General features: G+C 39.7%; 55 protein-coding genes (2 of these 55 running past the window's edge). 21 read left to right on the top strand and 34 right to left on the bottom strand.

The window, feature by feature from the left end:
• The 13 genes from DBR40_RS19715 to DBR40_RS19655 form a co-directional block, all read right to left on the bottom strand.
• A protein-coding gene (locus DBR40_RS19715) for a hypothetical protein (RefSeq protein ID WP_124561466.1) crosses the window boundary here: on the bottom strand, nt 1–26 show its start. It extends 355 nt beyond the left edge of the window; 26 of the gene's 381 nt are visible here — the first part of the coding sequence; its start codon is at nt 24–26; the stop codon falls past the left edge of the window.
• Nucleotides 27–399: 373 nt separating this feature from the next.
• Entirely contained in the window at nt 400–1,785 is a 1,386-nt protein-coding gene (locus DBR40_RS19710; protein WP_124561465.1) for a phage/plasmid replication protein, read from the bottom strand.
• Between the two features lie 141 nt (nt 1,786–1,926).
• Nucleotides 1,927–2,448 carry a transglycosylase SLT domain-containing protein gene (locus tag DBR40_RS19705; RefSeq protein ID WP_124561464.1) on the bottom strand — a complete coding sequence of 174 codons (522 nt, stop codon included), beginning with the start codon at nt 2,446–2,448 and terminating at the stop codon, nt 1,927–1,929.
• Between the two features lie 2 nt (nt 2,449–2,450).
• On the bottom strand, nt 2,451–3,797 hold the full coding sequence (locus DBR40_RS19700; protein ID WP_158674088.1) for a hypothetical protein: 1,347 nt from the start codon (nt 3,795–3,797) through the stop codon (nt 2,451–2,453).
• A gap of 78 nt (nt 3,798–3,875) precedes the next feature.
• Complete coding sequence (locus DBR40_RS19695) at nt 3,876–4,331, bottom strand: hypothetical protein (protein ID WP_124561462.1); 456 nt, start codon at nt 4,329–4,331, stop codon at nt 3,876–3,878.
• Nucleotides 4,331–4,861, bottom strand: a complete 531-nt coding sequence (locus DBR40_RS19690) for a hypothetical protein (RefSeq protein WP_124561461.1) — start codon at nt 4,859–4,861, stop codon at nt 4,331–4,333. The genes DBR40_RS19695 and DBR40_RS19690 overlap by 1 nt, the downstream gene beginning before the upstream one ends.
• 52 nt (nt 4,862–4,913) lie before the next feature.
• Nucleotides 4,914–5,408 carry a hypothetical protein gene (locus DBR40_RS19685; RefSeq protein ID WP_124561460.1) on the bottom strand — a complete coding sequence of 165 codons (495 nt, stop codon included), beginning with the start codon at nt 5,406–5,408 and terminating at the stop codon, nt 4,914–4,916.
• Nucleotides 5,409–5,466: 58 nt separating this feature from the next.
• Nucleotides 5,467–5,913: a hypothetical protein gene (locus DBR40_RS19680; protein ID WP_124561459.1), complete on the bottom strand. Its 447-nt coding sequence runs from the start codon at nt 5,911–5,913 to the stop codon at nt 5,467–5,469.
• Between the two features lie 10 nt (nt 5,914–5,923).
• The gene (locus tag DBR40_RS19675; protein WP_124561458.1) at nt 5,924–6,877 is read right to left on the bottom strand and encodes a hypothetical protein; all 954 of its coding nucleotides are present in this window, start codon (nt 6,875–6,877) and stop codon (nt 5,924–5,926) included.
• Nucleotides 6,878–7,234: 357 nt separating this feature from the next.
• On the bottom strand, nt 7,235–7,720 hold the full coding sequence (locus tag DBR40_RS19670) for a hypothetical protein (protein WP_124561457.1): 486 nt from the start codon (nt 7,718–7,720) through the stop codon (nt 7,235–7,237).
• A 73-nt stretch (nt 7,721–7,793) separates the two neighbouring features.
• A complete protein-coding gene (locus DBR40_RS19665; protein WP_124561456.1) occupies nt 7,794–7,994 on the bottom strand; it encodes a hypothetical protein in 201 nt (66 codons plus the stop codon).
• 234 nt (nt 7,995–8,228) lie between these two features.
• Nucleotides 8,229–8,429: a hypothetical protein gene (locus DBR40_RS19660; protein WP_124561455.1), complete on the bottom strand. Its 201-nt coding sequence runs from the start codon at nt 8,427–8,429 to the stop codon at nt 8,229–8,231.
• Nucleotides 8,430–8,434: 5 nt separating this feature from the next.
• On the bottom strand, nt 8,435–8,713 hold the full coding sequence (locus tag DBR40_RS19655) for a hypothetical protein (RefSeq protein ID WP_124561454.1): 279 nt from the start codon (nt 8,711–8,713) through the stop codon (nt 8,435–8,437).
• A gap of 174 nt (nt 8,714–8,887) precedes the next feature.
• On the opposite strand from DBR40_RS19655, the gene DBR40_RS19650 reads away from it, so the two are divergent.
• The 15 genes from DBR40_RS19650 to DBR40_RS19590 all read left to right on the top strand — a co-directional run bounded on the left by DBR40_RS19650 (nt 8,888) and on the right by DBR40_RS19590 (nt 16,127).
• Nucleotides 8,888–9,199 (top strand): hypothetical protein, encoded by a 312-nt coding sequence (locus tag DBR40_RS19650; RefSeq protein ID WP_124561453.1) that lies wholly within the window; start codon nt 8,888–8,890, stop codon nt 9,197–9,199.
• Complete coding sequence (locus tag DBR40_RS19645; RefSeq protein ID WP_124561452.1) at nt 9,192–9,527, top strand: hypothetical protein; 336 nt, start codon at nt 9,192–9,194, stop codon at nt 9,525–9,527. The genes DBR40_RS19650 and DBR40_RS19645 overlap by 8 nt, the downstream gene beginning before the upstream one ends.
• Before the next feature lie 883 nt (nt 9,528–10,410).
• The gene (locus DBR40_RS19640; protein ID WP_124561451.1) at nt 10,411–11,535 is read left to right on the top strand and encodes a hypothetical protein; all 1,125 of its coding nucleotides are present in this window, start codon (nt 10,411–10,413) and stop codon (nt 11,533–11,535) included.
• Nucleotides 11,522–12,283 carry a hypothetical protein gene (locus tag DBR40_RS19635; RefSeq protein ID WP_124561450.1) on the top strand — a complete coding sequence of 254 codons (762 nt, stop codon included), beginning with the start codon at nt 11,522–11,524 and terminating at the stop codon, nt 12,281–12,283. Before DBR40_RS19640 ends, DBR40_RS19635 begins: the two co-directional genes overlap by 14 nt.
• A gap of 15 nt (nt 12,284–12,298) precedes the next feature.
• Nucleotides 12,299–12,652, top strand: coding sequence for a hypothetical protein (locus tag DBR40_RS19630; protein WP_124561449.1), 354 nt, complete (start codon nt 12,299–12,301; stop codon nt 12,650–12,652).
• Nucleotides 12,653–13,006: a hypothetical protein gene (locus DBR40_RS19625; RefSeq protein ID WP_124561448.1), complete on the top strand. Its 354-nt coding sequence runs from the start codon at nt 12,653–12,655 to the stop codon at nt 13,004–13,006.
• 1 nt (nt 13,007) lies between these two features.
• The gene (locus DBR40_RS26740) at nt 13,008–13,151 is read left to right on the top strand and encodes a hypothetical protein (protein ID WP_158674087.1); all 144 of its coding nucleotides are present in this window, start codon (nt 13,008–13,010) and stop codon (nt 13,149–13,151) included.
• Nucleotides 13,151–13,531, top strand: a complete 381-nt coding sequence (locus DBR40_RS19620) for a hypothetical protein (protein ID WP_124561447.1) — start codon at nt 13,151–13,153, stop codon at nt 13,529–13,531. Before DBR40_RS26740 ends, DBR40_RS19620 begins: the two co-directional genes overlap by 1 nt.
• A gap of 87 nt (nt 13,532–13,618) precedes the next feature.
• Nucleotides 13,619–13,783 carry a hypothetical protein gene (locus DBR40_RS26735; RefSeq protein WP_158674086.1) on the top strand — a complete coding sequence of 55 codons (165 nt, stop codon included), beginning with the start codon at nt 13,619–13,621 and terminating at the stop codon, nt 13,781–13,783.
• Nucleotides 13,776–13,967 (top strand): hypothetical protein, encoded by a 192-nt coding sequence (locus DBR40_RS19615; protein WP_124561446.1) that lies wholly within the window; start codon nt 13,776–13,778, stop codon nt 13,965–13,967. Before DBR40_RS26735 ends, DBR40_RS19615 begins: the two co-directional genes overlap by 8 nt.
• Nucleotides 13,967–14,563 carry a glucosaminidase domain-containing protein gene (locus DBR40_RS19610; protein ID WP_124561445.1) on the top strand — a complete coding sequence of 199 codons (597 nt, stop codon included), beginning with the start codon at nt 13,967–13,969 and terminating at the stop codon, nt 14,561–14,563. Before DBR40_RS19615 ends, DBR40_RS19610 begins: the two co-directional genes overlap by 1 nt.
• Complete coding sequence (locus DBR40_RS19605; protein ID WP_124561444.1) at nt 14,563–15,117, top strand: hypothetical protein; 555 nt, start codon at nt 14,563–14,565, stop codon at nt 15,115–15,117. Before DBR40_RS19610 ends, DBR40_RS19605 begins: the two co-directional genes overlap by 1 nt.
• Entirely contained in the window at nt 15,117–15,599 is a 483-nt protein-coding gene (locus DBR40_RS19600) for a hypothetical protein (RefSeq protein WP_124561443.1), read from the top strand. Before DBR40_RS19605 ends, DBR40_RS19600 begins: the two co-directional genes overlap by 1 nt.
• 10 nt (nt 15,600–15,609) lie before the next feature.
• A complete protein-coding gene (locus DBR40_RS19595) occupies nt 15,610–15,942 on the top strand; it encodes a hypothetical protein (RefSeq protein WP_124561442.1) in 333 nt (110 codons plus the stop codon).
• A gap of 5 nt (nt 15,943–15,947) precedes the next feature.
• Complete coding sequence (locus DBR40_RS19590) at nt 15,948–16,127, top strand: hypothetical protein (RefSeq protein WP_124561441.1); 180 nt, start codon at nt 15,948–15,950, stop codon at nt 16,125–16,127.
• A 777-nt stretch (nt 16,128–16,904) separates the two neighbouring features.
• On the opposite strand, the gene DBR40_RS19585 is transcribed toward DBR40_RS19590, so the two are convergent.
• From DBR40_RS19585 to gyrA, 3 genes are all read right to left on the bottom strand, one after another.
• Complete coding sequence (locus tag DBR40_RS19585; RefSeq protein WP_124561440.1) at nt 16,905–18,050, bottom strand: tetratricopeptide repeat protein; 1,146 nt, start codon at nt 18,048–18,050, stop codon at nt 16,905–16,907.
• 99 nt (nt 18,051–18,149) lie between these two features.
• Nucleotides 18,150–19,238, bottom strand: coding sequence for a tetratricopeptide repeat protein (locus DBR40_RS19580; protein ID WP_124561439.1), 1,089 nt, complete (start codon nt 19,236–19,238; stop codon nt 18,150–18,152).
• A gap of 27 nt (nt 19,239–19,265) precedes the next feature.
• On the bottom strand, nt 19,266–21,851 hold the full coding sequence (gene gyrA, locus DBR40_RS19575; RefSeq protein ID WP_124561438.1) for a DNA gyrase subunit A: 2,586 nt from the start codon (nt 21,849–21,851) through the stop codon (nt 19,266–19,268).
• Nucleotides 21,852–22,134: 283 nt separating this feature from the next.
• Between gyrA and DBR40_RS19570 the strand changes: the two genes are divergently transcribed.
• Entirely contained in the window at nt 22,135–23,346 is a 1,212-nt protein-coding gene (locus tag DBR40_RS19570) for a TCR/Tet family MFS transporter (protein ID WP_124561437.1), read from the top strand.
• A 164-nt stretch (nt 23,347–23,510) separates the two neighbouring features.
• Here the strand turns inward: DBR40_RS19570 and DBR40_RS19565 are convergent, their stop codons facing one another.
• Together DBR40_RS19565 and DBR40_RS19560 are read right to left on the bottom strand one after the other, a co-directional pair.
• Nucleotides 23,511–24,863, bottom strand: coding sequence for a PhoH family protein (locus DBR40_RS19565; RefSeq protein ID WP_124561436.1), 1,353 nt, complete (start codon nt 24,861–24,863; stop codon nt 23,511–23,513).
• A gap of 70 nt (nt 24,864–24,933) precedes the next feature.
• Nucleotides 24,934–25,383 (bottom strand): nuclear transport factor 2 family protein, encoded by a 450-nt coding sequence (locus DBR40_RS19560; RefSeq protein WP_124561435.1) that lies wholly within the window; start codon nt 25,381–25,383, stop codon nt 24,934–24,936.
• 201 nt (nt 25,384–25,584) lie between these two features.
• Here DBR40_RS19560 and DBR40_RS19555 point away from each other — a divergent pair, with 201 nt between their 5' ends.
• From DBR40_RS19555 to araA, 3 genes are all read left to right on the top strand, one after another.
• Nucleotides 25,585–27,285: a ribulokinase gene (locus DBR40_RS19555; protein ID WP_124561434.1), complete on the top strand. Its 1,701-nt coding sequence runs from the start codon at nt 25,585–25,587 to the stop codon at nt 27,283–27,285.
• Nucleotides 27,282–27,983 (top strand): L-ribulose-5-phosphate 4-epimerase, encoded by a 702-nt coding sequence (locus DBR40_RS19550; RefSeq protein ID WP_124561433.1) that lies wholly within the window; start codon nt 27,282–27,284, stop codon nt 27,981–27,983. Before DBR40_RS19555 ends, DBR40_RS19550 begins: the two co-directional genes overlap by 4 nt.
• Nucleotides 27,984–28,110: 127 nt before the next feature.
• A complete protein-coding gene (gene araA, locus DBR40_RS19545) occupies nt 28,111–29,604 on the top strand; it encodes an L-arabinose isomerase (RefSeq protein WP_124561432.1) in 1,494 nt (497 codons plus the stop codon).
• Between the two features lie 214 nt (nt 29,605–29,818).
• On the opposite strand, the gene DBR40_RS19540 is transcribed toward araA, so the two are convergent.
• From DBR40_RS19540 to DBR40_RS19465, 16 genes are all read right to left on the bottom strand, one after another.
• On the bottom strand, nt 29,819–30,838 hold the full coding sequence (locus DBR40_RS19540; protein ID WP_124561431.1) for a zinc-binding alcohol dehydrogenase family protein: 1,020 nt from the start codon (nt 30,836–30,838) through the stop codon (nt 29,819–29,821).
• Nucleotides 30,839–30,948: 110 nt separating this feature from the next.
• Nucleotides 30,949–31,737: an SDR family oxidoreductase gene (locus DBR40_RS19535; RefSeq protein ID WP_124561430.1), complete on the bottom strand. Its 789-nt coding sequence runs from the start codon at nt 31,735–31,737 to the stop codon at nt 30,949–30,951.
• A gap of 79 nt (nt 31,738–31,816) precedes the next feature.
• Complete coding sequence (locus tag DBR40_RS19530; RefSeq protein WP_124561429.1) at nt 31,817–34,120, bottom strand: DUF5703 domain-containing protein; 2,304 nt, start codon at nt 34,118–34,120, stop codon at nt 31,817–31,819.
• Nucleotides 34,121–34,257: 137 nt separating this feature from the next.
• Entirely contained in the window at nt 34,258–35,676 is a 1,419-nt protein-coding gene (locus DBR40_RS19525; RefSeq protein WP_124561428.1) for a sialate O-acetylesterase, read from the bottom strand.
• A 147-nt stretch (nt 35,677–35,823) separates the two neighbouring features.
• Nucleotides 35,824–37,908: a glycoside hydrolase family 127 protein gene (locus DBR40_RS19520; RefSeq protein ID WP_124561427.1), complete on the bottom strand. Its 2,085-nt coding sequence runs from the start codon at nt 37,906–37,908 to the stop codon at nt 35,824–35,826.
• The gene (locus tag DBR40_RS19515; RefSeq protein ID WP_124561426.1) at nt 37,905–41,345 is read right to left on the bottom strand and encodes a glycosyl hydrolase; all 3,441 of its coding nucleotides are present in this window, start codon (nt 41,343–41,345) and stop codon (nt 37,905–37,907) included. The genes DBR40_RS19520 and DBR40_RS19515 overlap by 4 nt, the downstream gene beginning before the upstream one ends.
• A gap of 15 nt (nt 41,346–41,360) precedes the next feature.
• Nucleotides 41,361–42,656: an L-fucose:H+ symporter permease gene (gene fucP, locus DBR40_RS19510; protein ID WP_124561425.1), complete on the bottom strand. Its 1,296-nt coding sequence runs from the start codon at nt 42,654–42,656 to the stop codon at nt 41,361–41,363.
• 123 nt (nt 42,657–42,779) lie between these two features.
• Nucleotides 42,780–43,223 carry a MaoC family dehydratase gene (locus tag DBR40_RS19505; protein WP_124561424.1) on the bottom strand — a complete coding sequence of 148 codons (444 nt, stop codon included), beginning with the start codon at nt 43,221–43,223 and terminating at the stop codon, nt 42,780–42,782.
• Between the two features lie 68 nt (nt 43,224–43,291).
• On the bottom strand, nt 43,292–44,371 hold the full coding sequence (locus DBR40_RS19500) for a Gfo/Idh/MocA family protein (protein WP_124561423.1): 1,080 nt from the start codon (nt 44,369–44,371) through the stop codon (nt 43,292–43,294).
• Nucleotides 44,372–45,607: an extracellular solute-binding protein gene (locus DBR40_RS19495; protein ID WP_124561422.1), complete on the bottom strand. Its 1,236-nt coding sequence runs from the start codon at nt 45,605–45,607 to the stop codon at nt 44,372–44,374. It abuts the gene before it with no gap.
• Nucleotides 45,600–46,763, bottom strand: a complete 1,164-nt coding sequence (locus tag DBR40_RS19490) for a CaiB/BaiF CoA transferase family protein (RefSeq protein ID WP_124561421.1) — start codon at nt 46,761–46,763, stop codon at nt 45,600–45,602. Before DBR40_RS19490 ends, DBR40_RS19495 begins: the two co-directional genes overlap by 8 nt.
• Before the next feature lie 306 nt (nt 46,764–47,069).
• Nucleotides 47,070–48,221 (bottom strand): CaiB/BaiF CoA transferase family protein, encoded by a 1,152-nt coding sequence (locus tag DBR40_RS19485; protein ID WP_124561420.1) that lies wholly within the window; start codon nt 48,219–48,221, stop codon nt 47,070–47,072.
• Nucleotides 48,218–49,378 carry an ABC transporter substrate-binding protein gene (locus DBR40_RS19480; protein WP_124561419.1) on the bottom strand — a complete coding sequence of 387 codons (1,161 nt, stop codon included), beginning with the start codon at nt 49,376–49,378 and terminating at the stop codon, nt 48,218–48,220. The genes DBR40_RS19485 and DBR40_RS19480 overlap by 4 nt, the downstream gene beginning before the upstream one ends.
• A 172-nt stretch (nt 49,379–49,550) precedes the next feature.
• The gene (locus DBR40_RS19475) at nt 49,551–52,040 is read right to left on the bottom strand and encodes a sugar-binding domain-containing protein (protein WP_124561418.1); all 2,490 of its coding nucleotides are present in this window, start codon (nt 52,038–52,040) and stop codon (nt 49,551–49,553) included.
• Nucleotides 52,041–52,047: 7 nt separating this feature from the next.
• Nucleotides 52,048–53,151: a glycosylase gene (locus tag DBR40_RS19470; protein ID WP_124561417.1), complete on the bottom strand. Its 1,104-nt coding sequence runs from the start codon at nt 53,149–53,151 to the stop codon at nt 52,048–52,050.
• A gap of 1 nt (nt 53,152) precedes the next feature.
• Nucleotides 53,153–55,906, bottom strand: a complete 2,754-nt coding sequence (locus DBR40_RS19465) for a family 78 glycoside hydrolase catalytic domain (protein ID WP_124561416.1) — start codon at nt 55,904–55,906, stop codon at nt 53,153–53,155.
• A gap of 274 nt (nt 55,907–56,180) precedes the next feature.
• On the opposite strand from DBR40_RS19465, the gene DBR40_RS19460 reads away from it, so the two are divergent.
• Together DBR40_RS19460 and DBR40_RS19455 are read left to right on the top strand one after the other, a co-directional pair.
• Nucleotides 56,181–56,954: an IclR family transcriptional regulator gene (locus DBR40_RS19460; RefSeq protein WP_124561415.1), complete on the top strand. Its 774-nt coding sequence runs from the start codon at nt 56,181–56,183 to the stop codon at nt 56,952–56,954.
• Nucleotides 56,955–57,112: 158 nt separating this feature from the next.
• Nucleotides 57,113–57,671, top strand: the 5' portion of a protein-coding gene (locus DBR40_RS19455; protein WP_124561414.1) for a GH36-type glycosyl hydrolase domain-containing protein. It continues 734 nt past the right edge of the window; only the first 559 of its 1,293 coding nucleotides appear in the window; its start codon is at nt 57,113–57,115; the stop codon falls past the right edge of the window.

The following is a 57,671-nucleotide window of genomic DNA, read 5'->3' as shown; positions in this document are numbered from 1 at the left end:
GCGATAGATAAAATTAATTTTTTCATTGTGCGTTATTTTTTGGTGAAAATAATAAAATATCTGATAAATAGGGGTAGGGGCTAATTTTTTGATACCCAAATATTTAAACCCTCCCCCATCGGAGGTGCAAAAAAGCCCTCACACGTTTGGCTTGTCGGCTTCGCCCGACCTTAAAAAAAGCTCTTACTGATCTGGTAAATCGTCGTAACGAAACATCGTAACACAAATATCGATTCCTTGATATTTAGGATGATGCCAATCTTTAATAAAAAACCATAAAAAGTTTGATACCAAAATTAACGGCCATTGATAATAAGACCTTAAAGAAAAAACACACTTATTACCGTAATCAACGTATAATTTATACATTTCAATTTTCTTAAAAAAATTCATAATATTCTAATTAAAAGTATGATGATATTTACCGAAATAGAAAAAATACATATCATAATCCAATGTCGGAGGCATTATAGCAATATCTGGGCTATGTTTAGGAATACCCAATTCCTGCAGTTTTTTAACATACCGATAATATGTAGCTTTGGGAAGAATGCCCTTTAAATCGCTTACGTCTGTGTACTGGCTCAAAGTGGCCAAAGTAAGCAAAAGCCCCGTTTGATCTTTTTTATCCTTTCGGCCGTAAAGTTCATTCCTAACTTCGATATCCTTTTGATTTTGCTTTATTTTCTCATGTATTTCTACAATAGACATTTTAACGCCAAGCTGATATTTTTCAACTTTTTTCCAAAAAAATGAATGTAAATGACAAAACAATTCCTTGTTAAAACACAATGAATAGCAATCAAGAAGATCAGCAGGTTTAGAATCCAACCGTTCCCAAGGAGAATCCAGGTGAAAAGCAAAACTCTTATTTTCAATAGTCTTGTGTATAAAAATATCTACTTTCGAACTAGTAGAAGTGTAAACAGGCGTTTTAGCTGTACGCACTAAATCATTACGCTTCTTATTCCTCAGCTTTCCAATCTCTCCAAAATGGTGATTGAAAATTGTATTTTCATCATCCTTTACTTTTTGCTTAAAGATATAATTGAGCAATCCTTTACGGGCTGTAATTTCATACCTCAAAATCTTATCGGCCGTATCCATTAAATGTTGAACGTCCAAACCCTTTGGGTTATTTTTAATCAATTTAGGATAGTCGTTTTTCTTAAACTCAGTACCCTTATGATAAACCTTAAAACTGTAATTATCTGTTTTATACATTACGGTAGTATCTCCATACATACCGAACTTATTGTCATCGCTACGAGCATAATCGATATTAATATTACGTTGCTGATCTAAATACCTTAACGCATCCGCCTTACTCAAAAATATTTGATTATAACACAAGTCAATGCGATTTACCTCAACATCATTCCAATCAGGTGGACAAGTAAAATACTCATTAAAAAACCTTGAAAGAATACCCTGTAACTTATCAAAAGTATGAGACGGTGAAAGATCATATTGATCTACAAATTGCAAAACGTTAGTAGAATGGTAATACTTAGGAATACTAAAATTAAATTCGATGAAATCACGTCCTTTATTAGGGAGTACGCTAATATCATAGTGAGAACTGGGAATATGAATACTAGAACGCATACTAACGTCGAGTATGCGACCAGAATCAGCGTAGAATAAAGAAGTTTTTGAAATATTCTGCAAATCTTCGTGTATAAACTTTTTAACATAAGTGTTTTTATTTAATGCTTCTATTTGGTTAACTATATGTTTGTGTTTTTCGTATCCTTGAATACGAAGTACTATCGTATCTATCATAGGACTTTATTATTTAGTATCAATTATGAGACTTTTGAGGGTTAAAAAAATTTGGCGCAAAAAAAGGGAATATTTAACTATTCCCTTTATTGTAATAATATAATAACCCTCCAACTGCTAAAATAGCAGTTAAAGGAATGCCTACTTTTTTAACGTTTCAGTAGGACCTCCTGCCACTCGCTTATTAAACCATGTCCTAAACTCACCTTTAGTAAGTTTGCCATCTTTGTTTAAATCGATGTACGAATTTTTACTAAAAGCAGCTTGACTAGCCAATGCAGAATCAGGTTTACCAACCCAAACAGGATAAAAGATTAAAAGATATACATCCAAAGCATCTTTAGGTTTTCCAAAAGACTTTATTTGCATCTTAAAATAAGCTTCAACATAAGGTAACTGTTGAACGTTAGTCATACCCCTAATCTTTTCAACTGTAGTACCTAAAGAAATAGCTGTTTTAGGCATAAACTGAATCAAACCAGATGCATTAGTTAACTTATTGCGAGCAGATGGATTATATTCACTTTCGGAATAAATACAATCTGCAAGCCACTCAACTGGAAAACCCAGCCTTTCACAAACAGCATTTAACCCTTGAAAAAATGCTGTTGAATTGCGACTGTGTAACGTCACAAGCGCAAGATATTTCGTTTTTATTTGCATGATTAAGGAACATAATTTTCAATAAATAATTCGGTTACGCCATCAGGCAAAACCATATTAATTTCCTGATACTGCACTCCAGTATGAGAGGTTGCAAGAATACCCAAATTAACATCCCTTAACTGGATATCGTTGCCATTATTAAAGTTAGAAACCTTGATACTACGAGGGAAATAAACCGGACAAATATCACCAGCTCCATAAAGTGTAGCAGGTATGGCGTTATATATAATGTCACTCTTAACAACACAATTAAGGTTGATACCCTCGTCAATAATTTCCTCTTCCCATTTATATATAATATCCTTTTCAGGCTCGGCAAAAAATGGTTGATTTAGTAAAATATCAGAATGGTAAACTAAATTATAATGAACACCATTTTCAGACCTTGAAAGCTTAACCTTTGCATTAGGTTTAAAAGTTCTTACTTCTAAATATTGACTAGCTAGGGAACCGTTTTTACCTTTCCTTACTGTTAAACCAGTTGGTAAAAAGGGAGGCCACATAGGGGCATTTGCCGGAATTGGCTCGCCTATCAAATTATTAATAGTAATAGACTGATCGAAATCAACCGTAACAGGAATTACGGTAGGAGCAGACACAACACCTTCTGGAGTAGTTACAACTAATTGTAAAACATAATTTCCATTACCATGTGGTACAAAAACAGTATTCGGAGAATTTGGATTAACAAATGTCCCCGAACCCGTTGTAGCGCTCCATTGATAAGTATAACCTGCATTAGTTAAATCCTGTGCAGTCAAGTGAATGTTACCATCAATATTAGGAGAACCATTTGCAGGATAATTGAAATTTGGATCTTCAGTAACCTTGTAACCAATGAACGACACCTGAACGCCATGTTGCGGTTGATCGTCCTCTTCAAGCTTGCGTACATGTAAACTAGTTGCTACGCCTAAATGCTTCGTAGTTGCAGTTTTCCATGATAAAATATCATCGCCATGAACAATAATCATAGTCCTACTGACAACTTTATCAAAGTGCTTTAAAAATGCCTCTGAACGCTTACGGGAATTATCAGAATCTCCAACATCTTGCGAGTTGTGATTGACAATCCACTTACCGAAGTACAAAGCGCCTAACGAAAGGTCATTTTCTGCATTTTCATTTATCCCAATCTCCCATGAATCCATAACAGGAAAAAGAATTGAATTAGGATAATGTTCTTTAGCGAGTTTATACAAATCGCTTTTTTTCGCCCAATCGAGCGTTTGGCCGTCAACAGTACCATCACCTTGACGCCTTTGATGACTAAGAGACATTTTTAAATAATTGTTTTTGGTAAGAAAATGGAATAGATCTGTTTTTATCAAACCACAGATCATCATGAAAAGCGCTAGCTTGAAGCGCTAAAAGACCGAACATCATACCGATGCGGTTCTTTGGTTTCTTTGTACGTTTAGCCATTATCTCCAATCAATCTTAAAACCAATAAAAGCTAGATACGTATCATAGAGCGTAGAAGTCTGAACAACCTTTACACGATCAAACAACTCAATACGCTCAGTTTGTTCATTAATGTAGTTTTGTATCTCAACAATCCTATTAAGGTGTCGAGTAAAGACTTTGGTATTCAATAAACTATCTATCTCAATAGTTATATTATCAGCAGCAAAAGAACTTCCGTTAGGATTAATATCCAATTGAAGCTTACCAAAAAACATACTTCCGTTAATCTTCAACTCGTTTTCGAGACCCTCGCTGTGGTTAACAGATCCAATAGTATCAGAATACGGAGTAACAGATTCGATCCTACGATCAGGGAAGTTATGCTGCAAATAAAGCAAAACCCAATCTTTAGTAAGGATTTCGCCAGCCTTTTCAGCATTAATCAAAGTCAAATCAACATCTTGATATTGCATTATTTAATCCAATTTAAAAGTGTACGAATAGAATACCTAACTTCGTTAGTTCCGATATTCTTGTTAAATGCCGAATCTGTTAAACGCCATTTAAGCATAGCAACAAGATTTCCGGTAAAATTGTAAAAGGGAATAATTGTAACAGTTCGTTGGCCATAAGCCAGGTAAACTGCTTTCATCTGATTTGGCCCTGTTATCTTTTTAAATGCTGCGTACAGATCATTATCATTAATAATAAAACCGTTAACAGAATTAAATATCTGATCAGCTATTTGCCGGTTACCTACAGTTAACTGGGATTGCACAGCTACATCTTTTGTAAGAACCTTATTAATTTCTTCCTGATTGATGTCGATATCTTCATCGCCACCCAAACCAAGCATACGCTTGATTTTTCGGAAAACATTTGCAAATAAACTACCGACTTTAATGGCGACAAAAATCAAAACTCCAACTATAATATAAAGCAGTGTATTCGATATCCTAAAGCCAAATAAATTGGTTTTAGCATTTGGGTTTGTAATACTCATAAAATTTTAAGTTTAAAAAAAAGCCCTACTATACGCAGGGCTTTCTAATTAGTTAACGCCTTGTACCGTTAAACTGAGGAGGGTTATTGCCATAAGGACTATAACCCCAATACTGAGGGGGAACAGGAGGGTAGTTACCATATTGGGGATGACCTGAAAAGTTCTGTACCGGATTTTCCTCGATATCTTCAATTTTAGGTTCATCCTTTTGGGTAAGCTTTTTCGCAATATACCTCGATGCGAAAATAAAGGCAACCATTAAACCCAACTTAACATAAGGTTTTTCAAAGAAAGTTACCACACGTTCCATAAACGTTGGCTTTTCGAGTTCAAAATGTAAATCCTGAAACTCTTTAAGTTTGTTTGCATACTCAGGAGTATGAACATCCAAACCGTCTAATTCCTTTTTAATACCCTCAGCTTTCGCTGTAATCTCGTTGTTTTTGTCTTTTTTAATTTCCATTTGATTTAAAATATTAATGTAACCTCTATTTAATTCGTCTTTTAGTGAAGCCATGCTTTCAGAAGCAGTAGGGGCGTACCTCATAAAAAGATTTGTTGCAAACTCAATAACTCTCATTTTTTGTTTGGTAAAGTTTGTTTAGTTAATTTTTCTTTGTGGCAAGCATAACAATTGCAATAGCTGCAATACCACCGCCAATAAGCCATTTAGTACTGTCGTCTAAACCGACCTTAGTTTGGTCAGTTGCACGACCACCCAGATAAGATAGTTTATCACCAAGCTTAGCTATGAAACCATCAACAATATTTGTTTCAGGATTAACTTTCTTAGCTGAGATAGTAACATCTTCAAGATTTTTCTTCATGGTAATAGTACCATCAGAATCTTGCGTGGCTTGTTCACCTGCAAAAGTGATATCACCCAACATCTTACCAGTTTGTTTAGCATCTGGATTTATGCTTGCTAAGTTCCCACTTGCAAGCGCAGCTACCCTTTTAGCACCTAACAAGCCCCCAGTAGCTTTATTAGCTACGGAGGCAAGCAGATTACCAAAGAAAGTCCCGCCTTTCTTTTTTGAAAATAATCCCATAACGAAAAAATTAAATTTTATCCTGAACTTTTGCTAAATCGGCAGCTGCATGTTTACGCTTAGTAATTGCTGCTTTTTCAAGAATGGTACGGTTTGTTTCGTAAGTATACCAACAAACAAAATTCCTGCTAGGCTCGACATTCGCAGCAACCATAGTAAACTTAACTTTAGCCTTATCAATTTCATCCATGTCGTGAACGACGAACGTATTTGGATAATACAAAGCATGTTGGGTAGCGGTGTAACTATTGTTTACCAAATCGGCTGAATTGTAAGGGAAATTATCCCAGTGGCGAAGAATTAACTCCTGTTCGTTAGCATTCCAATCTAAACGATCGGATGAAAGCGTACACGAGTTAAAAATTGGTTTTTTCCAATCTTTCTCGAAACTCATTAAAGCCAAACGCATACAGTTGTCACCAATCTGTACAGTATCTTCAGTTTTACCTTCCTGTATACCATAACTACGGAATTGAGGAATCCAGTGTTCAACACCAATACTCTGATTGGTTTCAACCTGCAAAGAAGAGTTTGTAGCATTTACACCAGTGTTGAACGTACCACGGGTTAAAGTTACAGTGATACGAAGTTCATCGTCACCGCTAACCTGAATATGACCACCGAAGTAAATAAATACATTTCGGCAGCATGAGTGATAAGCGTCAGCAGCCGGAGAAACTAAAGTAACACCTTTGCGCCAAAGAGCACCATTTTTCAAAATGGTATTGAAACCAGCTACAATACCCAAGTTTGAACCAATAATGTTATAAGGTACACGACCATCACGAATTAAATCAACCTGAATATTAATCATACTAGGGTCGAAACCAACGCCAGTGCCGTAATCGGTATCAGGTATTGCAGTATTAAGAACGGAAGAAGTTAAATAGGCCATAACATTAAGGCCATTAAGAGTCTCATTTTTCACCTTGTGAACCTGAGTCTCATTTTGTCTAATAATCATTTAGATGAAAAGGGTTATTTCTTTACTAATAAGGCAATTATCTTGTCTTTAAAAAAGAAAACAGCACCGCCAAGCAGGGCTAAAATCACAAGCATTTTATGCTTTTTAAAGAACGATGCGCGTGGGCGGTATGAACGCGCCCTTTGGTACACAATCCGTGTACGGTTTCGTAATCTTTGGTATCCACCTCGAATACGACTTCTAAAGCCTCTACGAGCCATAATAATTAAATGTTTAAGTAATTGTAAATAAATAAATTAATTGCTTTGTGTTGTAGTTTAAATGCACATACAACGAGGTGCGAGGAGGGGAAAGGGGTAGTCTCAAATATGAGACACATTGCGGTATGTTATAGGCTTACCGCAGAACCTGATTTACACACGAAATTAAGTACTCAGCAAATTGTAAAGTTGTAACCGATCTAGCAACTTGCCCCATGTTTTCAACCTTTTTAGTTGCCAGGTCGAAAGTAAGTGGAAATGCCAGAGGCTTGCAACCATAGAAATACAAGTAAGTACGTTTTCTAGCAGGATAACCAAACCAAGCCTGATCAATTGATAGAGTAGGTTTGATGCCTGCTTCCTTGAAAAAAGAACTTCCAGCAGGGTGTTCCAGAACACCACCATTTTGGTGAATCTTTTCCAAGCAAAAAAAAGCCAATTCCTTTTCCTTTTTATTTTCCTTAGAAAATTCTCGAAGTCTAGACCATTGTTGGCACGGAGGGTGTGCAATAATCGGAATGCTTAAGTCAAAGGTATATGCATCACGATTTTTATCGTAAACATCCAGGTCAGGAATAGTTTTGTAAACAGATTTTTCTAAGGCACATAAAACAGCTATCATAACAATAGCCAAATAACAGTACCCCAAAAAATACATCCTAAAAAGAAGTACAAAAAGAAATATCTATCCATAACTAAACAATTGTTATTTTTTTTGGTGGTTTAAACACTGGATTTGAACTTCTATAAGCAGCTAATTCAGATTTTACCGAATCCAAAATAGAATATGTACGGTAAAACTTCCAATAAATATCAGAAAGCGCTTTATTAAAGCAATTCTGATGCAATTGATAGTAATAAGCAGCCTTTTCAGAATCTGAATACACTTTAGCCATAGCAAAGACATTTAATAACTTCCTTATGCTTTCGTTGCAAGTGTAAATTAATCTTCAATTGATCTTGCGATTTACAATTAGCAAGATTTGCTTCAAGCTTTAAAATCTTTAAAGAATGAGCAGAAATTAAATTTTGCTTCATATTAACAGAATTAAGATTTTTTAAAATAATTGTACAATTCAATAGAAGAGCCGATAAAGCCGATGACTGCAAGGGCTAGACGGAGCTGTTTGCTATCCATCAATATAAAAGGCCGTTGGAATACCCGATTTAGCAAAGCCAATTTTTTTCTTCAAATCCTTAACACGATGCTCTAGTGCATTAATCTGTAAATAGGAAAGTTTAGAAAATTCATCAGCAATTTTTTTTCTGGTAACAAATAACAAATTTTCATGATGGGCAACGTATTCCTTTTGAGAAACTTCTTTTGCCATAAAGATTAAGATTGTGGCGCCGGAGGCGCAGGAGTAACAGGAGTCTCGTTTTTAGTGGAAATCCACTTAAATAACTTTGTAACACCGTATATCAGACTCTGAACGATAACGGCAGATGCGAGAGCAATAAACTCGCCTTTAGATTTCGGCAGCTCTGGAACTTGATCTGATACAACTTGTGCAGTTGTTAAGAAACCAAGTCCAACGCTAGCGATGTGTTGAGGTAAATTCATAAACATAATTTGATTAATAATATTGAACAGTAAAATCGTTTCAACTTTCACGAAACGACAACAAAATGATCTGTGCTTTACACACACAGAAAAATGGCCAGAATTCAAAGAACAATTACTTATTCTTCGTTTCTAGCCATATTTTCATGTCCTATAATTAATATTATGTTAAGTTGATTTAATAGACTATCATCTATTTTAAGTCTTCTAACCTAATTATTAAAAATGTCAAAACCAAAAAAAGAAGCGTTTTACAACATCTTAACGCGCGCCCTCAGGAATCTAAATTTCGAATTTACAACGGTAAATTCCTCTTACGTTAGTGTAACTAACGGAATGCTAAACGGTTGTACTTTTAAGCCAAACGGTAACCGTGTTAGTGTAGTCAAAACAAGAAACGATTGGGATAAGGTTCATATCTCGCTCGATATTGAAGTTAATTACTCGTTTGAAACTTTTCTATACAAGCTATTTAAATTTCATATCATCAATGAAACCATCTACTCAAAAATTTTAAAATCATTACAGAATGGCTAAGATTATACAGACAGCATTTAATGCGGTTTGTGAATCAAAACGCAACGCATTTTACGGAGTTTCTTTACTGGATGGTCGTACCGCTTTACAGGATGCGGCCATTAGAACAATTTTCAGAACCTACCCTATTAAAACGGTGGTCGAATTGGAGTTTACCGCTCCGTACCTCAATTATACGGTTCATACAAATTGTAACCGTCTCATTTTGTTTAAAGTTAATGAACTGGGTTTATTTACTTTGAAAACGATTCCTTTCTATGGCGGAAACAATACGCCGTATCAAAAACCAATTTCTGACCCCAAAAAAACGCAATTACTATGTCTTTAATTAAGAAAAAATACAGATCAACTAAAAAGCCAGTTAATAAGTTCGCGCTAATGTTTGCTCAATTTGGTTTTATGGATCGTACTGTTTTTAACTGGGGTAATGAGAATGTTTTTGAGTTACACCGTAAAGCTTCAAGTAAATGAAAAAGTACGTTTTAAGCATTCCAAAGAGGTTATTTGATGCTTTTATTTTGTATCCTCTTTTAGCATTGGTGATTTTTATTGTTGTCTGTGTGGCATTCTCTGCCCTATTTGTGACCTCATTTTTACCTTAATGACAGGGAATATTAAGAAACCGAAATTTAATGTTGTTATCAAAATAAATGATACTCATTTTATAAAATGGAGGGGCGTAACTAACTTTAAATCAATGATTAACTACCTCGACCGCACCTATCGCGGTTGGAGGTGGTTTAATTACTATTCCCGTGTTCATCCTTACCCTCAAATAGGTTCGTATAGTCACAAATCAGGCTACAAGCTAAAGTCCTAAACCTGTTATACATCTCTTTTAAACCATCCATCATTTAGGCGGAAAGCCTTTTAAGCCAAACAATTTTTAAAATATGTCTCTCTTTACTAAAAAGCCGCAAGGTACTTTTTTGGGTAACCTCCTGCGCTCTATTGCTTCGTGTGGTGTGCCTCAACATCGTAGAATTTCAATCGTTTCGGAAGCTGATAAACGTCGGTCTGTGGAGTTCGATAACCTTAAAAATCGATCTTCTGATATCGATAAAATAGTACAGTCGCAAAATTTCATTTAATACTATAGTAAGTAATGGATTTATCAAGTAGGCTACAATTCAAACTCTTTAATTATTAGCCCCTTGCTTGGCTAAATGGTGGGGTTTCCCCTCTCGCTAACATCGTCCCTTAATTCAAACATGATTTTAAAACAAAACTGCTTTGTTATTGCAAAGTCTGAACTAAACGCGCTTATTAATGGCACTTATGTACCAAAACAAAGGCACGATAATAAATTAAGTCTGTTGCCTTATCAAAATGGCAATAAAACAGAGTTTCACGATTTTCAGAGCCCTGATTACACAACGGAATTGTTAGAGCGTGGTACAACCTATATCGGTTCTAGTCTCCAAAGGACAGCCCGAAAATTATATAATTTGTCTAAAGAAGAGATTTACGATAAACAGATATTTCCAGAGCCGAAAAAAGAAGCCAAAGATATTGAGCACACGTTAAGCAAAAAGAGTAAAACAAAGCTTGCAAACAAAATAACTGCATGGGTTCGCGGAAATAAAGCGAATGGCCACAAAGGTCTTTATAACTTCATAACGCTTACCCTCACGTCTCAACAAATAGGTTCGGATAAGGATTTTACAAAAATGCTTAATGTGTTTTTTACTTACCTGCGTAAGTATTGCAACCTAAAAAATTATCTGTATGTATTAGAGCGTCAAACAAAGAATACTCAAAATATTCATGCTCACATTATTATAGATCAGTACATTAATTATGAGCGTTGTAACTCTATTTGGTGCAAAATACTTGGTTCAAATGGCTATACGTTTCCTTCACATAATTATGTTACTGGTGTAACTGAAACTATAAATGTCGGTCAGGCTTTAGCCCGTTATATGGATAAGAGTACAAAGGCTTATCAAGGTGAAACAAAATATATCAATCCCAAAACAAACAAATTTGTAAAGCCCACAAAGGAAATTAATAAGCCTAACCCTTGTGATGTTGAAACGATATACAACTTGCAGGCGGTTTCTAAATATGTTACGAAGTACATAACCAAAAATGACAGTAAAATATTTACAACGGTTTGGAATTGCTCTCAAACAATTTCCCGATTGTGGACTGGTGCAATTGTGTGCGCAAAAGAACATTATGCAACCTTAAAAACGCAAACTGACAAGGTAATAAGCCTCCATCTTGACAACGGCTATGAGTTGATAGTAAACTTGCTTAAATATTATACAAAAACGCAAGAAAAAATCTTCGAAATAAACAAGAAAATCATTTTACAAAATGGAAATTATTAAAAGCCTTACAGGTTCAACAAGCGTATCGGATGTACAAGTACAAAAGCCGATTTCCCATATTTTAGTTACGAAAACAGGGACAGGAAACGCAATCGTAAACGAAGTTATTTCGGCGGTTTTGAAAACTGCTTCAAATGAGCAGGTGGTTATTCCTATCTCTAAAATCCGTGATATTGCAATCATTTCTCAATTTGAAAATGGTTACATGTTGCAGCAATTACTTGCCGATGCGTCTGTTGAGTGTGCTTTTATTTTGGAATTGTCTACTGGTACAGCTTTGCAATTGTTAAACAATGATTATTTATCTATTGATTTGGACAAATTAGAGGCTGGTGCTACTTACTCGGTGCATGGTTTAGAGGTCTTGGAGGAGGCTCGTACTTATATTAAGTATACTACTACCCAAATCGTTGGTACAGAAAGTCAGCAAAAGCAGTATTCACTTGGTGATAACTCGGTTTCGTTAGCTATCCGTAACAACGGTTCATTAAAGAAAATCCGTTTGTTTGGCTATAACGGTAAAGAAGTTGCTTATACGCCTGTAGAGTTATCAGCAATTGCACGTGAGATTAACGGAATGACTATTGGCCCCGATAAATTGATTGAGGGTGATGCTGTAAATCAGGCTTATTCTGGTGGTGCTGCCGAGTTCTTTTGGCTTCCTACTACTGCCTATAAAGGGTTTGAGATTACAACCGAGGGAGGTGTAGATTTAACGTTTTTCACTGTCAATAACATGGCTTACTAAGAACGGAGGTAAGAAATGGGATTATTTAGTAAAAAGCCAGGGGGCACGTTTTTCGGTAACCTCTTAAGGGGTGTTGCTAACAAGGCTACTGGCGGTTTACTTGGTACTGGTGCAAACCGTATCGAGGTAGGCCAAACAAAAACTAATGCACAGTTATATGCTGAAAGCGAAGAGCTAACAAAAAAGATTGCGGAACAGCAACAGGAATTGGCACGAAAGGCGGGCGAAGCTCTTGGAACTGCTGCGATACAGGGGGCTAATCCGTCAATTGGAACTGGTGGTAATAATATACTCGTATGGCTTCTGGGTATTGGTTTAGTTGTAGTTGTCTTTTTTAAAGACAAAATATTTAAGAAAAAATCATTTTAAATGAGGTTGGCGTTTGAGGAAGAACGGTATTTGACGTCTGAAATGGATGGTGGAGCAAGTGGAGGCGGTTACGAATACACCGAGGGCTCTGCTCCTGCTGAAACTCCTGCGCCAGTCAATAACACAAATTATATGATGTTAGCAGTTGTAGAGCCAGCAATAACGGCTCAACCCTATACGGTAGAAGCCTTTAATGTTCCTAATGATGAGTTAGGAATAGAAGCAATGCCTGCGGGGTTAATTGAAACCCCGATTACGAGTAAAAAATGGTGGATTATCGGGGCTATTATTGTCTTGGGTCTTATTGGCTACTCTATTTATAAACAAACAAAAAATAACAATAAAAAATACTAAGATGGCATATTCATCAAAAAACAAAAAAAATACCCCGTACATCATTTTAGGAGTTCTTGTAGTTGGTGGCGGTTTGGCTTGGACTTTCTTTACAGAAAAAGGTAAAGCGTGGTTTGCAACGATTAAAGCGAAGTTTTCTAAATAATGGCTTTTGCTCGCAAAAACAACCGTTCTAACAACTCTAGGAGTGATAATAACGGTGGCAGTCAAAAGAAACACAGTGGTTGTAAATACAAGGCTACTTCTAAAAATGGAAGTCCTGTTACAACGGGTTGGAATTACTCCCGTAGGCATGGTTTAGTAACGTTTTTATGTGTTACGACTAAGAATACCGAGGTACATACCTCGAAAAGTGGTAAAGAATGGCTTAATGTTATGGTTAAGGTTACAAAGCCTATGTGTGCTGATACCTTGGTATCGGGGTTGATGGAACGTCACACGGGTAAGGTTATTGTAAAGGAAATGGGTATAGTTTTAAACCCGAAAGCGCCAAACGGTGGTTACTGCGGTAAGTACGGTAGTTAATTTATTTTCTCTTCTTCATAGTTAATTTTTGGTTTAAGTTGAATGCTCCTACACTTTGGTGTAGGGGTGTTTTTTAAAGAAAAAACGATGTTTCAAAAACTTTTAATGGGTTCGGCAAGGGTTGCCAAAATCGCTTTATTGCTTTCTCTGATAGTTGATACGCTTAAGTATTTTCAAGATGAATGCCAATCTCGCGGAATTGCTGTAGATAAACCAAATGTTACCAATGATCAGTCGTCTACCGATGTTTAAGTTCATTGCCACTAATCTGACGGCTACAAATTTTGCTCTTCTCGCTTTTGGTAAGAGTGTGCCTATTGTTCAGATAGTAAATACTAAAATGGTGGTTGACATTGCTAATGCATTGATAACTGCTGTGGTTACAATTGCGGTAGCCTATATAACTGCTAAATTTCAAAAAAAGGATAAGGTGTAATGAGAAATATTAAAAAGTTTATTGAATTAAACGGTGCTGATATTGTTGCTGCATGTGTGGGTACTGGTCTTTTCCCCTCTGTTTTGATGGGTCAGATTATACAGGAAAGTAGCGGAGATAACGGTGAATTTGGCTTATCTGGTTTAGCATATAAGTATAATAACTATGCTGGTATAAAAGCATGGGGTGCTTATACTGGTAAGCGCGTAAAGCTTAAGACGGGTGAACAAACGAAAGCAGGGAAAAATTATACTGTGTATGCTGATTTCTGTTTTTTTGAAAATTTTAAGGATTTCTTAAAATGGCGTACTGTCTTTTTGAATAAAAATAAAAACTATGTTAATAGTGGTGTATTTAAGGCTAAAACACCTTTTGAGCAAATTACAGCATTAAAAAAGGCAGGTTACGCGACTGATGTAAACTATGTTTCAAGGGTTTACGCTCATATTACCTCAAATGGTTTAATGTCTCTTGACGAACAATTAAAAAAAAAAGTAGTTCCAGTATTGGAAAATCCGTTGAAGTCTAAAAATACATGGTTTAAAAATCTGTTAGAAACGTTTTCATTAACAATTGATACTACAACTACAAAATAATGGTAGACACTATTAAGCAAAAAGCTAATGCTTTAGGCAATCGAATTGCCTCAATAAACCCTATTGTCTTTCTTTATTTCTCGATATTCCTTATATCGATCATTTACTTTTGGTCAAAAATTGTCGGCCTTTTTAAATCCGAACCAACCGCAAAAGAAGAGGCTGCAAAGGTTACTACAACAAATAAAACCTATTTGAGTAATAAGTCTATCACTCCTGACGGCTATTTTATAAATGGTTTGGGCGGTAAAACTAAATACAGGATAACCGAAGCTCGGCAGCATGCCGAAGATTTGAGTGCGTTGCTTAAAACCTACAGGGGTGCAAAATGGTACAGTGTTACACTTTCGTTTTTTGGAATGGGTAGTGTAACAAGGGTTAAACGTATTCTTAATCCAAATTATCCTGCATCTTTTAGGCGGTATGTACAGGAGGTTTACAGGACGGTTTATACGGATAATAAAAGTTTACAAACTGATGTTAGAGCTGCTTTAACTGGTTTTGCGGGTAGTTCTGCTTGGAGTAATGATTTGACAAAATATTTTATAAATTAATGAGTAAGATAATAAGAAAAATGTTGTTCACTATCGATCTGCAGGACGGTGTGGATGTTTACGATGTTAGTCTTTTGGCTTTAGGTGATTTACCTTCTTTAGTTAATGATTTCTTGGGTTTTGGTTTCATTTATCGTAATGGTTTGGAGTATGATGACAAATATTTGTTTTATGATAAGGATATAAATAAATTCTTTCCTGAAAACTTTTTGTTTAATGGTTTGCCTTTTCCTACTATAGAGTTATTGTCTACTTCGGCTGAAAATCATAGGTTTTTGACTGGAAAACGCGGTAGTTTTAGTGATGGTAAAGGAGGTCTTTCTAAAATGTTTTATGATTTGTCAGCTAGTTTGAGTACTAAATTTAAAGTTCCGTCTGTTGATGCTGCGGGTTATGATGTTGTGAGTATTTGGGGTTTCTTTCAGGTTTCCGACGATTTTATTGAGGATAATAAGTCTCTCGTTTATTTGCATAAGCTATAATTATAATTATATGAAATATCCAGTATTAAAAATACAGCAATTTGATTTAAGTAAAGTGGGGCTTCCTGACCAGTTAGAGGTTCTTTTTAACAATCCGTATCTTGTGGTTTCGCTTATATGTCCGGAGGTTGACAAAAGTTTGCAGAGTTATATTGACTTTAAAAATTTAAAGCCTTATGAATTGGCATGTAAGGAGTTTAACGGGGCTGATTATTTGTATTCTAAATTATATGTTAATGATGCGGGTAAACGTGTTTTTAGAGGTTTTTCTGGTCTTTATCCTGCTTTAGTCTCTCCTACATTAACCGTTATTGTGTCGTATCTTGAATTTGACAAATCGTAAAAATTATGAAAATTAAAAGAATATTTGCCGATGGCACGTCGGATTTTATAACGGCTAAAACTATCGATTCTGCTAAAAACAGGCAGGTTAAAAAAGGCAAAGAGCTAAAGGCTCTGCATATTATTGATATTGTTTCGGGTGTTGTTTTAGCTTTGATTAATGTTATAAAGGCTATAAAAAATTAGTTTTGTTTTTTTAAAAAAAGGTATAAATTAGATTAAAAATTTACGCACTATGAAATTATTTAAAACGCCTTGGTTTTATGTTGGCATTATGTTTCTTGTAATAACATTCACTAGTACATTTGCCAGATTGTTTGAACATTTAGATTATTACTTTGCTCAAGCCTTTAATTATAAGGATGATGTTAGAAGTAACCTAATATCTTTAATACCTTGGCTAGTTCTTCCGTTGGCTGTTACTTACTTTGTCTCTAAGTACATTATTAAATGTATTGTTGATAAGCGCTTGTATTAGGATATTTTAAGCGAACCGCAAACGCTGCTAAGTGTGGGCTTTATGCTCACATTTTTTTTTTTGCAAAAATTTGCGATAATGATTTTTTTGTTTACATTCGTCTCATTATCTAACAAAAAATACTCATAGTTAAACAAAACAGACAATCAAAAAAGCGATGATAACGGATTTTAACCGCTTGCCCCTACCTGATCAATTAAGACTTGTAAGGAAAGCAAAATGTAAAATGTCGTTATTGGAGATAGTTAAAATGTTAACAACGGTTAACCCGATAGTATCTCTAAGAAACGATAGGAGAATAAAATTAGTTACTAATCAAGACCTTTTAGATTAAGTCCTATCCTGTTAACTTAACATAACTAAAATTCCAGTATATGGATTAATATTATGTTAAGTTGTATTTTAGCAATACTAACCTACTCGCTGTAATCAGCTCAAAAAATCACAAAATAAATTAATGAATCAGTGCGATATCTTTATTGGAATTATAGTTCCTGAAGTTTGCGGTTAAGCTCCTGAACTTTGTCTGTAGCTTTTTTACGGGTGTAAATATCAAGCAGCAGCTGAACAGTTTTTTTATCGTTCGGATTGATTTCGTTGGCGCGCTGTAAAGCAAATTGTGCGCGATTAATTAAACCATTGTATTTACTGGCTTTATCGGCATCATTCTTTTTAAGCGTTTCGTTAGCGGTATTGATGTACGCGATGCTCAGTTGGTACAATGCGTCAAAATAATTCTGATCAGTTGCCAAAGCTTTATCGTAAGCTAAAATTGCGGTAGAATTGTTTCCGCCAACTTGCTGCAAATAACCGTAAAGAAAATACAGTAATTTACTACCCTTTTCAACTTGTAAGTTTTTTTCAATCAATGAAGTGGCTTTACTGTAATTTTCAGTATCGAGTAAAAGATTAATGTAGTCGTTGGTTAGGAAACGGTTAAACGGATTTAATACCAGTCCTTCTTCCAGCGTCCTGATTGCAGTTTCATAATCAGATTTTACTACATACATTTGCGCCATTTTTTGGTAAACCGACGGATTTTTAATGCCGTTTTCTTTGGCGCGTTTAAAATAATTTAACGATTCATCGTACGATTGAATGTTTAAAGCACAAATGGCCGTATTTAATGCCAATGTGGTATCTGCTGGAAACTTATTGCTTACTTCCTTTAAATCGGTAAAAGCTTCCTTAAATTCATTATTGAAAAAAGCTTCGTTGCCTTTATCCTGCTTTTTGATCAGGATATTGTGGTCAGATGCTTTAATCAGGCCAGAATTATCGTTGTATCTATCAAGCGATTTGGCTTTGGCCACCGCCTCTACTGCTGTATCGTAATATTTATTCGAATTGCCCTGATCGGTATCAATTATAGCCGCGAAAGAAGTTAAGTAGGATTTTATTGACCAGGTTTCTGTCCAGTTTTTTGTTTTACTGTCTTTCTCGGCCGATTCAATTGATTTTAAGCCATCGGTAATGATTGCCAGTTGTTTCTTTTGGTCTTCTTTATTGGCAATTGAAGCCTGCAATTTACCAACCGAATTTCTTGCGATCAGGATTTGGCTTTTTTGAGCTGCCGCGTTAAAAGAGACTAAAGTTAAAGCGATCAATGATATTTTAAAGCAATTCTGCATAGGATAAAGAAATGAGTAAAACTATAATAAACCATAAAAATAGACATAAAAAAAAGAGCCCCGAAATTTCAGGGCTCTTTTTTTAAAACGTTAACTAAATTATTGTTTAGGCAAAGCGTCTAAACGTTTTTTAATTTCGTCGTAGTTTTTAGTGTCGTTTCTGAAAGCGTAAATGGTTTTCAACGTTTCTAATGCACCTGCATTTTTGCTGTCAACCTCTAGTGCTTTTTTGTAAAAAGGAAGCGATTTATCTAACAAAGCGTTCATTTTAGCGGTTACTTCGTTAAATTCTTTCACTTTTTTAGGATCGATTTTATTTCTGTCGGCTTGTAATTTTAAAGCCTGACCGAAATAAATGTTTCCTAATAAAACCTGATAATTTGCATTGTTTGGTTCTTTAGTTGCTAAAGCTACCAGCATTTGCTCAGATTTTGCAGCATCACCCCTATCAATATAAATTTGAGTCTCAGTTTTGATCCACTCAGTGTTTTCAGGGAATTTAGCCGTTGCTTCTTTAATTACAGCTAAAGCAGCAGTGGTATCTTTCTGTTTGGCTAAAATGGTGCTGATAATTTCATTATACAGATCTTTAGATTGTGGCGCATTAAAAGCGATTACTTTTTTAAACTGGGTAATCATGCCCGGATAATCTTCAATCGTTCTTGCAGCAATACCTGCGTTTAAATACATTGAAGTATCCTGAGGGTTAATTTCGGTTGCCTGAACAAATTTTTGATAAGCAGTTTTGAAATCTTTTTTATTATAAGCAATTACACCACCGTTTCTAACTGCGTTAATTACGTTGGTTTCAGCTAAATTGATATTATCTTTCTCTGCACCTTTAGTATCCAGCTTTTTGGCTTCAACAATTGCTTCTCTTGCAATTTTTAAGTTTGCATCAGCATTTGCTGTGCTTACAGAATCTAAAATTGCAGCTGATGATGCAAAAAGTGCACGGTATGACCATGCTTCTGGCATTACTTTAGATTTTTCATCAGCAATAGCTTTATCGGTGTGAGCTAATCCTTTTGCTAAAGATTCTAATTTTTTTGCCAGTGGAGTTGAAGCATTAGACGAGGTTAGCTGGAATAAGCCCCAATCGTTTCTTGCTGCTGAAACTTCGCTTTTCTGAGCAAAAGCAGCGCTTACTGCACCTGCCAGAAATATACTTAGAAATACTCTTTTCATAATTTTTATTCTAATCTTAATTTTTAGTTAATTTTCTTCCGTTTCGTTATCTGAATCATCATCTTCGTCAGCATCATCAGCTTCTGCTGTAGTATCGGCTTCTAATTCTTCGCCATCAACTACAACACTTTCTAAATCAACTGTTTCTTCTTCATCTTCCTCGTGGTCGATTTTGGTTACCGATGCAATTTCGTCGTCGCCTTTTAGTGAGATTAAGCGTACGCCTTGCGTTGCACGACCCATAACCCTTAAAGCTGATACCGGAATCCGGATAACAATACCAGAACGATTAATGATCATCAAATCTTCGCTATCAGTAACGTCTTTAATCGAAACTAATTGTCCGGTTTTTTCAGTAACGTTAATGGTTTTTACTCCTTTACCACCACGGTTGGTTACACGGTAATCTTCAATATCGGTACGTTTTCCGTAACCTTTTTCTGATACTACTAACACGGTAACCTCAGGATTGTTTACAGCAATCATGCCAACTACTTCATCCTGATCGTGTGCCAGCCTTACACCGCGTACACCAGTAGCAGTTCTACCCATCGGACGAACAGTTTTTTCGTTGAAACGGATAGCCCTTCCTGAACGTAAAGCCATTACAATTTCGCTGTCGCCATTGGTTAAACAAGCTTCTAATAATACATCGCCTTCGTTAATGTTAATGGCGTTGATACCGTTAACACGCGGACGTGAATAAGCTTCAAGAGAAGTTTTCTTAATAGTACCTTTTTTGGTACACATAATAATAAAGTTGTTCTCTAAATATTCCTGGTCTTTCAGGTTTTTAACCTTAATGTAGGCCTTGATTTTCTCTTCTTTCGGAATATTGATGATATTCTGGATTGCCCTTCCCTTGCTGGTACGCGAACCTTCCGGAATTTCGTAAACCCTTAACCAGAAACATCTTCCTGCTTCGGTAAAGAATAGCATATAGTTGTGGTTTGTGGCCACCAACATGTGTTCGATAAAGTCTTCGTTACGTGAAGTACTGCCTTTTGATCCTTTTCCACCTCTACCCTGCGCTTTAAATTCGGTTGCTGGCGTACGTTTAACGTAACCTTCGTGCGAAATGGTAATTACTACCTCTTCATCGTCGATGAAATCTTCCATGCTCATATCTTCGGCAGAGTGAACAATGGTGGTTTTACGGGCATCGCCGAATTTCTGTTTTACTTCTTCCAACTCATCCTTAATGATTTGCATCCTTAAGCCTTCGTCAGCTAAAACAGATTTCAAGTATTCGATGGTTTTCATCAGCTCAGCATATTCTTCTTTAATCTTATCACGTTCTAGTCCCGTTAAACGACGTAAAGTCATATCGAGGATAGCACGTGCCTGAAGATCGCTTAAACCAAATTTCTCCATCAATCCTACGCGGGCTTCCTCCGGAGTTTCTGAAGCACGAATTAATTTAATTACTTCGTCTAAATGATCTAAAGCAATTAAATAACCTTCTAAAATATGTGCACGTTTTTCGGCTTCAGCTAATTCAAATTTGGTACGGCGAACAACAACATCATGACGGTGGTCTACGAAATGCACAATTAAATCTTTAAGATTTAGCATTTGCGGACGGCCTTTTACCAATGCAATGTTATTTACACTGAATGATGTTTGTAGCGCAGTATACTTATATAAGTTATTTAATACGATTGAAGCATTGGCATCGCGTTTAATTTCGTACACGATACGGATACCATCTTTGTTCGATTCGTCTTTGATGTTTGAAATGCCTTCCAGTTTTTTCTCGCCAACCAATTCAGCAGTACGCTCAATCATTTGTGCTTTATTTACCTGATAAGGGATTTCGGTAACAATAATTACCTCACGGTCTTTTATGTTTTCGATTTCGGCTTTGGCGCGCATTACAATACGGCCACGGCCAGTTTCAAAAGCTTCTTTTACGCCGGTATAACCATAAATGATACCACCGGTAGGAAAATCAGGAGCTTTTACAAACTTCATTAATTCTTCTACAGTGATTTCGCGGTTGTCGATATAGTTAATTACACCATCAATAGCCTCGGTTAAGTTATGCGGGGCCATGTTGGTGGCCATACCTACTGCAATACCACTCGATCCGTTAACTAAAAGGTTCGGGATTTTTGAAGGTAGAACCGTTGGTTCCTGCTCGGTATCATCGAAGTTTAACTGAAAATCTACTGTATCTTTATTAATATCAGCAACCATTTCTTCAGCCAGTTTACTAAACCTAGCCTCGGTATAACGCATCGCAGCCGGAGAGTCACCATCAATGTGGCCAAAGTTTCCCTGTCCATCTACCATTGGATAGCGTAAACTCCAATCCTGAGCCATACGAACCATAGTGAAATAAACAGATGCATCACCATGCGGGTGGTACTTACCTAAAACCTCACCCACAATACGGGCAGATTTTTTATAAGGCTTACCGCTGGTTACGCCCAGCCCCAACATACCGTATAAAACACGGCGGTGTACTGGTTTTAATCCATCGCGTACATCAGGCAAAGCCCTCGATACGATTACCGACATTGAATAATCAATGTAGGCCGATTTCATCTGCTCTTCTATATTAATTTGAATGATTTTGTCGTTCTGCTGATTCTCTAAATCTTCTGCCATAAATTATTATTCTCGTTACTAAAAACGATGTTTAAAAAAGGTATTGTTATAACCTTGCGAATTTAACAAAATTATGCCGAAATAAGGCATTGTGGAAAAGTTTTAGGCTTTCATTAGGGTTTTGAATCTCCTGACTGTTTTTAATTCGCTGTAGGTTAGTTTAAGCGTTTTTGGATAAGTCTATCAGGTTTTTAAAACCTGATAGACTTTATGCGGTTTGTAGAGAACTAAAATTGAGTTTATGGGGTAATTCTGATACTTTTGCGCATCAACCTTTTACACTATGGCAAACGAAAAAAAATCGGCAATGGGTTTTATTATGGTTACCCTCCTGATAGATTTTACAGGTTTTGGGATCATCATTCCGGTTTTACCAAAGCTGATACAGGATTTTACAGGTGGTGGCTTTGGTTTGGCAGCAGAATATGGTGGTTGGCTAACGCTCGCTTACGCCTCAGTACAGTTTATATCTTCGCCTATTATTGGTGCGCTTAGTGATCGCTACGGTCGCAGGCCGGTTTTATTAAGCTCTTTGTTTGGTTTGGGTATTGATTATATTTTCCTGGCTTTTGCACCTTCCATGATCTGGTTATTCGTTGGGCGGATTGTAGCTGGTATTACTGGTGCCAGTTTTACTACTGCACAAGCATATATTGCAGATATTTCTGCACCCGAAAAAAGGGCGCAGAATTTTGGTCTGGTAGGTGCAGCTTTTGGTGTAGGTTTTATCTTAGGGCCTGTATTGGGAGGCGCCTTTAGCCATTTTGGTACGCGCGTTCCTTTTATGGTAGCCGCGGGTTTATCGCTAATTAACTGGCTATATGGTTATTTTATTTTACCCGAATCGTTACCAGTAGAAAAGCGCAGAGCTTTTGAATGGAAAAGAGCCAACCCAATAGGTTCGTTACGAAGCATTGGCAAATACCCGGCTTTGATGGGGTTAATGGCTACTTTATTTTTATTGTATTTCTCCAGTCATTCGGTACAATCTAACTGGACTTTCTACACCATGGAGAAATTTAACTGGGATGCCTCATGGGTGGGTTACTCGTTGGGGTTTGTGGGCTTGGTAATTGGTGTGGTGCAAGGTGGCTTAATCCGGGTTATTTTACCAAAAATAGGCGAAAAGAAAGCGGTTTATTTTGGTTTGATGTTGTATATAATCGGTTTTGTGGCTTTTGCTTTTGCTACAAAGGGCTGGATGATGTTTGCCTTTATGCTACCTTATGGACTGGCCGGAATTGGAGGACCAGCGATGCAGGGTTTAATTTCTAACCAGATTCCTGCAAATGCGCAAGGCGAAATGCAGGGCGTTTTAACCGGTTTGCAGAGCTTGGCTGCGATATTTGCACCCTGGGTAATGACCCATATTTTTGCTTATTTTATTGAGGGGCATGCGCCGGTGTATTTTCCAGGAGCACCGTTTATTCTGAGTGCTGTTTTAACTTTGGTTGGGTTGTTTATTGCAATCAGATCGTTGAATAAATACCATTAGTTATTTCCCGCAAGTTAATAAGCGCATCCGTGTAATCCGCGAAATCAGCGGGAGATTTAAGCAAGTTTATTCCATCATTATTTTCCCGCAGATTTAAGAAGATAAACGCAGATTAAATTACGGTATCATTTGTATGCTCCGTGCAATCAGGAGGAAATAAAAAGTTACAACAACTCATTCGCCAGGTTGGCCAACTCGCTCCTTTCACCCTTATGCAAAGTAATGTGTGCATACAAGGGATGGTTTTTGGCGTTTTCTATTAAATATGACAATCCATTACTTTCCGAATCCAGATAAGGTGTATCTATCTGGTAAATATCGCCTGTAAATACAATTTTGGTATGCTCGCCTGCCCTCGAAATAATGGTTTTTACCTCATGAGGAGTTAAATTCTGGGCTTCGTCAATGATAAAGAAAATCTTAGTCAGCGTTCTTCCGCGTATAAAAGCCAAAGGTGCAATGGCTATTTTCTCAGTATTGATCAGTTCATCAATCTTTTCCGACATTTTATGGTCGCCGATAAACTGTTCTTTAATAAACCTGAGATTATCCCAGATGGGTGCCATAAAAGGATCGGTTTTCGATTTCGCATCGCCAGGCAGAAAACCAATATCTTTGTTGCTTAACGAAACAATGGGTCTGGTAACGTAAATCTGCCTGAAGTTTTTACGCTGTTCTAATGCGCTGGCTAATGCAAGCAAAGTTTTACCTGTTCCGGCATTTCCCTGTATGCTTACCAGTTTAATTTGGGGATCTAAAAGTGCATGTATAGCAAAAGCCTGTTCTATATTTTTGGGTTTGATTTTAAATATCGCATCAGTAGAAACGGCCGAAATGGTTTTTAAGCTATTGTTATAAAATACGTTGGCTGTTTTTCTTTTGTTTTTAAGAATGTAGAAATGATTGGCACTTTTGGCGGGGAGCCCGATATCTGTAGCATCAGTAAACGGTTGCTGTTTTACGGCCTCTATAATTTCTGTCGAAAAATTGTGCAGTTCAGTTTTGCCGGCATATAATTCATCTACATTTTTAATTTTACCGGTTTCGTAATCTTCGGCGTTTAACGATAAGGCTTTGGCTTTTAGCCTCAGGCAGATATCTTTCGATACCAGCACAACGCGTTTATCTGGATGTTCGGCCTTTAAACTTAAAGCAGCATTTAAAATTTTATGGTCGGTTTTGCCCTTGCCATACACCTCTTCGGCATTTACAGCAAGTGGGTTTTCGTTCAGAATTACTTTAAACTTACCCGAATTTGGCTTTTTAAGCGGAGTCCAGTCGCTGATGAGCTTTTGCTTAGCCGTTTCATCAATTAAGCGGATAAAGCTTCTGGCTTCGAAATTACGGGTATCGTTACCGCTTTTAAAATTATCGAGTTCTTCGAGCACTTGGATTGGAATGGCCACATCATGCTCATGGAAATTGTTAATCGCATCATGATCATAAAGGATTACTGAGGTATCCAAAACGAAAATTTTCTTTGTTAAACCGGGATCTGCTTTATCTTTTTTGGCCATAAAGTAAATTTAAGGTTTTAGCCATAATAAGCCGAAAGTTTGCCATTCTTTTTTAGCGTGCTTCAATTCTTTATTGGTGTTGGGCACTATCATTATATTGCCAAAGTACATTTATAATTTTCCATGAGTCATTCAGTTTTACCAGGTGCATATAGTCAATCCATTCATCGGCTAATAGCTTTACAGAAGCAGTCCTATCTGAAACATCAAGAAACTTAAGATCCTTTTTAGGGTTTACAGGGAATTTGTCGCTCTTCTTATTATAGCTTTCAGCCAATAGAACCATCGACTCTGCTGATGTTTCGCGCACATAATCTTTTCCGGTGGCCTTATCTTTCCAAAAAGTCCGTTTAACCAAACGTGGGTGTAATGCCTGTTCCATTTGCTTAGGATTGGGCTTGTGTTGCGATTCAATGTAATCAAGTGCGGCGCGTTTAATGTCTAGGCTATCTTGTTTCGTTTGTGCGAACGATGCTGTGGTTCCTAAAAGCAAGATGCTTAATATGATGATGTACTTCATGGCGTTAATGTGGTATTTGTTTTTAAATCAGTAACTTGTTATTGTTCAGGATAAATATATTCATTTCAAACTTTGTGATGCACTATTTATTTGCAGCAAAAATGTTAATTTTTAAGCCCTTCCCTTTTCCTGAAAGATAAAAAAACGATAAAATTTTTTAATTCAAAAAAATAAACGTTAATTAGACGATTATTTATTGTTATGAGCACAGCAAACTATGTAATAGGCGTAGATTACGGGACGGATTCTGTTCGTTCTGTTTTAGTCGATACCGCTAACGGGAAAGAAATTTCGGCCTCTGTTTTTCTTTATCCACGATGGCAAAAAGGTTTATATTGTAAACCTGCTATTAATCAATTCAGGCAACATCCGCTAGATTATATTGAAGGATTGGAATACACCATCAAACAGTGTATAGAAAAAGCTGGTGGTGCAGAAAATGCCCGACTGGTAAAGGGAATCTCTGTTGATACTACGGGTTCAAGTCCGGTGGCGGTTGATGCAAGTGGTACTCCCTTGGCCTTAACACCTGGTTTTGAAGAAAATCCTAACGCCATGTTTGTATTATGGAAAGATCATACCGCGGTTAAGGAAGCGGCAGAAATTAACGAGCATGCTACCAAATTCGAAACCAATTATTTAAAATATGTAGGTGGAATTTATTCCTCTGAATGGTTTTGGGCTAAGCTTTTGCGCACCTTAAGGGTCGATTCGGCGATTAAGAAAAGTGCCCAATCGTGGGTGGAACATTGTGATTGGGTTCCATTTTTACTCTGTGGCGGCAAAGATGTAACCACCATGAAACGCAGCCGCTGTGCCGCAGGACACAAAGCCTTATGGGCAGAAGAATTTAATGGTTTACCGCCAGAAGATTTCTTTAGCAGTCTCGATCCGCTTTTGGCTGGTTTCAGGGCCAAATTATTTAACGATACCGATACTTCTGATATTGCTGCAGGAACTTTATGTACCGAATGGGCTGATAAGTTAGGCTTAAATACCGATGTGGTAATTGGTGTAGGAGCTTTTGATGCGCACATGGGAGCTGTTGGAGGTCAGATTGAACCCTATTATTTAAGTAAAGTAATGGGCACGAGTACCTGCGATATATTAGTGGCACCAAACGAAGATTTACATGGTAAACTGATTAACGGTATCTGCGGACAGGTAAATGGTTCGGTAATTCCGGGGATGGCCGGTTTGGAAGCCGGACAATCGGCTTTTGGTGATGTATATGCTTGGTTTAAAAATTTAATCAGCTGGCCACTAAATAGTTTATTAACAGAATCTGAATTAATAAATGAAGCTACGGCGCTGGCTTTAAAGGAAGAGCTTGAAGCCAAGATTATTGCCAATTTGAGTAAGCAGGCCGATGCTTTAGAGGACGAAGATTATGCAGAGCTGGCTGTAGATTGGTTGAACGGTCGCAGAACACCTGATGCCAACCAGGAACTTAAAGGCGCTATAACAGGTTTAGGCTTGGGTACCGATGCTCCAAGATTTTTCCGGGCATTGGCTGCAGCAACTTGTTTCGGGGCTAAGGCCATTGTAGATCGCTTTATAGAACAAGGTGTACCTGTAAAAGGGATTATTGGTATTGGTGGTGTGGCTAAAAAATCGGCTTATATTATGCAAATGATGGCCGATGTATTAGAAATGCCAATCAGGATTCACCGTTTTGAGCATACCTGCGCTTTAGGTGCAGCCATGTTTGCTGCTGTTGCGGCAGGTATTTATCCAAACATTGAGGCTGCAATGGCTGCCATGGGAACTGGTTTTGAAAAAGAATACCAACCCAACGTGAAAAAGCAAAAGCTTTACCGCCAGCATTACGATCAATATTTAGGCCTGGGCCGTTACCTGGAGAAATACAGTAAAAAAGACGTAAAACCTTATTTATCATGAGCAACTATCAGGACATAAAACAGCAGGCCTACGAGGCCAATATGCAGTTGCCCAAACTAGGGCTGGTACTTTTTACCTTTGGTAATGTAAGCGCTGCCGATCGTGCTAAAGGCATTTTTGCCATTAAACCGAGCGGTGTGCCTTATGATGATTTAACACCGGAAAAAATGGTGATTGTAGATTTTGATGGTAACACGGTTGAAGGGAACCTTCGTCCCTCTTCTGATACCCAAACACATGCTGTTTTGTACAAACACTGGGAAAATATTGGTGGTGTAGTACATACCCACTCTACTTATGGTACGGCGTGGGCACAGGCACAAAAAGCCATCCCGATTTTTGGTACCACCCATGCCGACCATTTAACTGTTGATATTCCCTGCGCGCCTCCTATGGATGATGCCATGATTAAAGGCAATTATGAATATGAAACGGGTTTCCAGATTATAAACCATTTTGAAAGTTTAGGTTTAAGCCATAAAGAAGTAGAAATGATTTTAGTGGGTAACCACGCTCCTTTTACCTGGGGAAAAACTGCAGAAAAAGCGGTTTACAACAGCGCAGTGCTAGAAGCAGTTGCGCAGATGGCCTTATTAACGCAGCAAATTAATCCACAGGCCCCGAAGTTAAAAGACTCGCTCATTGAGAAGCATTATGAACGCAAGCATGGAGCCGGTGCTTATTACGGACAGAAGTAGTTAGTTCTCAGTTTTGAGCTGGCAGTTAGGAGTTTCATTAACCGAAATTGAACAAAAAATAAGAAACCTCACAGTTTTATAAAACCTGTGAGGTTTAATTGAATAAATAAAAACAACATAAACAGTAATGATTGATTTAAAAAAATTACAGGTTTGGTTTATTACCGGAACACAACATTTGTACGGCGAAGAAACCTTAAAACAAGTGGCAGCGCATGCACAACAAGTTGCTGATTCGTTAAACAAGAATGGGAATATCTCGGTTTCTGTGGTGTACAAACCGATTGTGAAAACTACCGAAGAGATTTTTGAAACTTTACAGCAAGCCAATATCGACGAAAATTGTATCGGGGTAATTACCTGGATGCACACTTTCTCGCCTGCTAAAATGTGGATCAGAGGCTTAAATGTATTGCAAAAACCATTGCTGCACTTACATACTCAGTTTAACCGCGATATTCCGTGGAATACGATTGATATGGATTTTATGAACCTGAACCAAAGTGCACATGGCGACCGCGAATTCGGTTTTATGGTTTCGCGTATGCGTAAAGACCGTAAAGTTGTGGTTGGGCACTGGCAGGATGAAGAAGTAGCTAAACAGATTGATACCTGGTGCAGAGCTGCTGCAGGCTGGAACGATTGGCAAGGTGCTAAATTTGTGCGTTTTGGTGATAATATGCGCTTTGTAGCCGTAACGGATGGCGATAAAGTTGAAGCAGAAATGAAATTCGGTTTCTCGGTAAATACTTATGGCATTGGCGATTTAGTGGCCGTGATTAATGGAGTTGGTGAAGATGCTATTCAAGCTTTACTAAAAGAGTACGAGGCTACTTACGAGATGGCCGATGATTTGAAGGCTGGTGGTGCGAGACATCAATCGGTTTACGATGCTGCCAAAATTGAACTTGGCTTACGGAAATTCCTGGTTGATGGCGGTTTTAAAGGTTTCTCTGATACTTTTGAAGATTTACATGGTATGATTCAGTTACCAGGTATTGCTGCCCAACGCTTAATGGCCGATGGTTATGGTTTTGCCGGTGAAGGTGACTGGAAAACAGCGGCTTTGGTACGCGCCTGCAAAGTAATGGGTGCTGGTTTACCGGGCGGAAATGCTTTTATGGAAGACTATACTTATCATTTCGATCCTTCTAATGCATTGGTTCTAGGTTCGCACATGCTGGAAGTTGATGCCAGCTTAGCTTCGGGAAAAGCAAGTTTAGAAGTGCATCCGCTGGGTATTGGCGGTAAAGCCGATCCTGCACGTTTAGTGTTTAACGTAGGTGGCGGCGATGCCTTAAATGCATCGTTAATTGATATGGGTAACCGTTTCCGTTTACTGGTTAATGAGGTTAAAGCAGTTGAGGCCGAAAATGACCTGCCTAATCTTCCTGTTGCCCGTGTGCTCTGGAAACCGCTGCCGGATATGAAAACGGGTTGTGCGGCATGGATTTACGCAGGTGGTGCACACCATACAGCCTACAGTCAGAATTTAACTACCGAACACTTATCAGATTTTGCAAACATCGCAGGATTAGAATACATAAATATCGGAGCTGATACCAAAATCAACCAGTTTAGAAATGAACTACATTGGAATGAGGTTTTTTATAAAGGTTAAGCAACAAAGCGCTCGATAATGTTAAAGCCGATAATGATCTAAATTATCGGCTTTTTTTATGCCTATGGTTCGGCAGCGATACAATCGCTGTTCTCGTACATCCGCGTTGCAAACGCGGACGATGGTTTTTGTCATTCTGAACGCAGTGAAGAATCCCATCCAATTAAACAATTCGGTTAGAGATTCTTCACTGCGTTCAGAATGACAGATTTATCTACTCCCCAATCTTTGCAATTGCCTTAATTACCCCGTTTTTCGGATCTAACCAGCTTTCAAAGTTATCTTTAATGTCTTCAAAATTAACCTGATGGGTGATATATGTTGCGGGGTTAACCAAACCGGTTTTGATAGATTGAATTACATGTTCAAAATCTACAATGGTAGCATTTCTGCTGCTCATTAAGGTCGACTCGCGTTTGTGGAATTCGGGGTGATTAAAAATTAAATCTCCTTTTTGCAGGCCAATCAATACAAATCTGGCTCCATGGGCCATGTAGTTTATGGCATTGTTTATGGCTTTTTGGTTACCTGTTGCATCGATTACCACTGTAGGCATATCGCCATTGGTAATTTTACTTAGATGCTCCGTTACATCAGGCGATAAGGCATTTATGGTGTGTGTAACACCTAATTTTTCTTTGCAAAACTTCAGACGGTCATCATTTATGTCGAGTGCAATTACCTCTGCGCTGGCAATACGGGCAAATTCCATTGTACCCAAGCCGATTGGACCAGCTCCTATTACCAGCACAAATTCGCCGGGTTGTACATCAGCCCTGCGCACCCCATGAGCACCAATGGCCAGAGGTTCTACCAAAGCAAGTTCATCATAACTCAAGCCTTCGCCATGCAAAAGCGTACGCGATGGCACAGTTAAATATTCGCGCATACCACCATCTACATGCACACCGCAAACCTGCATTTTAACACAGCAATTGGGTTTGTGCATGCGGCAGGCAATACATTCGCCGCAATTAAAATAAGGAATAAAGGTAACAGCCTCTCCTATTTTAAAATCGCTTCTGCCATCAATGGCAACCAGCTCGCCCGAAAGCTCGTGCCCTAAAATGCGTGGATAATTGAAGAAAGGTTGCGTGCCTTCAAAAGCATGTAAGTCGGTACCACAAATGCCAATTCTCTTTATTTTAATAATGGCCTGGTCTTTTTGAAGTTCAGGTTTTTCAGTTTCTGAATATTCGAAAGTGCCAGGGGTTGTACAGGTAAGGGTTTTCATTTTAATTTTAATGATTGAATTTTGAATGATAGATTGAATGCTAATTAATGAATAAATATATTGTTGATAATATTCAATCATTCATAACTCTTTCATTCAATAATTAATATTTAAGCATTTGCCAAAGCTCTGTCTAAGTGCACATATCCGCCATCTACATGGATAATCTGTCCGGTAGTGTGGCTTGATTTGTTCGACATTAGAAAAACTGTCATATTCGCAATTTCTTCGGCGGTTGTCATTCTGTTTTCTAAAGGGATTTTAGCCGTAATTTCGTTCAGCTTTTCCTGTGCATCTGTCAGGGTTTCGATCCAGGTTTCGTAGGCTGGTGTCCAGCATTCGGCTACTACCACCGCATTTACCCTGATCCCATATTTTAATAGCTCTACCGCCCACTCGCGGGTTAATGCGTTTCTACCGCCATTGGCTGCTGCGTAGGCAGAGGTATTTCCCTGACCGGTTTCGGCAGTTTTTGAAGTAATGTTTACAATTGCTCCTTTGCTTTTAATCAGCTCGGGCAAGGCATGATGCGCCATTAAATAGTAATGTATTACATTTTTGTGCAGCGATGCCATGAAACCTTCATAATTACCACTTTCAAGGCCTACTCCATCATTCACGCCAGCATTGTTAACCAAACCGTCTATCCTGCCAAATTTAGCTACGATTTGCGCAACTACTTTTTCGCAATCTTCAGGTCGGGAAAGTTCGGCTACAAACTGTTCGGCTTTTTTGCCTTGCGCAGTAATTTCGTCAACCACTTTCTGGTTGTCTTCAGCCTTTCTGCCTACAATTACGGCAATGGCATCTTCCTTAGCAAATACTTCGGCAATACTTCGGCCAATGCCTTTAGCCGCGCCGGTAATGATAATAACTTTTTCTTTTAACTGTAAATCCATATTTTTTCATTTTTTGCCACAGATTTCACAGATAAACACGGATAACGTTTTTTTATATTGAAATCTGTGTTCATCCTTTTTATCTGTGGTTATTCATATTTATAATATCCTTCTTCCTCGATTCGGGTAATACTTTCAAATCGATCAATTTTCCATCTTTTAAAGTTCCTTCTACCGTAGTTTGGTATGGCGCATGCAATTTAAAATGTACGTCCCAAGCTTTCGGCCAGGCTGGAAAAAGGTAAATCTGTTTTCCATCTGCCTGCAAAAGCATTTCCTGTAAACCAATCATTCCGGAGCCACCCCAATTGTGATCGGGTGCCCAGTCGAAGCCCGGTCCCCAAAAGGCAGGAAACCTTCGTTCTGAATCTTTTAATTTTAGCGTTGTTAATCTGGCTGCTTCTTCGCTTAAACCTAATCTGGCGGCAAAAATATTATCCTGTTTCCATCCTACATGACTGCGAAATTTAAGTACATCAGTATCGTATTTAAAGGTATTGATGGCGGTATCTAAATCAGGCTTCCCAATACCATAAATACCCCATGGATAAACCGGATATAGTTGCGGACTTTCTACATTATTAATCCTTTCCCAAAGTTTTGCAGGAGCAATGGTGGTATGCCCCTGAAAAGATCTGAAATTGATATCAGGAATGGTTTTGAGCATTGCTGTCCATTCGTTACGTTTATTTTCGGTTAAGCCAGGCAATTCGACCAGGCGCTGGAGCACCGTTTTCAGTGCTGCAATGGTAGAAGTTGAATTGTATGCCATTTTATAGGTTTCTGCACCTGAACCGGGATACAAAACCAAATGCCCGTCACCATCAAGAGCTTTTGCACCACGTTGTTTGGCTAAATAAGTATAATGCTCTTTGAAGAACGTTAGCGAGCTTTCAATCAATGACAGATACTTATCTATATTCCGGTTGTCGTAGCGATTCGTTTCGAGGATCATCATACAAAACTCCAGAACCGTATCCCATTCGTATTCGAGCCAGGCGTTATATTCCACACCTTTATCAAAATCAGCTGGACGTTTCCAGCCGTATTCGGCAGGATTTGGTAGTCCGAAATTCTCCAATTGCTCGGTAAAACTTGCTCCTTTATGGCCCCATGCAACTTCTGTTCGGATTTCTGCATTTCTGAGTAAATTGAGATAGAAATCGAACTGCGGTGTCATCATATCGAAATCGCCACTTTTAAGCATAGGCCAGTAAACCAAACGCTGATTTTGTGCGGTATGGGTACCTCCTCCCCAGTTTCTGAAATCAGGAGTATATTTTAAAGCTGTATCGGTAAGCTGCGGATCGAAAGTGAATAATCCGCCGTTAAATTTAGTGGGATATTTACCGAATGCATTACAGCCCAACATGTAGCGGAAAAGCTGATAGTTTTTAGCCGATTGGTTAGCAGCTTCATCTTTAGCCTGTATGTAAATGAAACTTTTGTTCCAGTAATTATTCCACCATTTGATGCTGGCTTGCTGATCGTTTTTGATGCTTTGGTTAAGGCTGTTTAGTTCCTTTTCCCAGATATCAATAGCCGCAGTTTTACTGGTATGTAGTGTAATGGTGAGGTGTTCGGCTGTAGTTGGTTTTTTACTTTTCAGGCTCCAGGCCTTAAAGGGGGTGCTCAAATAAGTTCCATTGTAATTTCCAGCTACTACCATATTATCTCCCTGCATTAAACCGCCAAAAACCAGGTTTTTTAAGGGATTAAACAGCCCGGTTTTTCTATCCTCCAATCCTTGCTGCTTTACGGCTACATCGAATACGGTTTCTGCTTTGTTTTGGTGATAAAACTGTATGCGGTTTTGCTTAAAGGCAATTTCATCTTTTAATGTTTTTACAATGCCTTGCGGCGCCCATTTATACGAGTTCTGGTTATTTTCTTTACCCTTAGTAATGCGGTCTGCAAAACGCCAGTTTTCGTAGCTAGCAGTTGTTGTTATTTTTTCGCCCGATTGGATGTTTAAATGGATAACAGGTTTAAAAACATCTACCCAAACTTTGATTTCGGTTTTTGTTTTTCCGTTTGCACCTGAGATTTGGGCATAACCATCTTTCAAAACCAGTTCTTGTTTAAAAGTTTGTCCAGCAAATGGGTTCGGGCTGAACTGGAGCTTGATTCGGCCAAGTTTTAAGAGGGTATTGTTTTCATCGAAGGTCCCACTGCGTGAAAGGTACAGGTAAACTTCGCCTTTTTCTACCCAGAGATTTAAACCGATATCGCCACCGCCAACCGGCATAGATTCGGCTGAATTGATACTTTGGTTAGTCCAAACTACGTTAGCTAAATCTTTTCCTTGTGAAAATGCAGCTGGTATAGCGAAACAGAAAGGCACTAAGAGCACCAAGGCAAGTTTTTTAGTTTCAAGGTGCATTATTTTCGACCACCTGAGAGATCTAAGAACACCTGAGGAATGGTTTAAAAATATTGACCATATCAAATGCATAAGCACATTTAAGTCCATTCTCAAAATATTTCTTTGCTTTTGTGTCTTTGTGGTTAAAATCATGGTTATTGCTCCCAATTGTCGGTACGGAAAGAGGAAACTGGCAGGCCATCATTCCCAAATAAATCGCCGTTTACAAAATCTTTAAAGGCATAACGTACCGCTACAGGTATTTTTACCTCTTCGGCCGAAACGATTACACTGCTGCCTTTTATCGCTGCTTTGGCTGGATAAAATTTCTGGTCTGCGCCCGCAATCTCAAATAAAGATAATGTTTTACCAAAAGAAGTTAATCCGTTGGGTACATTTTGAAATTTAATGGTGGCAGTATTTTTTTCAATACTTACCGATTCATATGTAGGACTAAATGCACCAAAGCCTTTGATGCCATAAGTTTGAGCCAGGGCTAGATAGGCAAGCCTTTCGCCACCTTGCTTTTTATTGGCGGGGTGAATAGATTTTTCTTCGCCAATATCCATTAAAACCGCCATTCCGCTATGTGGGATTTTACTGAGCGATTTGCGCTGGGCATCTCTTAAATAAGCCGAATTATAGTTGGTGCCTGGTTTGGCTATTAATGGATAGTTGTAGGGTGCAATTTGCGCATAGTAAAAAGGAAATTCGCCGTTATCCCAGTGTTGTCGCCAACTCGAAACCATGGCTTGGAATAAATCTTCGTAACGCTGTGGCCGCTCGTAATTGGATTCGCCCTGATACCAGATGGCACCCTTAATGCCATAACCAATAACCGGATAAAGCATGCCGTTGTATAAAGTAGTGGGCGTTCTGCTTACTTCTTTAATGGAATCGCCTTTTGCAGGGATTTTAACTTCTGTAAAGGGCTTTAAATCATCTGGCGACATCCATGCCTCGATAGTAGAACCGCCGTAACTATCGTTGATTAAACCAATGGGTACATGCAACATTTCGCTCAGCAGCGAACCGAAATAATAAGCGGTAGCACTGAAATTCGAAACGGCTTCTGGCTCTGATAGTTTCCATTGCGAAGGTTTGCTGTTATCCTGCCGCTCTGTGATAGATGAACGCGGAACCGTGTACAACCTAATATTTGGATTAGAAGACTTTAAAATCACTTCGTTTGAACCGATTATGGGTTGGCTTTTAAAACCTTTCATGGGCATTTCCATATTAGACTGGCCACCACAAAACCAAACTTCGCCAATCAGGATGTCTTTCAGTACCAGTTTTTCGCCATCATTTAGTTCAATTTCGTATGGTCCGCCGGCTAAAGGGGTAGCCACTTTAACTTTCCATTTTCCAGCCTGATCTGAACTTACGGTATAGCTTGATTTGTTCCAAGAAGTCACAATTTTAACTTTGCTTGCGGGTTTTGCCCAGCCCCATATGGCTACATTGCTTTGCTGTTGTAGCACCATGTGATCGGTAAAAATGGATGCAGGCTTTACCGTGGCGAAGGCAATGCTGCTGCAAAGGCTTAAGAAAAGTATTAGTTTTAATTTCATTGTTGTGTTATTTTTTTAGCGATTACCGTGGTCGTCATTTCGAGCGAAGTGCAACGTAGTCGAGAACCCGAAGGCTCTGCGAAGCAAAATCTATTATAGATCTCTCCATTCCGCTTTGCTTCAGTCGAGATGACGATCAGAGTAATTTTATCTACTCAGCGGCAACCAAACCGACATTTCTGAATGGCCCCGGTTGCCCCAGGCAAAGTATGGTACCAGTTTTAATGTTGTTGCTGTATTTTTATCATCAATAGGTTTGTAAAGTACATTTTTCCAGTTGTTAGGTGCTACAATTTTAGCATTGCCCGTTAATGCCATCACCCTCGCTCCATCAATATCCATGGTTTGAGCTTCAAATTTGGTTGAGGCGGGTACAAAAGCATTGAAAATACTTTTGCCCGGTAAATCGGTTGATTCTAAACAATATACCACAGGGCCACGCTTTACGGCTACCTGATTCCGGTTCTCCTCTACTAAAGGATTAGCTTCAATTAATACAGCCTCCATAGGTAAATTTAAATCAATCCTATCGCCTTTTTTCCAAACCCGCTTAATCTCCGCGTATGTACCCGGAACTACTGGTATCTTTTCAGCTTTACCATTAATGCTGATCTTTGCATCGTGAGTCCAGGCGGGGATCCTTAAAAAGATCGAATAGGCTTTGCCCGCACTTTCTTTCATCGTAATTTTGATCTTCCCATCCCATGGATAATCGGTTTCTTGGGTTAAGGAAAACTTGCTGCCGTCAGCCAGCCTAGTACTTAAGTTGTTACCACCATATAAATTGAACCACAAGCCTTTATCTGAAACGCTGTAGGCATAATCGCTCACTTCGGCAATGGTACGCACTACATTTGGTGGACAACAGTTAGATAAAGCGATATAAGGTACACGATCTTTCGACCAGCGTTGTTTAAAGGGCAAATCATTTGATTGGGCAAGCGGATTGGTATACAAGAAATTCTTACCATCTAAACTAATGCCTGATAAAACGCTGTTGTGAAGTGCGAGTTCCATCACATCGGCATATTTTGCATCGCCGCTAATCTGTAGCATGCGCCAATTCCAGAGCACATTACCAATATTGGCGCAGGTTTCGTTGTGTGCCGTAAAGTTGGGCAGCTGGTAATCGCGTCCGAAAGCCTGGTGTATTTTCTGCACATCTGCCGGGTTGTATGAGGTTCCATCAGGCGACGTGCCATCGTAAAGCGAACCACAACCACCGGTAATGTACATTTTATGCTGGTTTACGTCATCCCACATTAAATTAAGCGTTTTCAAAAGCGAATCCTTACCAGTTTCGGCATATAAGTCGGCAACGCCAGCATACAGGTAATTGGCCCTTACTGCGTGCCCCATGGCTTTGGTTTGCTGTAAAAAGGGAATACGATCCTGGTTATCATCCGTTCCGTCGTCTATTTTTCCTTTAATGGCAATTAAATGTTTGGCCAGTTCGAGGTAGCGGGTATCTTTTGTAGTCCGGTACATTTCCACAACGCCCATATAGTGTGATGGACAAATGGCATTCCGGGCCAAAGTAGGCGAAGCTGATTTGTAGAAATTATACAAATAATCGGTAGCCTTTTTGGCGATATTGAGCAAGGTGGTTTTACCTGTAGCGCGGTAATGGATGCAGCCGGCGGTCATTAAGTGACCAATGTTGTAAGATTCGAAGCTAAGGCGATCCTGAAACTGGTTGTTGGCGCCGGTTTTTCGCTGCTCGATCATGGCTTTGGTGTAAATGTAGCCATCTGCACGTTGCGATTTACCGATTACCGCAATCGCCTTATCCATCATATCGTTCAGCTTAGGGTTTTTGGTCGAAGCGTAAAGTACGGCTACTGCTTCTAATGTTTTGTAATAATCACCATCGTGGAAAGATGGACCTGCATGTGATCCAGTATCTAAGCCTGCAGCAATTTCGAAGTTTTTGAAGGCATGACTGATTTTAGGATCGTTATAAATGGCCCACATGTTGGGTACCATGGTTTCGGTAGCAACTTTAAAGCGGTCGGCCCAGAAACCTTTTGTCCAGGTTACATCGCTCAGGTTAATGCTGTGCAGTTTGGCATAAGGACTGTTTGAAGTATTTACCAGCGACTTATCCTGTGCTTTTGCCACGGAGGCTAAAGCCAAAAAAATAAAGACTAAAGCTGATAAAGAAATGAATGACCAGCAACGGTTCAGTATATCATTTAAAAACGAGCAGCTATGCAATTCTTTTTTTATCATTTTTCTTCAATTTGAATGGTAACCGGTCCCAATAAGCCAGCCGGATTTAATGGCTTTCCCTCCAAGCGGAAAGGTGCTGTTGTTTTGGTAATTCTTTTATCTTCAGGTAATTTACTATCGCCGATTAAACGGTTTGCCCAGGTGTTTACTACCTCAATACTGATTTGGTTCTCCCCTTTTTTAATGGCTTTGCTGATATCCAGGCGATAAGGCGGGGTCCATAAAGTGCCGCAAGTAATGCCATTGATTTTAACCTCTGCCATGCTCGAAAAAGCACCTAAATCTATCCAGGCCTTTTGCGTATCGCCCTTATAAGTGAAATTTTTGGTGTAAACTGAAGTTCCGGAATAATAGCGGATTAATGAATCAGGATTTTTGGTCCAATCGCTAAGCTGATTAAAGGCAACTGGTTTTGGTGGGCCACCATAAGCAGGATTGAACTGTACTTGCCAGTTATCTGAAATATCCAACGCTTTTTTATCGATGGATTTATTTTTTGCGGCTTTCAATTCGTCCTCTGCACTACGCGAATAAAAAGAAAATACTTCCGGCGTATCCAGTACCAAAAAAATAGATTGGTTAGGATATAAGGTTAAATTGATGTCAGTACCATCAAATGTGTTGTTAATCTTATGCGGCTCAGACCATACATTACTTACTGCATCATAGCTTTGTATCGATTTTTTGCCATTTCTTAAGTTGAAGAGTAATGCTCTTTTTCTATTTTGCTGATTAGATATAAAGTAAATTTCCTTGTTTCCATCAACTCTGTGGGCGTAAGCAATATCAGGTGCATAATCCTTATTTAAATGACTGTTTGTGAATTCATTAATATTTAAATCTCTTTTCAAGCCTAAAACATCAAAGGTTTCGCCATAGAAAGGTGCCTTAAAAATCTGTCCCAATCCTACTTTTTTGGTGTAAACAGGATGGTTATTGTTTTTATATGATTCGAAGTTTCCACCCCAAATTTCATCCACAATTTTATTAAACTCCATGGCATTAACCTGTTTAATACCAGATTGATAAAGTGGTTTATCTCCAACAATTACCTTAGCTCCTGCTTTTATCAACTCGAAAAGTTTTTTAACTGTTGCGTAGCTCATGTACTGGTAATTGGGGTTCATTTTCATGGCTCCCGGGAATACCAGAATTTTATAAGTAGAACCACTTGCAAAAACAACATCACCATTTTTAACGGTAGCGGTGCCCAATACATCGGGATTAAAACTATCGTAAGCATAGCCACGTAAAGGGTTTACCCAGTTTTCGGGATCGGCCATGTTGGCCGAATGGGTAACACCGGAAGGAATCTGCCTCAATGGTTCTCCAACATTTGCCAAACGTTTTCTTTCCGATTCGACAACATCAGCTCCAAAAATTCCCGGTAAGGTTTCTACCAACCTATCGGGCAAAACCGAACGGCGGGGTAATTCTTCGCCTGTGAAAACAGCAATATCAACCACTGGTTTGCCTTGCTGCAACAGATTTTGTGTGCGTGTGGCATAATCTATCCAGGCTTTTCCGAGTTTCCACCAGGTTTGGTCGCGCTGAAAATAAAGACCTACCCCATCTAAGGTCACCCCCGGCTTTCTATCCACCCAGGGGTTATGCGCAAAAACGTGGTAGCTTAGTTTGTTAATTCCCAGGGCATAATTACGGTCCTGCAGCGTTTTCATATTCCCCGGATTTTCGTTCCAGTCCATCCGTACGGTGGTAAATGCTTCGGCCTGAATAATATTTTTACCATAAATATGTGCACCAGAAATGGCATCGAGCATATCATTTGGTTTATCGTGCGTAGGGCTGTTCAGCCAAAATTCACCCATGGGTACATCTACGGTTTTATAATGTAACAGGCCATCGCTTACCATGGTAGGTGCCACACTCTCGGCTGTAAAGGTTACACCTTTTTCTTTTGCGAGCTTGGCCAGAGTCTTATAAAACTGATCAACAACCAGTTCGGCAATGGTTTTTCTTACATCGTATAAGAAATCTTCAGATACTTTTGCGCTTTCTACCGGTAAACCCGTCATAATGGGTAGATAGGGCGTTAAATCATAACCTCTGCGTTTTAAAAATTCAGCTTTAAACAAAGGCGACCAGTTCTGGCTGCCACACTCCCAGCTGTCGACATGAAAAACACTCAATACCTTTTTAGCAATTTCGGGTCCGCCGTGTTTTAAAGCTTCTCCGTACCAGCTATCGAATTGAAGTTTAACAGCTGCGGGATTAAATTTATCGCACTCTAAGCCCATTCCACCACCTGCGGTAGCATTGGTATGGCCAGTAGATGTATGTCCGATTCTTAGAATGGTCCAGTTTCCTTTTGGAGCTTTCCAGTTTAAAGTACCGTCAGGATTTAATTTACTGGTGAGGTTAATAATACCTTTTAACGGAACGCAAAGATTTTTGGCAATTTGTCTCTCAGTGCTTCTTTTGCTCAACCGCCAAACCGAGCCATTTTTCCCTTCAAACTGATTAATCTGCACTTCGGCAGAAAGTTCGAGATTCACCAGCTTTAATGAAGGTTTCCACTTGGCGGCATCTAAATCTTCTGCTCCTGGTTCGGAACCTATTTTATCGTAAATAAACCTGAAAAATTTAGCTGTGGTGGGCACAATTGAATGCGTAACATCTTCATCTGTGTCCTGCCAGCCATGCCGCGGAGCCTCTAACCTGCCAATGGAACGATAGGTTTTTCCGTCGTTACTCACCTGGATGGCCAGACGCTGGGCCTGGTAATTATTGCCGCTCAGCCTGATGGTTACCGTTCGGCAAGTGAAAGGTTTTTCAAATTCGTACTGGATATAGCATGGTTCGCTGGAACCAAAGTTTTTCTTATTGCCAGGCGTTATCAATCCGCTTGCATCAGCACCATTACTAGCCGTAATTTTAGGGATTACCGTGCGTGTAGAGATGCCTTCGCCAATAGGTGAAGGATAAGCATACACCGCTATATTGCGGTAATAATCTTCCTTACTTTCGGGTTGAGGTAAATGTATTTTAGTGATTGTATTACTGATGTTTATTTTTGACCAAACTACTTTTTGCATAGATTGCTCGGGTTTAATCCAGGGGCCACCAGCCAGGGCGAAACCATCGCTTACATGCATGCCCAGTTTAAGGTTTAGTCGTTTGGCTTCACTCATGGCAAACTCGACCATTTGCCACCATTCAGGCGTAAGCTGCACACTGGGCGGATTGTAAAGCGGTGTCTTATCTGCGCCCTGGATGCTCATTAAATATGCTCCGCCAATGCCATTGGCTTTCATCGCCTCCAAATCGGCGGTTATACCTGCTTTTGAAACGCCTGCCTTAATCCAGTACCAAAATACCCAGGGCTTTGCATTTTCGTTTTGAGCATAGGTTTGCTTTGAAAAGCTTATGCTTAACAATAAAACAACGGACAGTATCTTAAACCAACTAAGTTTCATTTTTCGCAGAGGCAATTAAGATTTGTGTGCAATTTTATAGCCGCTTAAACCGAAGTAAAGCACCACTATAAAGCAAATTAGTGGTATGCTATAGCCAATCTGAATGTTATCTCCATACAAATCAATCAGGCTCCCCATACCAAATGGCAAAATGGCCCCACCAACAATCGACATAATGAGCCACGATGAACCCGGTTTGGTATCATCGCCAATGCCATCGATACCCAGTGCAAAAATAGTCGGGAACATAATCGACATGAAGAATCCGAGTCCGCCTAAAGCATAAACGACGTAAGAACCCTGTCCTAAAATAGCTACCAGGCACAAGAGTATCGAAATAACTGCATAAATGGCCAGAAGTTTACTTGAAGATACAAACTGAAGGATCGCAGTACCTGCAAAGCGCCCCACAGTAAATAAGAGTCCGTATATGGCTAAGTAAGAGGCAGCTGTTTTCTCGTCGAAACCACCACCTTGTTGCGCCATTCTGATGAAAAAACTGGTTACGCAAACCTGTGCGCCCACATAAAAGAACTGTGCTACAACTGCCCACTTGAGGTGTTTGTGACGTAATGCTCCAAAGAAACTGCCTTTGGCTTCGCCATCAATACTTTTGGTTTTGATTTCGGGAAGGTGGATGAAATAAAATATAACTGCAATAACCAGTAAAATAATTCCCAGAGAGATGTATGGTGTTTTAACTGAAGCAGCTTCTTCCAGGAAATAACTGTTGCGGCTGGTTTCAGTCATTGCTGCAAGTTGATCTTTGGTATGCGATTTTCCGGAAAGGATAAACAAACCACCAATCATTGGTGCTACCATGGCCGCTAAACCGTTAAAAGATGCGGCTAAGTTTAACCTGCTGGTGGCTTTTGCCGGATCGCCCAATACTGCAGCATAAGGATTTGCCGAGGTTTCGAGCAGGGTTAAACCACAACCAATAATAAAAAGTGCAATGAGAAAGGTAATATACGAAAGGTTATTAGCCGCTGGAACAAATAAAAATGCGCCAAATGCAAAGGCCAGTAAACCTGAAATCATTGTCGCTTTGTAGCCCCATTTCTTTAAAACAATACCTGCTGGAATGGCCATTAAGAAATAGGCAAAGAAAACCGAAGTATCAATTAAGGTGGATTGGCGGTTATTTAAATTACAAGCTTTCTTAAGGTGTGGAATGAGGATAGAATCGAGGTTATGTGCCATTCCCCAAAGGAAAAATAGGCTAACTACAAGTATAAATGGTAATATGTACTTCTTCCCCGATGAGGGATCGTGCTCAGTTACAATTTCAGCTGGTGTATTGTGGTTCATTATATTTGGTTTTATTGGTTCATTCGTTCAATAGTTCATTTGTTCATTGGTGTCACTTGTTCATTGGTGGTGGTATGGCGCTTAGATATAAGCATCCAGACTAATGAACTAATGATTACAGAACTAATGAACTTTTTTTACTACAAGCAGATGGTCGCAAACCAGTACTACTTCTCCGTGCTGGTTAATGATTTCTACGTGCTCGGTTACGGTGCCATATTCAGGTCTTTTGCTATCCCCTTTTTCAGAAATGGTTACTGTTGAGTGGATGGTATCGCCAATGAAAACAGGTTTTATAAAGCGAAGCTTATCGTAACCCTTCGACATGGCTTCGGGATTAATCTCTGAAGCGGTAAGACCGATACCAATGCTGAAAATCATGGTGCCGTGTGCAATACGCTGTTTAAACGGTTGGGTAGCACACCACTCGGCATCCATGTGGTGTGGAAAAAAATCGCCGGTATGTCCCGCGTGAACAACAAAATCTGTTTCGGTTATGGTGCGGCCTAAGGTTACACGTTTATCCTGTAATTGGTAGTCTTCAAAAAATGTTGATTTGAAATACATAGTTTTCGTTTTTTTAAGCGATACAATCGCTTTGCTCCTTCATCCTCGTTACAAACGAGGACGATGTTTTAATTAAATTGTTGTTTAACCTTCACCCCACCCGTATCGCTCGATTGATAGGCACTCTCCACAACCGCCATGGTATCGATAACATCTTCAACACTGGTATGTAGAACATCGGTTGAGCCTTCATTGTAGCGCATTAAATTGGCCATGGTACCGATAAAGGCTTCTGGAAACCAGGAACCCTCCAGTTTTACGGTTTGCCATAGCGGTGTTTTACCTGCTTCTACTAGGCAATATTCAAAAACATCAGGCACACCATGCGGATAATCCATCAATAAGCCGATTTTAGCTACAATGGCTCCTTTGGTTCCCTCCCATTTGATGTAGCTTTCCTGGTGGTTTGGACCAAAATCATGGTCGTGGTTAGTGTTAATTACCGCATGCATGGTATCTCCATAATCGAATAAAATGGTAGAACGCGAAGAAGACAAACTTTTAGCCGGGTGTTTTAAGGTTTTAGCCAGCACACTTTTAGGATTGCCTAAAAATGAACGGATTAAATCAACATAATGGATACTGTGGTACTGAATTTCCAAACGCGGGTGAATAATTACATGCGGGAAAATTTCCCAGGGGGTTTTAACGGTAACACGCACTTCCATGTCATACAGTTCTCCAATTAAACCTTTATTTATCAAGTATCTTGCAGCACTTACAAAAGGCGCAAAACGCAATTGAAAGTTAATGGCGGCTTTGAGTTTTTTTGCATGGCATAGAGCTAAAATTTCTTTGGCCTGGTTAAAATCATCGCCCATTGGTTTCTGTATTAAAACCGCTGCACCATCGGGCAGTTGCTTTAACGTTTCGATATACTGCTCGGGCATGATGGTAACATCGAATACCGTATTTTTTGGTGCTGCGGCAACTGCCTCGGCAAGGGTATCAAAAACATGCGGAATGCCGAAAGCATCGGCCAGTTTCTGTGCTCTTTCTTTTGTACGGTTTACAATGCCATAAACTTCGAAACCAGCGATTTTATATGCAGGCAGATGGGCATCAGCCACAATTCCACCAGCACCAATAATGATAATCGGCTGTTTGGTTTCGGGTAAAGTTGGTTTATATTGGATATCGATACTCATCTAATTCAATTCGTTAATCTGGTTTTGGGCTCTTTCAATTAAACTTGCAGATGCTTCTGTGGTGTGCATCGCTTTCAAAACCATTTCATCAATAATTTTGGCTATTTGTGTCCAGTTTTTATGCTGCGGCAGCATGTTGGCCACCTCATGCAACTGTTCTAATTTGTGGTAATAAGGAATAATTTCGTTCACCTCCGGATCTTTCCATGTCGAAAGGCGGCAGCCGATGCCCCCTTCCAGCGTCAGCAGTTTATCTTGTTTTGCATTTGTGGCAAATTTCAGAAAATCGTAAGCTACATCCTTGTTTTTACCGCCTTTGGCGATTGTATAAAGCCAATATACATTTAAGGACGCCGATGCCTTACCGGCAGCTGCAGGTAGTAAATCTACCCCAACTTTCCCTTTTACCTTCGAATTTGCATCTACTTCGCACATTCCGGCAAAGCCAAACCAGTTGATCATCATGGCGGCTTCGCCCTTGGCAAAAGCTACTCCGGCGGCAACCGATTCAAAATCTTTTGATTGAGGATGAACAGCGGTTTTATCGTTCACTATTTTCCGGTAAAAATCAAGGCCATCAACAGCGGGCTGGCAATTAATGCTGATGTTTCCGGCTTTATCTACCAGGCTGCCTCCCCTGGTCCACAGTTGGAGGCAAAAATCGAAAACCGTATTGTGACCGTCGGGATAACAGGCAAAGATGCTACCATACAGATTATCGGCCGGGCGGTTGAAAAACTGAGCTACCTGATGAAAATCTTCCCAGGTTTGGGGTACTTCGAGCACCTTTCCATATTGTTTTAGATAATTTGCCTGCTCAGTTTCGTTTTCAAATAAATCTTTGCGGTAAATGAAACATTCCGGGCCATCGTGAAAGGGCAATCCCACTACTTCCCAGCCAAAACGCTGTAAGCTCAATAACGATTTACTCCAGCCGTTGGGAAAGCCTACCGGTTTATTGGTGTAAATATAAGGGTTTAAAATCTCAAATGCCTGACTCAGGTAACCTTCATACACCCAATCGGTATTGATGTGGGCAATATCGAATAAACCATTTGCCAAACCTTTACGTGTAATGGTGCTCTCGTAAAGTTCGTGTAAATCCATAATCACCAATTCCAGTTGAAGTGTGCAACCGGAAACTGCACAATAGCTGTCCCAGAATTTCTGCATAGCAGATTCGAAAGGACCAAATTTACGTACGGCAATTTTGAAGGTATCAGCTTGGTTAGACATTGGCAATGGTACTGTGTGTAATAAATTCTTTGATGATTTTCTCGTTGTCCTGACCCAGTTTTGGCGAACCTTTTGGTGAAGTTAATAATTCTCCATCAATACGGATTGGGCATCTGGTGGTTTCATATTTATAGCCATCCAACATTTGAACTTCCTGTATCATATTTAATACTTTGAAACCATCATGTTGCATTAAAGCGTTCCAGTTTAATACATCCGAACACCAGATATCGGCTGGTTCTAATTTTGAAAGCCATTTTTCGGTGGTTTGGCTGAGCAAATGACTGGCTAATATGGCTTTAATTTCATCGCGTTTATCGAAAGCTTCGCTCACTTCAACATAATCTTCGAGCTTTTCGCAGCCCAGTAAATTCCCCAACTGAGGAATAGAGCCCATGGCCAACGCCAGGTAGCCATTTTCGGTTTGGTAAATGCCATAAGGGGCACCCAAATAGGCATTTGCATTGTTCTGCTTCGATCTTTCGGGCAAAGCGCCGCCATCGTTCATAAAGGTTGTAATGGTTTCAAACTGAAAATCGTAAGCCGATTCCATCATGCTAACCTGCACAAAACCACCTTCATTTTTGATGGCCTTGCGGTATAAACAGGCCAATATTCCCTGGGCCAGATGTGCACCTGCCAGCATATCTACAATGGATAAGCCCATGGCAACCGGACCGCTATCTGCATTGCCGGTAAGGGAGGTTAATCCGGTAACAGATTGCAATAACAAATCCTGTCCGGGTTTATTTTTCCATTCGCCATCAGTTCCATAGCCCGAAATTTCGCCGTAAACAATGGCTGGATTTAAAGCACTAACGGATGGGTAATCGAAACCTAAACGTTCCATTACGCCCGGCCGGAAGTTGTGGATCATCACATCTGCTTTTTTAAGCAGCTCGCGTACCATTTCGCAATCTTCTACGCTTTTTAAATCAACTTCAAAACTTTCCTTATTCCGGTTAATGGCATGAAAAACCGACGATTCGCCATTCATAATCAGATTTGAAGTGTAAAGGGTGCGACAAATATCGCCTACCCCTAAACGCTCAATTTTGATTACACGCGCACCCATATCAGCCAAACGCAAACTCGCAGAAGGCCCCGAAAGGAACTGACTGAAATCGATAACTAAATAATCTTCAAGCGGTCGCATAATTTTATTTTTTATATTCTTTATTCTTCTCCCGTCGTCTCGACCAACTAGTCGTTTCCGTCATCCCGACCGTAGCGGAGGGATCTGTTTTAAAAGATTTCTCCATTTCGCTGCGCTCCAGTCGAAATGACGACTATCTATCGGTTGCTTTGTGGTTCGTGTCACCACGAAACACTCTAAGTTATTCGTCATCCCAACCATAGTGGTGGGATATGTTTAAAGTAAACATGATCGTCATGCTGAACTTGTTTCAGCATCTCTTCTACTGTAAACAGACCCTGAAATAAATTCAGGGTGACGGATTGTCTATTTTATTTCAAACTCCCTGTTAATACTTTCCGTATCAAAACCTAGTTTTGGCGCAGCTTTTTTGGTAAATAACTTTCTTTGGTTCAGGCGGATCGGGCTTACCGTGGTTTTGATACTTTTTCCTCCGTCCAAATCAATCTGTTGCTCAATGTTCAGATTTTTATAGGTACTTAAAGCAGTGGCTGTTTGGTAATTGAGCACCTCCGCACACCAGATACCGTTACTTTCTAACAGGTTAACCCAATTGCTGGTATTTTCCTGTTTAAAGGTTTCTGCCAACCGTACAATTAATTTATCGCGGTTTTCGAAAGCAGAACCTGCTTCAACGTATAAATCTGTTATGTCGCAATTGATAATGGCGCAAATATTTGGCAGGTTTCCCATGGCCATGGCAATATAACCGTCTTTGGTTTCGTACATGCCATAAGGCGCACTTAAATAGGCATGCGCACTGCCTTTTGCACCGCTTCTATCTGGTAATTTTCCCCCATCGTTCAGGTAAGTGGTAATTACTTCAAACTGCACATCCAAAATCGATTCGAGCAGGCTCACTTCAACCAGTACACTTTTATTGGTTTTGGCCCTTTTAATTAAAGCTGCCATGATTCCCTGTACCAGGTGATTACCGCACATAATATCAGAAACGGATAAACCAAATGGAACGGGGCCATCGGTATCTATCCCCGATAAAAAGGTTAAACCAGAAACCGATTGTACCAATAAATCCTGGCCGGGTTTGTTTTTCCACGGCCCCTCATTGCCATAGCCGGTAACCATGCCGTAAATAATTTTTGGATTTATTTGTTGTACCCGGGCATAATCCAGGCCAATTTTCTCCATTACTCCCGGTCTGAAATTATGCGTCATCACATCCGCTTTGGCAATCAGTTTTTTAAGTTTTTCTAAATCTTGCGGATTTTTTAAATCTGCGGTATAACTTTCTTTATTGCGGTTGATGGTATGGAAAAGCAAACTGTCTTCATCCACAAACAGATTTTTGATCGATAAAGCGCGACAGGCATCGCCGGTTTGAGGTCGCTCGATTTTAATTACGCGTGCGCCTAAGTCGGCCAGTTTTAAGCCAGCCGATGGTCCTGCCAAAAACTGACAGAACTCTAAAACCAAAAGTCCTTCTAACGGCCTGTTCATGATACTGCTAAGCTTTTAGATTTTTGATATAATTCGTTCAAAACAGTTAAAACTGTTATTTCATCGCCTTTGCCCATCAAATAATCGCGCACTACATCGCCGGCATGATCCTGAAAATACATCGAACCATGATAGCGCGGACGGAGAAATGCACGTTGTAAGGCAGGTAAGGTATTTAAAAAGTAATTCTGGCTTTGCCGGTTTACTTCTTCATTTTTCCAGGCTGCCAAATGAGCTGGCTGACCTCCACTTTCGAAATATAGTGTTGACTGACAAGCTGGTGAACCAACAAACTCAGCATATCTGGCCGCCATTTCGGGATCGGCACATTTGGCAGAGATAGCCAATCCGGTGCCGCCCAGTGTGCTCCTCAAATTGGTTTTTCCATCCAGCGAGATCATATCATAAAAATGCAGCACTTTGCGCGCATAACCATTTCTCGAATAATTGGAATAACCGTAGGCAAAGGGACAATAGGCAATTTCGTCGGATAAAGTCATGGCTTCATAAACCTGAATCGGATTTCTGCTAAAGTTGGTCGGATCTATTTTTGATGCCAGTTGGCGATACATTTGCAATGCTTTTACTCCGGTTTCGATCGATACTACCTGATCATCGCTCTGGCAGGGATCTTCGCCCAGAGAGCAGCAAAGGGTATAAAAATTCATTAAAACATCAATTGGGATGCCTGCAAAAGCGACCAGACCCGCATCGGCCAGGGCTAGTAAATCTTCAAACGACTTTGGTAAAGAGAAGCCTCTTTCTGTTAATAAATCCGGCCGGCTGGCGGCAACAGGCGTAGCAGCATCAATGGGTAAAGCCCATAAATGATCATCGTAGGTATAACTTTCGTAAGATTGCCCCAGCGAATTGTTTTCCTGATCTTTTAAATAAGCCTCGCTAAGGTAAAAATCTAAAGGAACAATTGATTTGGTTTTGGCCGCAAAGCCAGCCCATGGGTGATCAATTACCAACAGATCGAAATGTTCGGCCAGTTCCTGAATAGAGAAATCGGCAAATTGTTGCAAGCTCCGCTTTTCCCAGGTGATGTTCACGTTAGGGTGCAATTCTGAAAAACGCTGTGCGGTTGCCACCATGGGCAATAACCCACGACTGTGGTTCCAGGTTATTCCTTTTAAATTAATCGTCTTCTCCACTTATTCTTATTATTTAATTTTTTTATTCCGTCATTTCGAGCGAAGTGCAATGGAGTCGAGAAATCTGATTATAGATCTCTCCATTTCGCTGCACTACAGTCGAGATGAAAACTTTCAAGCTTTCATCCCTCCGGTAACTCTCCCATTACTGCTTCGAACTGCATTTATCTCATCATTTACCCGTATTAATCACTATTGATGACGAGGACAAACCTGCTGATGTTGCTGTTAACTTAATTGTTCCTGCTTTTTCTGTAGCTTGTAAAATAGCCAGGCACAAACCATGAAAAGCTTTGCGGTAACTGGCTTTAAAAGGCTCCATACTTGCCTGAAAGCCATTGTCTACACCGGCGATAAAACCTGCACCTGCTACTTTAAAATCAACAAGGTTATCGGCATTAGGCACTACATTTCCGGCTGCATCTAAAATACGTACGGTAATAAAAGACAAATCCTTACCATCGGCTTTGATCTGTTTCCGGTCTGCTATCAATTCAATTTTGGCAGGATCGCCAGCAGTTTTTATTTCACGAACCAGAACCTCTTTTCCATTTTTACGCGATACCGCTTTGACTGTACCTGCTTCGAATTTTACGTTCCATTGTACATGAAGATCATCGTTCTGTTTTGATTTTTTGCCTAATGATTTTCCATTCAAATAGAGTTCTACCTCATCGGCCTGGTTGTAATAAGCCCAAATCTCAACCAGTTTACCCGGCTCCCAGTTCCAGTGAGGAAGGAGATGCAGTACAGGCTTATCGGTCCATTCACTTTGGTACAGATAATAAGAGTCCTTTGGGAAACCTGCTAAATCTACAATCCCGAAATACGAGCTACGTGCCGGCCATGGATAAGGTAGCGGCTCGCCAAGGTAATCAAAACCTGACCAAACGAACAGTCCCGAAACATGGTCGTATTTTTTTGCTGCTTTCCAGGTTTCTTCGTGCGTAGAGCCCCAATAGGCCGAAACATTGTCGTAGGCAGATGCCGACCATGCTGCATTCCCTTCGGTGAATTTCGTTTTTCCGTCTCTCGGCCAGCGGCGAATAGTATCGGCAGTATCGTAAAAACCTCTGGTTTCTAATGCAGAAGTGGTTTCGGTAGCCAGAAATTTAACACCCGGATAATTTTTAGGCCAGTCTTTATACAGTTTGTGGTTATAGTTTAAGCCGTAAATATCCAGGGCATTGGCCTGATAAATAAAGTTTTTCTTCGCGTCGGTTTCGGTCAGGGCCGAAATTACTGGTCGGCTTTGATCAAGGTTTTTAACGATTGAAACCAGTTCTTTTGTGATGGCTACACCAGTACTATCGAACTGTTCGCGGATCTCGTTACCAATGCTCCAAAGGATAATGGACGGATGATTACGGTCGCGGAGGATCATATCTTCCAGATCGCGCTTGTGCCATTCGGCGAAATTGAGGTTATAATCGTTTTTGTTTTTCTTCTTCGCCCACATGTCAAAAGCTTCATCCATAACCAGAAAACCCATTTTATCGCATAGGTCTAAAAATTCGGGTGCAGGCGGATTGTGAGCTGTACGGATAGCATTTACGCCCATCGCTTTCATGATTTCAAGCTGACGTTCCATGGCGCGTACATTAACAGCAGCACCTAAAGCACCTAAATCGTGATGCAGGCAAACACCCAATATTTTGGTAGGTACTCCGTTTAACGAAAAGCCCTTTTCGGCATCGAAATGGAAAGTTCGGAATCCGAATTTAGTTTCGTAAGTATCGATGGGTTTGTTGTTTTGGACAATTTGCGTAACCAGTTTATATTGAAAAGGCTTAGCCAACGACCAAAGCACCGGGTTTTTAAGCAGGCTTTCGCTGTTGACGATTAACCCTGCCGTATCTATTTTGATATTTTGTGGTTGTGTTTTTGAAATCAATTTGCCATTGGCATCGTAAATGGTGTGCACCAAAGCTACTAGCTGCAGTCTGAGGGTTTTGTTCTTGATTTGGGTTTGCACACTCACCTTGCCTTTAGTATCGGTAGTTACAAATGTTCCCCATTTGGCAACAGCCACCTTTGCTGTTGAGCTTAGCCACACATTTCTGTAAATACCCGATCCTGAATACCAGCGTGAATCGGGTTGTGCAGAATTGTCGACCTTTACTGCTATGATGTTCTTACCGGGTTTTAAAAACTGGCTGATCTCGTAAGAAAATGAGCTGTAACCATAAGGACGCTTGCCCAGATGGTGGCCGTTTACCCAAACTTCGCTGTTTTTGTAAACGCCATCAAATTCAATACTGATCAATTTGTTTTTGAAGTTGGCTGGCGCAGTAAATTCTTTTCTATACCAGCCAATACCGGTTGGTAAGCCTCCACCCTCTGGTTTTGCAGGGTTTTTCTTGTCGAACTTGCCTTCAATGCTCCAATCGTGAGGCAGTGTTAATTTCCTCCATTTCAAATCGCTATAAGTAACCGATTTTGCCTTCGGTTCATCGCCTAAGTAAAATTTCCAGTCTTTGTTAAAACTGGTTCTACTTCTGGTTTCCGTAATCCTATCGGTTGGTGTCTCACCGACCGAAGTTTGGCTATACTGGTTGGTGAGACACCAACCAGTAGGAATAATGGTCGCGGCGCAATGATATGATATCGCTAAACATGCAATTAAAAAAAATAAAATCTTATGGCTACCCCGTATTCTCATTTCTTAATTATTGAACAAAATTCACTTTACTTTTTCCTAAATCTTTCGAAGTAGCCACAGCAATGCCACGCTGGTCTTGTTTATTCACCGCGCAATAAAAGTGGTACACCACACCCTTATATTTGATCACAAATGATTTGTGTGCATAAAGCTCATCGTACTTTTCTGACGATTCGATCAGGTTGCCCCCCGTCCAGTCGGTCCAGTTTATCAGGTCTTTAGATGCCGCAAAGCGGTTAAAAGAACCTTTTCTGTCCTGCCAGAAAGCACCGAAGTAAAACATTACGTAATTATCGCCTATTTGCTGGATCACGGCATCGCCGGTAATGCCAACCGGGTGGTGAACCACCGGATCTTTCATAAAGCGTTGCCAATGGATCATATCATCTGATACCGCCATACCGATACGTTCGTACCAGCGTGTTTTTTTGTTATTCGCCAGCGAATCGCCAACAGCATTGTAGTACATTACAAAAGGATGGCCGGTTAACTTTTTCTGATCGGCAATCACCGTACTTTTAAATAGTTTATGCCGGTTTTCCCACCAGCGTACATCGCTGTCGAGCGAGCTCAATACTGGTTTATCCAATCGTTGCCATTCTTGTACTACTGAAGGATGTTTATCGGTGTATGCCATACCGATTGATAGAGGTTCTACCTCGTATCCGCGTTCTTTACCACCGAAGTACGACATCCAGTATTTGCCATTAAAGCTTTTAGCCTGGTAACTTCCACCCCATTTGATATCTAAAAGTGCGTTGTAACCGGCTTTTTGGTTATCGTCCCATTTACCTGAATCAGCAAACGACATTAACTTACCCTGCTTTTCCCAGTGCAATAAATCGCTGCTTTTGGCCATCGAGGTTTCGTAACCTCTGCCGCTAAAAATCAGGTAAGTCATGTACCAGTATTTACCTTTTCTAAATATGGTTGGGCAATCCATTTTATGGTCTTTGTCGTTCGGAACCATTACCAACCCGTATTTGAAAGGGGTTTTAACTTCCTGGTAAATCTTTTTCATCTCTGCAGCGGAAACTGGATTTTTAGCTTCCTGGGCCCCCGCTGTAGCCGCCGTTAACATGCCAATTAGATATATCCAGATCGTTCTCATGTTATTTCACCTTAAATTTATAATAACCTGAACCGATAGCCACCTGCATTCTGCCATTAGCTATACCCATGTTTTGGAAGGCTGAATTACTGGCTTCTGAAAGACTTTGCTGAGGAGAAACCGGAATATAAACCACAGCAGTGGTATTTACCGGAATGTTTACTGCTATCTCAAAACCATCAGCCGTTTTTTTCCAGTCGGTTGAAATGTTCCCATAAACAGACTGGTAGGCCGTATGGGCGGAAGTTAAATCGCCGGCCACTTCCGGATAGATTTTAATCCGGTTAAAGGCTACCGAATTTTCATCCTGGCGGATCCCGCCAACCCCGCTGTAGAACCATTCCATCAAATGCCCTAGCATGAAATGATTATTTGAAACACTGGGTAATGCCGCCCAGCTTTCGGTTAAGGCAGTAGCGCCTTTGGTCAGTTGCATGCCATACCCCGGAACATCAATACGACTGTTCATATCGAAAATCACATCCGAGTGGCCAGCATCTTCTAAAACCCGCAACACATAGCGGTAACCAATGTCGCCTGCGGTTAAGCTATTGTTGTTGTTTTTGATGTCTTTGATGAGGTTATCGATTACTGCCTGCTTATCTTTTTCTTCAACCAGCCCCATATAAACGGCCATGGCATTTGCTGTTTGACTGCCAGAGCCATATTGTTTGGTTTGCGTATTAAAGAATTTGTTGTTAAATGCTTCACGTACCAATACCGCACGATTGGCATAAGCCAGTGCATCGGCTTTTTTACCCAATAAAGTCGCTATTTTTTCGAGTACTTTTAAATCGTAATGATAAATGGCAGTAGCCGTAATCCCCATTGGGGTGAGCTGCGAAACGCCCGGAGGTTTTGGTCCGAGGTCATACCAGTCGCCCAAACCTTGCGAAAGGATGTGTTTATCGGCTTTTGTACCTAAGTATTGAATGTAACGCTGCATGGTTGGGTAATGATCAACCAAAGTTTGTTTATCGCCGTACCATTTGTACAAATCCCAGGGTACCAGAATACTGCTGCTTCCCCACTCAGGCGAATCGCGGAACATATCGCCACCCCATTCGAATTTAACATATTCGGGTGCGATTTCGGGCACCAGACCATTGGCCAGCTGTGAGTTTTGCATATCCACCGCTGCTTTTTCAAACAAAGGTGCCGCGGCATAATTGTAATTTACCGAGCTGCCCATTAAATGCAGCTGTTCCAGCCAGCCCAGTTTTTCGCGGTGCGGACAATCGGTAAATACGCTTACCATATTGCTTTTTATTCCCCAGTTAATCAGGTTAAAGGTTTTGTTGAATAATTCGCTGGAAGATGAAAATTTACCAACTGTTTCGGCAGCATTGCGTATATGAAGGCCTTTTAAATCGTGAATCACAGCTTTCTTGGATGGATTTTCTTTTCCCACTGGTACGCCCCCTTTAACCTGTAGGTACCTGAAACCGCTATAAAAAAATCTCGGTCGCCAGGTTTCTACGCCACTACCTTTTAAAATATAGGTGAAATATGAGGGGCCGCCCATGTTTTTCTGGGTAGCAGTGCCATCTTCTTTTAAAAGTTCTGCAGGTGTAATGCGGATGGTATCGCCTTTTTTGCCACTTACTTTAAGTTCAATATTGCCCGAAGCATTTTGTCCGAGATCATAAACCCATTCGCCATTAGCAGTTTGGGTAATCTGCTGTGCCTGAAAATGATCGAAAATTTTTAAAGGTTCTTCTTTTTGTGCATTTAGCTTTGGCCCGTCAGCTAGCATGGCAGCTTTCCATTTGCTATCGTTAAAAAGCGGCAGGTTCCAGTCTTTTTGCTCTAAAGTGGCATTGTAATCTTCGCCTCCGTAAATGCTCGAAAAAGTAACTGGCGAAGGTGCCGTTTTCCAGCTTTGGTTGCTGATTACATTTGCTGAAGTTCCATCGCTATACTCAATAAACAAACGACAAATCATTTTTGGGAAGCCGTAGGCAACTTTTAGTTTCCGGTACCTTTCTTTTACCGGTGGAATGTAGTAAAAACCATTGCCTAACATTACCCCAACCGCATTCGAACCTTTTTTAAGGTGCTGAGTAATATCGTAGGTTACATATAAGGCTTCGCGGTCGTATTTTGTCCAGCCGGGAGCTAAAAAATCATTTCCTACCTTTTTGCCGTTCAAAGTCATTTCGAAATGGCCTAAGCCCGAAATAAATGCCGTTGCCTTTTTAATGGTTTTGCTAACGGTAAAACCTTTGCGAAACATGGGCAGAATATTATTGCCATTAAACTTATCCTTTTTACCATCTGTAGGTAACGCATTAACGTTAGAATCGGCCAGTTTTTCGTAGGCAATCCATTTAGCACCTTTCCAGTCAGAAATGTTTAACAAGCCCATCCCGAAAAAAGCCGGTTCGCTCCAGGCAGACTCATTCCCCAAATTATCCCATACTTTAATTTTCCAGTAGTATTTTGTTGCCGGTAATAATTTTTGACCCTTATATTTTATCTGGATAGATTGATTGGTAATGGTTTTTTTAGAATCCCAAACATCGCCTTTGTTTTGCTTTAAAGTGCTCAGGTTTGTGGCCACTAAAATCTGATATCCCTTTTGCAGCACATTATGACGCGGAGACACCAACTGCCAGCTTAAATGTGGCTGAGCAAGGTCGATTCCAAGAGGATTTGAGCGGTATTCGCAGCTTAGGCGCGACACCTTAATCTCCTGGGCAAACAGCGAAAAAGTGAAAAGGTAAAGAAAAGAAAAGATTACAAGTTTGTTCATTAGCCCTATGGTATTGCTCTCGATGCTTTGATTTAGGTTTATAGTTGGTTATCGTGTTCAATTTAGTTAGAAATAAATTCCCGGCCCGTATTAAATAAGCTGTAGAATTTGCTTAACTTTAAATTTTACATGTAATTCAAATATAAATCTTTTTTTTAAATATGAAAACATATATTGTTGTAATAATTATATAATTTCGTTCTGAACGAGAAATATGAAAGCATTTTGTATGTTTGAAACTGTAAAAAACACGATACAACCAAATTAAACCTGTATGAAAGAAAATGAATCGAAGTATCAGGCACCAGCTTTAGATAAAGGACTTGATATTTTAGAGTACCTGTCGTCTCAATCCATCCCACTATCACAAACCGAAATAGCCATTGGTATAGAAAAAACACCCAATGAGATTTACCGGATGTTAATGAGTTTGGAAAGCCGCGGTTATATTCTGCGCGATGAGGTTTCGGGGAAATACCGGTTATCGCTTAAACTTTTTTACCTGTCGCACCGCCACTCACCTATTGATGAGCTAAGGAAAGCCGCACAGTTTCCTTTAGAAGAACTGGCCAATTCGATACGGCAATCGTGTCACCTGAGTATTCTGTACATGAACCAGGTAATGGTAATTATCCACGCCAAAAGCCCGGGGCCAATTGCGCTTTCCATCGAAGAAGGGAATTTGTTTCCTTTGCCATTAACTGCATCGGGTAAAGTGTTACTCGCTTATATGCCGGAAGCAGAAAGGAATACCGTGCTGAAAAACAATACCATTTTTAAAAAATATGCCAAACCACAGCAGGAAGATTTCTTAAGTTCTTTAGCTGATATTCAACAAACAGGCTCTTATTTCAAAAACAGTGATGCTGTTTCGGGCGTAACTGATATTTCTGTGCCCATTGGTATTGCCAATAATAAAGGGATTATTGCCTGTTTAACCATTTCGATGCTGAATGCTCTAAATGCCGATCAGGCTATCGAAAGCGATGTGATTTTGGCCGAAGCCAATAAATGCGTTAAAAAAATAGAACAAAGAATTGGGGTTTAGGCGTTTGCGTTGGGTTTAAATCCAATGCAAACTCAGGCATAATTATATTGTTAAAATGTTTGATATTTAATTAAATGTATATATGTTTGTACATATAGATTAACTAACAAATAGCGGCTTCAGTATGGAGCAGCATAAACAATATAAACTACAACCCTATGAATAAAAATATAGCATTAGCCATGCTGGTTGCATTAGCCGTACCCGGTACATCGTTGGCTCAAACCGAAGCTATTGCGCCAAAAGCACAAAAAAATGTAACACCGGCTGTAATGAATCAGGTTAAAACCATGGCCGAAGCATTGATTAAAAAAGGTTTTACCGCAGGCGATGGTTATGGTGAAGTATGGATCAGGGATTTGAATACCTTTATCGAATTGAGCTGTAAGGTTAACGATAAATCGCAGATTAGGAAACACCTGATTACATTTTTCCAGTTTCAGCAGGCTGATGGATCTATTCTGGATGGCTATATCCCGTCAAAACAGGCTGGCTCGGAAGGTACTTTTTATAAATCAGACCTTGTACCGGGATATCTTGGACATAAAAATACGGTAGAAACCGATCAGGAAACCTCCTTGATTCAGGCTATTGCAAAGTATATCAATATTACAGGCGATAAATCCATTTTAAATGAGCAGGTAGCCGGCTTACCGGTTAAAAAGCAAATGGAAAGGGCTATGGATTTTCTGTTGAAAGAAAGGTTTAACGAGAAAT

The organism is Pedobacter sp. KBW01 (assembly GCF_003852395.1).
Classification (GTDB): domain Bacteria; phylum Bacteroidota; class Bacteroidia; order Sphingobacteriales; family Sphingobacteriaceae; genus Pedobacter.
This window is presented reverse-complemented; position numbering and strand designations above follow the sequence as displayed.

What these genes read in the sequence shown, in the direction of transcription:
- DBR40_RS19710 (WP_124561465.1), bottom strand. Translation starts at nt 1,785, where the DNA reads ATGATAGATACGATAGTACTTCGTATTCAAGGATACGAAAAACACAAA.
- DBR40_RS19705 (WP_124561464.1), bottom strand. Translation starts at nt 2,448, where the DNA reads ATGCAAATAAAAACGAAATATCTTGCGCTTGTGACGTTACACAGTCGC.
- DBR40_RS19700 (WP_158674088.1), bottom strand. Translation starts at nt 3,797, where the DNA reads ATGATGATCTGTGGTTTGATAAAAACAGATCTATTCCATTTTCTTACC.
- DBR40_RS19695 (WP_124561462.1), bottom strand. Translation starts at nt 4,331, where the DNA reads ATGCAATATCAAGATGTTGATTTGACTTTGATTAATGCTGAAAAGGCT.
- DBR40_RS19690 (WP_124561461.1), bottom strand. Translation starts at nt 4,861, where the DNA reads ATGAGTATTACAAACCCAAATGCTAAAACCAATTTATTTGGCTTTAGG.
- DBR40_RS19685 (WP_124561460.1), bottom strand. Translation starts at nt 5,408, where the DNA reads ATGAGGTACGCCCCTACTGCTTCTGAAAGCATGGCTTCACTAAAAGAC.
- DBR40_RS19680 (WP_124561459.1), bottom strand. Translation starts at nt 5,913, where the DNA reads ATGGGATTATTTTCAAAAAAGAAAGGCGGGACTTTCTTTGGTAATCTG.
- DBR40_RS19675 (WP_124561458.1), bottom strand. Translation starts at nt 6,877, where the DNA reads ATGATTATTAGACAAAATGAGACTCAGGTTCACAAGGTGAAAAATGAG.
- DBR40_RS19670 (WP_124561457.1), bottom strand. Translation starts at nt 7,720, where the DNA reads ATGATAGCTGTTTTATGTGCCTTAGAAAAATCTGTTTACAAAACTATT.
- DBR40_RS19665 (WP_124561456.1), bottom strand. Translation starts at nt 7,994, where the DNA reads ATGGCTAAAGTGTATTCAGATTCTGAAAAGGCTGCTTATTACTATCAA.
- DBR40_RS19660 (WP_124561455.1), bottom strand. Translation starts at nt 8,429, where the DNA reads ATGGCAAAAGAAGTTTCTCAAAAGGAATACGTTGCCCATCATGAAAAT.
- DBR40_RS19650 (WP_124561453.1), top strand. Translation starts at nt 8,888, where the DNA reads ATGTCAAAACCAAAAAAAGAAGCGTTTTACAACATCTTAACGCGCGCC.
- DBR40_RS19645 (WP_124561452.1), top strand. Translation starts at nt 9,192, where the DNA reads ATGGCTAAGATTATACAGACAGCATTTAATGCGGTTTGTGAATCAAAA.
- DBR40_RS19640 (WP_124561451.1), top strand. Translation starts at nt 10,411, where the DNA reads ATGATTTTAAAACAAAACTGCTTTGTTATTGCAAAGTCTGAACTAAAC.
- DBR40_RS19635 (WP_124561450.1), top strand. Translation starts at nt 11,522, where the DNA reads ATGGAAATTATTAAAAGCCTTACAGGTTCAACAAGCGTATCGGATGTA.
- DBR40_RS19630 (WP_124561449.1), top strand. Translation starts at nt 12,299, where the DNA reads ATGGGATTATTTAGTAAAAAGCCAGGGGGCACGTTTTTCGGTAACCTC.
- DBR40_RS19625 (WP_124561448.1), top strand. Translation starts at nt 12,653, where the DNA reads ATGAGGTTGGCGTTTGAGGAAGAACGGTATTTGACGTCTGAAATGGAT.
- DBR40_RS26740 (WP_158674087.1), top strand. Translation starts at nt 13,008, where the DNA reads ATGGCATATTCATCAAAAAACAAAAAAAATACCCCGTACATCATTTTA.
- DBR40_RS19620 (WP_124561447.1), top strand. Translation starts at nt 13,151, where the DNA reads ATGGCTTTTGCTCGCAAAAACAACCGTTCTAACAACTCTAGGAGTGAT.
- DBR40_RS26735 (WP_158674086.1), top strand. Translation starts at nt 13,619, where the DNA reads ATGTTTCAAAAACTTTTAATGGGTTCGGCAAGGGTTGCCAAAATCGCT.
- DBR40_RS19615 (WP_124561446.1), top strand. Translation starts at nt 13,776, where the DNA reads ATGTTTAAGTTCATTGCCACTAATCTGACGGCTACAAATTTTGCTCTT.
- DBR40_RS19610 (WP_124561445.1), top strand. Translation starts at nt 13,967, where the DNA reads ATGAGAAATATTAAAAAGTTTATTGAATTAAACGGTGCTGATATTGTT.
- DBR40_RS19605 (WP_124561444.1), top strand. Translation starts at nt 14,563, where the DNA reads ATGGTAGACACTATTAAGCAAAAAGCTAATGCTTTAGGCAATCGAATT.
- DBR40_RS19600 (WP_124561443.1), top strand. Translation starts at nt 15,117, where the DNA reads ATGAGTAAGATAATAAGAAAAATGTTGTTCACTATCGATCTGCAGGAC.
- DBR40_RS19595 (WP_124561442.1), top strand. Translation starts at nt 15,610, where the DNA reads ATGAAATATCCAGTATTAAAAATACAGCAATTTGATTTAAGTAAAGTG.
- DBR40_RS19590 (WP_124561441.1), top strand. Translation starts at nt 15,948, where the DNA reads ATGAAAATTAAAAGAATATTTGCCGATGGCACGTCGGATTTTATAACG.
- DBR40_RS19585 (WP_124561440.1), bottom strand. Translation starts at nt 18,050, where the DNA reads ATGCAGAATTGCTTTAAAATATCATTGATCGCTTTAACTTTAGTCTCT.
- DBR40_RS19580 (WP_124561439.1), bottom strand. Translation starts at nt 19,238, where the DNA reads ATGAAAAGAGTATTTCTAAGTATATTTCTGGCAGGTGCAGTAAGCGCT.
- gyrA (WP_124561438.1), bottom strand. Translation starts at nt 21,851, where the DNA reads ATGGCAGAAGATTTAGAGAATCAGCAGAACGACAAAATCATTCAAATT.
- DBR40_RS19570 (WP_124561437.1), top strand. Translation starts at nt 22,135, where the DNA reads ATGGCAAACGAAAAAAAATCGGCAATGGGTTTTATTATGGTTACCCTC.
- DBR40_RS19565 (WP_124561436.1), bottom strand. Translation starts at nt 24,863, where the DNA reads ATGGCCAAAAAAGATAAAGCAGATCCCGGTTTAACAAAGAAAATTTTC.
- DBR40_RS19560 (WP_124561435.1), bottom strand. Translation starts at nt 25,383, where the DNA reads ATGAAGTACATCATCATATTAAGCATCTTGCTTTTAGGAACCACAGCA.
- DBR40_RS19555 (WP_124561434.1), top strand. Translation starts at nt 25,585, where the DNA reads ATGAGCACAGCAAACTATGTAATAGGCGTAGATTACGGGACGGATTCT.
- DBR40_RS19550 (WP_124561433.1), top strand. Translation starts at nt 27,282, where the DNA reads ATGAGCAACTATCAGGACATAAAACAGCAGGCCTACGAGGCCAATATG.
- araA (WP_124561432.1), top strand. Translation starts at nt 28,111, where the DNA reads ATGATTGATTTAAAAAAATTACAGGTTTGGTTTATTACCGGAACACAA.
- DBR40_RS19540 (WP_124561431.1), bottom strand. Translation starts at nt 30,838, where the DNA reads ATGAAAACCCTTACCTGTACAACCCCTGGCACTTTCGAATATTCAGAA.
- DBR40_RS19535 (WP_124561430.1), bottom strand. Translation starts at nt 31,737, where the DNA reads ATGGATTTACAGTTAAAAGAAAAAGTTATTATCATTACCGGCGCGGCT.
- DBR40_RS19530 (WP_124561429.1), bottom strand. Translation starts at nt 34,120, where the DNA reads ATGCACCTTGAAACTAAAAAACTTGCCTTGGTGCTCTTAGTGCCTTTC.
- DBR40_RS19525 (WP_124561428.1), bottom strand. Translation starts at nt 35,676, where the DNA reads ATGAAATTAAAACTAATACTTTTCTTAAGCCTTTGCAGCAGCATTGCC.
- DBR40_RS19520 (WP_124561427.1), bottom strand. Translation starts at nt 37,908, where the DNA reads ATGATAAAAAAAGAATTGCATAGCTGCTCGTTTTTAAATGATATACTG.
- DBR40_RS19515 (WP_124561426.1), bottom strand. Translation starts at nt 41,345, where the DNA reads ATGAAACTTAGTTGGTTTAAGATACTGTCCGTTGTTTTATTGTTAAGC.
- fucP (WP_124561425.1), bottom strand. Translation starts at nt 42,656, where the DNA reads ATGAACCACAATACACCAGCTGAAATTGTAACTGAGCACGATCCCTCA.
- DBR40_RS19505 (WP_124561424.1), bottom strand. Translation starts at nt 43,223, where the DNA reads ATGTATTTCAAATCAACATTTTTTGAAGACTACCAATTACAGGATAAA.
- DBR40_RS19500 (WP_124561423.1), bottom strand. Translation starts at nt 44,371, where the DNA reads ATGAGTATCGATATCCAATATAAACCAACTTTACCCGAAACCAAACAG.
- DBR40_RS19495 (WP_124561422.1), bottom strand. Translation starts at nt 45,607, where the DNA reads ATGTCTAACCAAGCTGATACCTTCAAAATTGCCGTACGTAAATTTGGT.
- DBR40_RS19490 (WP_124561421.1), bottom strand. Translation starts at nt 46,763, where the DNA reads ATGCGACCGCTTGAAGATTATTTAGTTATCGATTTCAGTCAGTTCCTT.
- DBR40_RS19485 (WP_124561420.1), bottom strand. Translation starts at nt 48,221, where the DNA reads ATGAACAGGCCGTTAGAAGGACTTTTGGTTTTAGAGTTCTGTCAGTTT.
- DBR40_RS19475 (WP_124561418.1), bottom strand. Translation starts at nt 52,040, where the DNA reads ATGAGAATACGGGGTAGCCATAAGATTTTATTTTTTTTAATTGCATGT.
- DBR40_RS19470 (WP_124561417.1), bottom strand. Translation starts at nt 53,151, where the DNA reads ATGAGAACGATCTGGATATATCTAATTGGCATGTTAACGGCGGCTACA.
- DBR40_RS19465 (WP_124561416.1), bottom strand. Translation starts at nt 55,906, where the DNA reads ATGAACAAACTTGTAATCTTTTCTTTTCTTTACCTTTTCACTTTTTCG.
- DBR40_RS19460 (WP_124561415.1), top strand. Translation starts at nt 56,181, where the DNA reads ATGAAAGAAAATGAATCGAAGTATCAGGCACCAGCTTTAGATAAAGGA.